Source organism: Bradyrhizobium sp. USDA 4504 (genome assembly GCF_054063995.1).
The window spans coordinates 4,283,422-4,340,951 of the sequence record NZ_JBSSGV010000001.1 but is presented as its reverse complement, the minus strand read 5'-3'; the positions used below and the strand labels follow the sequence as shown (position 1 = coordinate 4,340,951).

General features: G+C 62.0%; 48 protein-coding genes and 5 pseudogenes (2 of these 53 only partly in view). 29 read left to right on the top strand and 24 right to left on the bottom strand.

What is annotated here, in order from left to right; genetic code table 11:
* The 3 genes and pseudogenes from ACVMB1_RS20345 to ACVMB1_RS20335 form a co-directional block, all read left to right on the top strand.
* Nucleotides 1–235: the final stretch of an alpha/beta fold hydrolase gene (locus tag ACVMB1_RS20345; RefSeq protein ID WP_076825991.1), read on the top strand. It extends 638 nt beyond the left edge of the window; the window shows 235 of its 873 coding nt (coding positions 639–873); its start codon lies off the left edge, out of view; the stop codon is at nt 233–235.
* A gap of 141 nt (nt 236–376) precedes the next feature.
* Nucleotides 377–553 carry a hypothetical protein gene (locus ACVMB1_RS20340; protein ID WP_194295329.1) on the top strand — a complete coding sequence of 59 codons (177 nt, stop codon included), beginning with the start codon at nt 377–379 and terminating at the stop codon, nt 551–553.
* A 295-nt stretch (nt 554–848) separates the two neighbouring features.
* Nucleotides 849–1,049 (top strand): annotated as a pseudogene (locus ACVMB1_RS20335) (hypothetical protein); the annotation flags it as partial.
* Between the two features lie 197 nt (nt 1,050–1,246).
* Here the strand turns inward: ACVMB1_RS20335 and ACVMB1_RS20330 are convergent.
* Entirely contained in the window at nt 1,247–2,962 is a 1,716-nt protein-coding gene (locus ACVMB1_RS20330; RefSeq protein ID WP_456849149.1) for a SulP family inorganic anion transporter, read from the bottom strand.
* A gap of 165 nt (nt 2,963–3,127) precedes the next feature.
* On the opposite strand from ACVMB1_RS20330, the gene ACVMB1_RS20325 reads away from it, so the two are divergent.
* Both ACVMB1_RS20325 and ACVMB1_RS20320 read left to right on the top strand, forming a co-directional pair.
* Nucleotides 3,128–3,643 carry a DUF3124 domain-containing protein gene (locus ACVMB1_RS20325; protein WP_310885749.1) on the top strand — a complete coding sequence of 172 codons (516 nt, stop codon included), beginning with the start codon at nt 3,128–3,130 and terminating at the stop codon, nt 3,641–3,643.
* A 301-nt stretch (nt 3,644–3,944) separates the two neighbouring features.
* A complete protein-coding gene (locus ACVMB1_RS20320) occupies nt 3,945–4,403 on the top strand; it encodes a hypothetical protein (RefSeq protein WP_076825986.1) in 459 nt (152 codons plus the stop codon).
* A 519-nt stretch (nt 4,404–4,922) separates the two neighbouring features.
* On the opposite strand, the gene ACVMB1_RS20315 is transcribed toward ACVMB1_RS20320, so the two are convergent.
* The 3 genes and pseudogenes from ACVMB1_RS20315 to ACVMB1_RS20305 all read right to left on the bottom strand — a co-directional run bounded on the left by ACVMB1_RS20315 (nt 4,923) and on the right by ACVMB1_RS20305 (nt 8,785).
* A complete protein-coding gene (locus ACVMB1_RS20315) occupies nt 4,923–6,092 on the bottom strand; it encodes an IS91 family transposase (protein WP_456849919.1) in 1,170 nt (389 codons plus the stop codon).
* Nucleotides 6,093–6,120: 28 nt separating this feature from the next.
* Nucleotides 6,121–6,995, bottom strand: a pseudogene (locus tag ACVMB1_RS20310) (tyrosine-type recombinase/integrase).
* Between the two features lie 212 nt (nt 6,996–7,207).
* Nucleotides 7,208–8,785: a winged helix-turn-helix domain-containing protein gene (locus ACVMB1_RS20305; protein ID WP_253623534.1), complete on the bottom strand. Its 1,578-nt coding sequence runs from the start codon at nt 8,783–8,785 to the stop codon at nt 7,208–7,210.
* A 284-nt stretch (nt 8,786–9,069) separates the two neighbouring features.
* On the opposite strand from ACVMB1_RS20305, the gene ACVMB1_RS20300 reads away from it, so the two are divergent.
* From ACVMB1_RS20300 to ACVMB1_RS20290, 3 genes are read left to right on the top strand one after another with little or no spacing between them, the layout of a single operon-like run.
* Nucleotides 9,070–10,683 (top strand): calcium-binding protein, encoded by a 1,614-nt coding sequence (locus ACVMB1_RS20300; protein ID WP_456849146.1) that lies wholly within the window; start codon nt 9,070–9,072, stop codon nt 10,681–10,683.
* 29 nt (nt 10,684–10,712) lie between these two features.
* Nucleotides 10,713–12,854 (top strand): type I secretion system permease/ATPase, encoded by a 2,142-nt coding sequence (locus tag ACVMB1_RS20295; protein ID WP_456849144.1) that lies wholly within the window; start codon nt 10,713–10,715, stop codon nt 12,852–12,854.
* On the top strand, nt 12,841–14,289 hold the full coding sequence (locus ACVMB1_RS20290; RefSeq protein WP_076828154.1) for an HlyD family type I secretion periplasmic adaptor subunit: 1,449 nt from the start codon (nt 12,841–12,843) through the stop codon (nt 14,287–14,289). Before ACVMB1_RS20295 ends, ACVMB1_RS20290 begins: the two co-directional genes overlap by 14 nt.
* 608 nt (nt 14,290–14,897) lie before the next feature.
* On the opposite strand, the gene ACVMB1_RS20285 is transcribed toward ACVMB1_RS20290, so the two are convergent.
* Nucleotides 14,898–15,728 (bottom strand): methyltransferase domain-containing protein, encoded by an 831-nt coding sequence (locus tag ACVMB1_RS20285; RefSeq protein ID WP_456849142.1) that lies wholly within the window; start codon nt 15,726–15,728, stop codon nt 14,898–14,900.
* A 353-nt stretch (nt 15,729–16,081) separates the two neighbouring features.
* Between ACVMB1_RS20285 and ACVMB1_RS20280 the strand changes: the two genes are divergently transcribed.
* Both ACVMB1_RS20280 and ACVMB1_RS20275 read left to right on the top strand, forming a co-directional pair.
* Nucleotides 16,082–17,017 (top strand): PAS domain S-box protein, encoded by a 936-nt coding sequence (locus ACVMB1_RS20280; RefSeq protein WP_233475395.1) that lies wholly within the window; start codon nt 16,082–16,084, stop codon nt 17,015–17,017.
* A gap of 129 nt (nt 17,018–17,146) precedes the next feature.
* Nucleotides 17,147–18,490 (top strand): annotated as a pseudogene (locus ACVMB1_RS20275) (transposase).
* 94 nt (nt 18,491–18,584) lie between these two features.
* On the opposite strand, the gene ACVMB1_RS20270 reads toward ACVMB1_RS20275, so the two are convergent.
* Nucleotides 18,585–19,682, bottom strand: a complete 1,098-nt coding sequence (locus ACVMB1_RS20270) for a trypsin-like peptidase domain-containing protein (RefSeq protein ID WP_253639340.1) — start codon at nt 19,680–19,682, stop codon at nt 18,585–18,587.
* A 236-nt stretch (nt 19,683–19,918) separates the two neighbouring features.
* On the opposite strand from ACVMB1_RS20270, the gene groES reads away from it, so the two are divergent.
* The 7 genes from groES (at nt 19,919) to rpoH (ending at nt 25,126) form a co-directional block, all read left to right on the top strand.
* On the top strand, nt 19,919–20,233 hold the full coding sequence (gene groES / locus ACVMB1_RS20265) for a co-chaperone GroES (protein ID WP_076828150.1): 315 nt from the start codon (nt 19,919–19,921) through the stop codon (nt 20,231–20,233).
* 43 nt (nt 20,234–20,276) lie between these two features.
* Complete coding sequence (gene groL, locus ACVMB1_RS20260; RefSeq protein WP_057018175.1) at nt 20,277–21,899, top strand: chaperonin GroEL; 1,623 nt, start codon at nt 20,277–20,279, stop codon at nt 21,897–21,899.
* A 201-nt stretch (nt 21,900–22,100) separates the two neighbouring features.
* Nucleotides 22,101–22,427 (top strand): hypothetical protein, encoded by a 327-nt coding sequence (locus tag ACVMB1_RS20255; RefSeq protein WP_456849140.1) that lies wholly within the window; start codon nt 22,101–22,103, stop codon nt 22,425–22,427.
* A 322-nt stretch (nt 22,428–22,749) separates the two neighbouring features.
* The gene (hspD, locus tag ACVMB1_RS20250; RefSeq protein ID WP_018272795.1) at nt 22,750–23,205 is read left to right on the top strand and encodes a small heat shock protein HspD; all 456 of its coding nucleotides are present in this window, start codon (nt 22,750–22,752) and stop codon (nt 23,203–23,205) included.
* Nucleotides 23,206–23,275: 70 nt separating this feature from the next.
* The gene (locus ACVMB1_RS20245; protein WP_456849138.1) at nt 23,276–23,596 is read left to right on the top strand and encodes a hypothetical protein; all 321 of its coding nucleotides are present in this window, start codon (nt 23,276–23,278) and stop codon (nt 23,594–23,596) included.
* 15 nt (nt 23,597–23,611) lie between these two features.
* The gene (locus tag ACVMB1_RS20240; RefSeq protein WP_200844541.1) at nt 23,612–24,121 is read left to right on the top strand and encodes a hypothetical protein; all 510 of its coding nucleotides are present in this window, start codon (nt 23,612–23,614) and stop codon (nt 24,119–24,121) included.
* Nucleotides 24,122–24,199: 78 nt separating this feature from the next.
* A complete protein-coding gene (gene rpoH, locus ACVMB1_RS20235; RefSeq protein ID WP_076828143.1) occupies nt 24,200–25,126 on the top strand; it encodes an RNA polymerase sigma factor RpoH in 927 nt (308 codons plus the stop codon).
* 932 nt (nt 25,127–26,058) lie between these two features.
* Here rpoH and ACVMB1_RS20230 read toward each other — a convergent pair.
* From ACVMB1_RS20230 to ACVMB1_RS20220, 3 genes and pseudogenes are all read right to left on the bottom strand, one after another.
* The gene (locus ACVMB1_RS20230; RefSeq protein WP_141341754.1) at nt 26,059–26,346 is read right to left on the bottom strand and encodes a hypothetical protein; all 288 of its coding nucleotides are present in this window, start codon (nt 26,344–26,346) and stop codon (nt 26,059–26,061) included.
* Between the two features lie 163 nt (nt 26,347–26,509).
* Nucleotides 26,510–26,641, bottom strand: coding sequence for a hypothetical protein (locus ACVMB1_RS20225; protein ID WP_256528152.1), 132 nt, complete (start codon nt 26,639–26,641; stop codon nt 26,510–26,512).
* Between the two features lie 43 nt (nt 26,642–26,684).
* Nucleotides 26,685–26,942, bottom strand: a pseudogene (locus tag ACVMB1_RS20220) (IS110 family transposase); the annotation flags it as partial.
* Between the two features lie 696 nt (nt 26,943–27,638).
* Here ACVMB1_RS20220 and ACVMB1_RS20215 point away from each other — a divergent pair.
* The 3 genes from ACVMB1_RS20215 (at nt 27,639) to ACVMB1_RS20205 (ending at nt 33,950) form a co-directional block, all read left to right on the top strand.
* Complete coding sequence (locus ACVMB1_RS20215) at nt 27,639–30,626, top strand: DUF5801 repeats-in-toxin domain-containing protein (protein ID WP_456849136.1); 2,988 nt, start codon at nt 27,639–27,641, stop codon at nt 30,624–30,626.
* Between the two features lie 88 nt (nt 30,627–30,714).
* Complete coding sequence (locus ACVMB1_RS20210) at nt 30,715–32,631, top strand: type I secretion system permease/ATPase (RefSeq protein ID WP_310885760.1); 1,917 nt, start codon at nt 30,715–30,717, stop codon at nt 32,629–32,631.
* Between the two features lie 8 nt (nt 32,632–32,639).
* Nucleotides 32,640–33,950 carry an HlyD family type I secretion periplasmic adaptor subunit gene (locus ACVMB1_RS20205; protein WP_253609939.1) on the top strand — a complete coding sequence of 437 codons (1,311 nt, stop codon included), beginning with the start codon at nt 32,640–32,642 and terminating at the stop codon, nt 33,948–33,950.
* A gap of 4 nt (nt 33,951–33,954) precedes the next feature.
* Here ACVMB1_RS20205 and ACVMB1_RS20200 read toward each other — a convergent pair whose 3' ends face one another.
* From ACVMB1_RS20200 to ACVMB1_RS20185, 4 genes are all read right to left on the bottom strand, one after another.
* Nucleotides 33,955–34,104 (bottom strand): hypothetical protein, encoded by a 150-nt coding sequence (locus ACVMB1_RS20200; RefSeq protein ID WP_456849134.1) that lies wholly within the window; start codon nt 34,102–34,104, stop codon nt 33,955–33,957.
* 467 nt (nt 34,105–34,571) lie between these two features.
* A complete protein-coding gene (locus ACVMB1_RS20195; RefSeq protein WP_310885792.1) occupies nt 34,572–34,916 on the bottom strand; it encodes a hypothetical protein in 345 nt (114 codons plus the stop codon).
* Nucleotides 34,916–36,007 (bottom strand): IS5 family transposase, encoded by a 1,092-nt coding sequence (locus ACVMB1_RS20190; protein WP_456849131.1) that lies wholly within the window; start codon nt 36,005–36,007, stop codon nt 34,916–34,918. The genes ACVMB1_RS20195 and ACVMB1_RS20190 overlap by 1 nt, the downstream gene beginning before the upstream one ends.
* Complete coding sequence (locus tag ACVMB1_RS20185) at nt 35,937–36,155, bottom strand: hypothetical protein (RefSeq protein WP_456849917.1); 219 nt, start codon at nt 36,153–36,155, stop codon at nt 35,937–35,939. Before ACVMB1_RS20185 ends, ACVMB1_RS20190 begins: the two co-directional genes overlap by 71 nt.
* Between ACVMB1_RS20185 and ACVMB1_RS20180 the strand changes: the two genes are divergently transcribed.
* Nucleotides 36,117–36,254 (top strand): hypothetical protein, encoded by a 138-nt coding sequence (locus tag ACVMB1_RS20180; protein ID WP_456849959.1) that lies wholly within the window; start codon nt 36,117–36,119, stop codon nt 36,252–36,254. The two genes, ACVMB1_RS20185 and ACVMB1_RS20180, sit on opposite strands and share 39 nt — an antisense overlap.
* 1,692 nt (nt 36,255–37,946) lie before the next feature.
* Here the strand turns inward: ACVMB1_RS20180 and ACVMB1_RS20175 are convergent.
* The 3 genes from ACVMB1_RS20175 to ACVMB1_RS20165 form a co-directional block, all read right to left on the bottom strand.
* Nucleotides 37,947–38,096, bottom strand: coding sequence for a hypothetical protein (locus tag ACVMB1_RS20175; RefSeq protein WP_456849129.1), 150 nt, complete (start codon nt 38,094–38,096; stop codon nt 37,947–37,949).
* Between the two features lie 104 nt (nt 38,097–38,200).
* Complete coding sequence (locus ACVMB1_RS20170; protein ID WP_456849127.1) at nt 38,201–38,371, bottom strand: hypothetical protein; 171 nt, start codon at nt 38,369–38,371, stop codon at nt 38,201–38,203.
* Between the two features lie 7 nt (nt 38,372–38,378).
* Nucleotides 38,379–38,516: a hypothetical protein gene (locus tag ACVMB1_RS20165; protein WP_310885762.1), complete on the bottom strand. Its 138-nt coding sequence runs from the start codon at nt 38,514–38,516 to the stop codon at nt 38,379–38,381.
* Between the two features lie 506 nt (nt 38,517–39,022).
* Here ACVMB1_RS20165 and ACVMB1_RS20160 point away from each other — a divergent pair.
* Nucleotides 39,023–39,293, top strand: a pseudogene (locus ACVMB1_RS20160) (ATP-binding protein); the annotation flags it as partial.
* A gap of 199 nt (nt 39,294–39,492) precedes the next feature.
* Here ACVMB1_RS20160 and ACVMB1_RS20155 read toward each other — a convergent pair.
* From ACVMB1_RS20155 to ACVMB1_RS20145, 3 genes are all read right to left on the bottom strand, one after another.
* Nucleotides 39,493–39,690 carry a hypothetical protein gene (locus ACVMB1_RS20155; protein WP_456849125.1) on the bottom strand — a complete coding sequence of 66 codons (198 nt, stop codon included), beginning with the start codon at nt 39,688–39,690 and terminating at the stop codon, nt 39,493–39,495.
* A gap of 592 nt (nt 39,691–40,282) precedes the next feature.
* Nucleotides 40,283–40,993, bottom strand: coding sequence for a molybdate ABC transporter substrate-binding protein (locus ACVMB1_RS20150; RefSeq protein WP_456849915.1), 711 nt, complete (start codon nt 40,991–40,993; stop codon nt 40,283–40,285).
* Between the two features lie 38 nt (nt 40,994–41,031).
* Nucleotides 41,032–41,952: a tripartite tricarboxylate transporter substrate binding protein gene (locus ACVMB1_RS20145; RefSeq protein ID WP_456849913.1), complete on the bottom strand. Its 921-nt coding sequence runs from the start codon at nt 41,950–41,952 to the stop codon at nt 41,032–41,034.
* Between the two features lie 202 nt (nt 41,953–42,154).
* Here ACVMB1_RS20145 and ACVMB1_RS20140 point away from each other — a divergent pair, with 202 nt between their 5' ends.
* The 3 genes from ACVMB1_RS20140 (at nt 42,155) to ACVMB1_RS20130 (ending at nt 46,310) form a co-directional block, all read left to right on the top strand.
* A complete protein-coding gene (locus ACVMB1_RS20140) occupies nt 42,155–43,225 on the top strand; it encodes an extracellular solute-binding protein (protein ID WP_456849123.1) in 1,071 nt (356 codons plus the stop codon).
* Nucleotides 43,226–43,350: 125 nt separating this feature from the next.
* On the top strand, nt 43,351–45,450 hold the full coding sequence (locus ACVMB1_RS20135; protein ID WP_456849121.1) for a molybdopterin oxidoreductase family protein: 2,100 nt from the start codon (nt 43,351–43,353) through the stop codon (nt 45,448–45,450).
* A gap of 80 nt (nt 45,451–45,530) precedes the next feature.
* Entirely contained in the window at nt 45,531–46,310 is a 780-nt protein-coding gene (locus ACVMB1_RS20130; RefSeq protein WP_456849119.1) for an enoyl-CoA hydratase/isomerase family protein, read from the top strand.
* A gap of 59 nt (nt 46,311–46,369) precedes the next feature.
* Here the strand turns inward: ACVMB1_RS20130 and ACVMB1_RS20125 are convergent, their stop codons facing one another.
* On the bottom strand, nt 46,370–47,644 hold the full coding sequence (locus ACVMB1_RS20125; protein ID WP_456849117.1) for a hypothetical protein: 1,275 nt from the start codon (nt 47,642–47,644) through the stop codon (nt 46,370–46,372).
* Between ACVMB1_RS20125 and ACVMB1_RS20120 the strand changes: the two genes are divergently transcribed.
* Nucleotides 47,627–48,817, top strand: a complete 1,191-nt coding sequence (locus ACVMB1_RS20120; RefSeq protein ID WP_456849115.1) for a YadA-like family protein — start codon at nt 47,627–47,629, stop codon at nt 48,815–48,817. The two genes, ACVMB1_RS20125 and ACVMB1_RS20120, sit on opposite strands and share 18 nt — an antisense overlap.
* Before the next feature lie 59 nt (nt 48,818–48,876).
* A complete protein-coding gene (locus ACVMB1_RS20115) occupies nt 48,877–49,620 on the top strand; it encodes an invasion associated locus B family protein (protein WP_456849113.1) in 744 nt (247 codons plus the stop codon).
* Between the two features lie 69 nt (nt 49,621–49,689).
* On the opposite strand, the gene ACVMB1_RS20110 is transcribed toward ACVMB1_RS20115, so the two are convergent.
* From ACVMB1_RS20110 to ACVMB1_RS20095, 4 genes are all read right to left on the bottom strand, one after another.
* Nucleotides 49,690–50,583: a 3'-5' exonuclease gene (locus ACVMB1_RS20110; RefSeq protein ID WP_092088151.1), complete on the bottom strand. Its 894-nt coding sequence runs from the start codon at nt 50,581–50,583 to the stop codon at nt 49,690–49,692.
* Nucleotides 50,584–50,816: 233 nt separating this feature from the next.
* Nucleotides 50,817–51,245: a GlcG/HbpS family heme-binding protein gene (locus ACVMB1_RS20105; RefSeq protein WP_076833912.1), complete on the bottom strand. Its 429-nt coding sequence runs from the start codon at nt 51,243–51,245 to the stop codon at nt 50,817–50,819.
* Nucleotides 51,238–54,216, bottom strand: a complete 2,979-nt coding sequence (locus tag ACVMB1_RS20100) for an FAD-binding and (Fe-S)-binding domain-containing protein (RefSeq protein WP_456849111.1) — start codon at nt 54,214–54,216, stop codon at nt 51,238–51,240. The genes ACVMB1_RS20105 and ACVMB1_RS20100 overlap by 8 nt, the downstream gene beginning before the upstream one ends.
* A gap of 133 nt (nt 54,217–54,349) precedes the next feature.
* The gene (locus tag ACVMB1_RS20095; protein ID WP_456834882.1) at nt 54,350–55,102 is read right to left on the bottom strand and encodes a GntR family transcriptional regulator; all 753 of its coding nucleotides are present in this window, start codon (nt 55,100–55,102) and stop codon (nt 54,350–54,352) included.
* 132 nt (nt 55,103–55,234) lie between these two features.
* On the opposite strand from ACVMB1_RS20095, the gene ACVMB1_RS20090 reads away from it, so the two are divergent.
* Nucleotides 55,235–56,437 carry a pyridoxal-phosphate-dependent aminotransferase family protein gene (locus tag ACVMB1_RS20090; RefSeq protein ID WP_456849109.1) on the top strand — a complete coding sequence of 401 codons (1,203 nt, stop codon included), beginning with the start codon at nt 55,235–55,237 and terminating at the stop codon, nt 56,435–56,437.
* 46 nt (nt 56,438–56,483) lie between these two features.
* Nucleotides 56,484–57,530 carry the 5' portion of an MFS transporter gene (locus ACVMB1_RS20085; RefSeq protein WP_456849107.1) on the top strand. Its footprint extends 237 nt past the window's final position, so 1,047 of the gene's 1,284 nt are visible here — the first part of the coding sequence; the start codon lies at nt 56,484–56,486; the stop codon falls past the right edge of the window.

Sequence of the window (57,530 nt, the reverse complement as noted above, 5' to 3'; positions counted from 1 at the left end):
AAGCCGCGAGCTCGAGCGGCGGATGCCCGAAATCCGGCATCCACATCTCGTCGTCTGGGGCGAAGGTGACGGCTGGATCGCGCCCGCCGACCTCCGGACCATGGCGGCGGCGATGCCGAACTGCCGGTTGGTCGTCGTCCCGGGCGTCGGCCACTCAATGAACCTGGAAATGCCGCCACTCTATGCCGGCTATTTTGGCGCCTGGTTTGGTGGCCTGAACGACCAGCGATGGTGAAACTCGTGAAGATCCGAAATCCTTGGTTCGGTCGACGGGCGATTAGAAGCGGCATGCCGCAGAAGAAGGCCTGCTCGCTTCGAACCTCAACTGACTGTTGCTAGCTCCAATTTGAATCGAAGGGATCGCTTCGGAGGATCAATGGCTGACACCCCAAAACTCTCGGTCGAAAAGGCGCTAAAGAAATTGCGAAATAGTGATGAGCCGAAGTCGAAGAACGAACGTCATGACGAGAAAATGAGCGCGCTCGACGAAGAAATAAGGCGCATGAGAGCGCAGAGGCTGCGCCTGGATCGGCTCAAACGCACCCGCGACTAGGGGAACTCGTTGTTGTGGTAGCCCGAACGAACCCCCGTGACGTCGCCGGCTCCTGAGCTTTTGGCCGGAAACGAGTCAGCGATGCTCAACGCGGTTGACAGACCCGCTGCGCTCGGGCGAGTGAACTGACGATCCGGCAAGGTTCGAACCTGCAACCCGCAGTAGAAATCCGCTGCTCGGCCATTTGGCCTACGGCGCGTTGAGCGGGCGGGTGCGGTGGTGGGTCGGTTTGAAAACCCACCCCGAAAGATTTCCCTTGGTTAATTCAAGGCCGCGTCCATCCCACCCGTAGAACTACGGGTTCGGCATCAACGGCCGCACCTTCACCAATCGCGAAGCAACTATGATGCTGTATTCGATGTATCCAACATCGGTGCGGCGGTGGATCGCCGCGCGCGGCGGGTTAACGCCGCAGATGATCTTCCTGCGCGGCAAGCAACTGCAGGCGATGTACCAACCGTGTTACCTCGATGCGTTAGGATCGGTTGGGCGCTGAACCTTCTCGGTCGGCTCCAATACGGTCCCGCCCACGCCGACGAGATGATCGAGTAGTCGGGCAGTTTGCCGCGGCGCATGAGGCCGGAAGTGACCCGAATGCGAAGTCCGGGCGCCCCCTGAATTGTCAGCTCGTCGGGGTAGACCGGAAGCGGGTGGCCGAGCTTCCGAACGGCGCTTTTGACCCAGATCGGAAGTTCACAGATCGTCCTGCTTAAGCGGCGCGACGCGTTGCTCCGCCTGCCGATAGCCCTTCAGGGCCTGGCGTAGCGTGGGGAAGATCCATGTTTCATGTTCCGGCCGGTAGAGACCGGCTTCCCGAAACCAGTCAAGAAACTCGGCCTTGCGCCCGGCTAGTATCAGGGACGCTCCGCGCGCTTCCAGCCTTTCCCGCAAATCGCGAAGCGCATACAGACCGTTTATGTCGATCTGGCTGACTGGAATTGCATCAATCACAAACCATCGAAGTTCCGGGCCTGCGGCCTCGGCTGCCGCGAGCGCTCTCGTCTTGAAGTAATCGGAATTGAAGAAGGTAAGCGGGCCATCGAAGCGGTAGAGCACGAGACCCGGAAACGTCCTGGCGTCCGGATGTCGGTCGATCGAATGCAGGCCGGGAAGCCCGTCGACTGTTCCCAGGACTTCGTCTCTGGGCCGTGCGGTCAACTTGACGAAGCGGACCAGGGCCAACCCCACCGCGATGAGGATTCCGTTGATGGCCCCCAGCGCGACCACTCCCAGCGTAGTGATCACGGCCAAGCCGACCTCGGTACGATCGATGCTCCAGATTTCGCGTAGCGTTCGTGTGTCGAATAGCGAAATTGAAGCGAAAACAAGCAGTGCGCCCAAGGCCGCAATCGGCACATATCGTAAGGGGCCGGTCAAAAACAGCAACACTGCAGTGATCGTCACCGCAGCCACTAGGCCAGTCACCTGGGTGCGGCCGCCGGCTGCAGCGGCTACCGCCGTGCGCGAGTCAGCGCCGGTTACGGCGAACCCTTGAGATAAGGCAGAGGCGAGATTCGCAGCACCAAAAGCTGCCAATTCACGATCTGCGTCGACGTTGTACCCACCCTTCGATGCAAAGCTGCGCGCTGTCAACATGCCGCTCGAAAACAGCACGAGAGCTAACCCCGCCGCGCTGCCAAGTAGGGATGGTATGTCGTCTTGAGGAAATCTGGGCAATCGCAACGGCGGCGCACCGCGGGCGACCGGCCCTAGAATTGCAACTCCATATCGGTCCAGCCCGAACAGGGCGACCGCCGCGCCGGCAGCGATCAATATGAGTGGAGCAGTCGGAAGTCGCGGCGCCCAGCGCGCCAGCCCAAGCAATATTGCCAGGCTTGCCGCTCCCACGATCAGCGTCGGAACCTGCGTCTGAGGCAGCTTGGTGAAGATTTCGAACAGCTGCGGAATGATCCGTTTGGACTCGATGGAAAAGCCGAGAAGCTTGCCGACTTGCCCGAGGCAAATCGAAATTGCGACTCCATTCAAGAGTCCGACAAGGATTGGCTTGGAGAGAAATTCCGCCAGCGCTCCGAGCCGAAAAAAACTCGCTGCAATGCAGAATATGCCGGCCAGAAACGTAACTGCGACCGCCAGCGACCAGTATAATTCGGAATTTCCGCCCGCCAGCGGAGCTACAGCGGCAGCGACCATAGCGCACCCCGCTGCATCGGGATTCACGATCATTTGCCGTGAAGTGCCGAAGATGGCGTACGCGACTAGCGGCAGAATGCTCGAATAAAGCCCCACGACTGGATTGAAGCCCGCCAGCTGCGCGTAGGCGATCGCGACCGGCAAGGCCACTGCGGCAACGGAGACTCCTGCCAACAGATCATGCCGAAAGTCTTCGGCAAATCTGTAGGACAAGAGTTTGATCAAGCCGGGCGCAATACGCGTTAGACGATCCATCATGCCGGGTCACGGGTAGAGGTGCGCCGGGGCGCAAGCCACACAAGTCAAGCTGCGCAGGTGAATGTCCCGCAACGTTGATTTGGGTCAATGTCGCCCATCCCAAGGTGCCCACGTTCCAATCACTCGGACCCGACCGGGATCTGTACCACGGCGATGGATTAACAGATGAGAAAGCCAGCAATCTTCCTAGCGCTGTTGCTCCTAGCGGTGTCTGGGGCGCGAGCACAACCTGATCTCCCAGCTCCTCTATCGAAATTTGCGGGCTCACTTGTTGATTTGCCGCGCGAGCCTTCAACACTTCGAGGAAGAATTTACGTCCCAGCGCATTCAAGCCTATTGGTCCGGGACGGATCCACCAGGCTCGACCTGTCCGTGACGCTTTCGGTTCAAAATACGTCGGAAACGGGAACGCTTGTCATCGAGCGGATCGACTATTTCAATGTTGATGGTCAGGTGATCGACAGATATCTGCCACGGGCGATCGCGCTAAAGCCCTACGGCGCAATCCAAATTGTAATCCCACAACAAGACATTCGCGGTGGCTTGGGCGCAAATTTCGTAATCGATTGGTCGTCGCCGGAAGCAATTGATGAGCCTTATTTGGAAGCGATCATGATCGGAGGCCCGGGCACTCAGGGCCACAGTTTCGTTTCAGTCGGTCGAAAGGTGAGCCGTCCCTAAGAGGGACTTGGATCGGTGCCCGGCATGTCGCCTATCGGTCCTAATGCGAAGTGGGGGCGGACTGCGAGATGCCCGCTTATCGGGGTAAAGCGGAATTCAGCTTGCACGGCGCTGTCTACGACGCGGAGTGCGCCGGACAAGCAGCGCGAATGGAACCGGACCGCGCCATTGCTGATCCCGAGGCGGGGCGCTTCTTGGATCAGTTCTGCCTAGATAAAGCCACGAACTAGAAGGACGGTTTTGCTGTTTCGCGCATCACGCAAAACGATCAAGTCGGCTTGCTCGAACCAGGGTAGGGATAATGAAGTTCGTAAGGTGTCTGCTTGCGGCAGCGCTCCTGCTTGCGGGTGTCGGGGCAAGTCACGCGGCAGTCCGCATTGCTGATGATCGGGGTGGTCAAATCGGAGGCTACATCACCAAATTTCAACGCCTGCGCTCATCCGGACAATCCGTGATCATTGATGGTCTCTGTGCCTCGGCCTGCACCATCGTCCTCGGCGCAGTCCCTCACGACAAAATCTGCGTGACCTCGCGTGCGGCGCTTGGTTTCCATGCCGCCTATGATTTCGGCATCAACGGCCGCACCTTCACCAATCGCGAAGCAACTATGATGCTGTATTCGATGTATCCAACATCGGTGCGGCGGTGGATCGCCGCGCGCGGCGGGTTAACGCCGCAGATGATCTTCCTGCGCGGCAAGCAACTGCAGGCGATGTACCAACCGTGTTACCTCGATGCGTTAGGATCGGTTGGGCGCTGAACCTTCTCGGTCGGCTCCAATACGGTCCCGCCCACGTCGACGAGATGATCGAGTAGTCGGGCAGTTTGCTGTGGCGCATGAGGCCGGAAGTGACCCGAATGCGAAGTCCGGGCGCCCCCTGAATTGTCAGCTTGTCGGGGTAGACCGGAAGCGGGTGCCGAGCTTCCGAACGGCGCTTTTGTGAAGGGTTTCGGATGCCGGCCGCATGACTGACGGCGCGGCACATTCGGCGGCCGGCGTCCGAAAGCCTGCAAGGGAGGAAACCGCGCTTAAGGGAAGGTAGGCGGTGCCGCAGGCGCTATGAGGATTTGACTGCCGCGGGCGAATTGGCTGATTTGAATCGAGCCGATGCAACGAGGTGTTCGAGGGTGAATCGGCTGGCGAATGCGCGGCGGGTGGTGTCGAGCTCGACAAATTGTCGAGCGCGTTGTGGCGGGCGGTGGATATCTGAGCGCGCTCTGCCGTGGCTGGCCGAGAGGCAGCGAGCACTACGAATAGATTTGCAGGACAGCGACGTGGTCATGAGGTGTCGATCCTGATGCGGTTCGTTGGAGCTGTCGGCCGATGCCGTGGCGTACAACCGCGCTCGAAGACCTCGATGATGATCATGCGACCGCCGCAGCATGGGCAAGCCGGCTTGTTGGCATCGACGGCAGCCGCGGTGGGATTGGCTTCAGGCTTTGCACCGGTGAGCAGCTCGCGGACGCGTGCGATGTTGTCGGCGCAAGCGCCTTTGGCGAACAGGCCGTAATGGCGGATGCGGTGAAGGCCCTTGGGCAGCACGTGGATGAGGAAGCGGCGGATGAACTCGTCTGTGGCGAGCGTCATCTGCCTGTATCGATCGCGGCCCTCGATGCGGTAGTCCTTCCATTTGAAGGTGACGCGCTGCTGGTCGCAAGCGATCAAGCGGCTGTTGGCGATGGCAACCCGGTGGGTGTAGCGCGACAAATAGGCCAGCACCGCCTCCGGTCCACCGAACGGACGCTTTGCATAGACGACCCACTTGGTTTTGCGCAGCGGCGCCAGGAAGGCTGCGAAGCATGGGGTATCAGCGAGCTGGCTGTTGTCGCCAAAGAAGCTCAGGCGGCCGGCTTGATGGGCGGCGACGAGCTTCTGAAGGAACAATCGCCGGAACAGGCGGGAGAGCACGCGCACGGGGAGGAAGAATCCGGGCCGGCAGGACACCCAGCGCTGACCATCGGGCGAGATGCCGCCGCCCGGCACGATCATGTGCACGTGGGGGTGATGGGTCAGCGCCGAGCCCCAGGTGTGCAGCACGGAGGTGATGCCGATCCTGGCCCCCAGATGCTTCGGATCGGCGGCGATCGTCAGCATGGTCTCGGCCGAGACCTTGAACAGCAGGTCGTAGAGGACGGCCTTGTTCTGGCAGGCGATGTCGGCGATCGCTCCTGGGAGTGTGAACACCAGGTGGTAGTACGGCACGGGCAACAGCTCGGCCTCGCGATCGGCGAGCCACTCCTTTGCGGCGGCGCCTTGGCACTTCGGGCAATGCCGGTTGCGGCAGGAGTTGTAGGCGATCGTCGTGTAGGCGCAGTCCGCGCAGCGCGCGACATGGCCGCCGAGCGCCACCGTGCGGCAGCGCTCGATCGCCGACATCACCTTCAACTGGTCGAGGCTGACATGGCCGGCATGGGCTTTGCGCCATGCTACGCCATGGCTGCGGAAAATATCCGCAACGGGCGCGACACAAGCGCCGTTAGCCGGGCGGTCGGACCTCCTTGAGCTTCAGCGTGATATGCTCCAGCGGGCTCATGACCTCGCTGATCGTCTTGGTGGCGACGCGGGTATAGAGCGCGGTGGTGTCGAGCTTGGCGTGGCCGAGCAGCACCTGGATGACGCGGACGTCGATGTTCTGCTCAAGCAGGTGGGTGGCGAAGCTGTGCCGCAAGGTGTGCAGCGAGACGCGCTTGTTGATCTCCGCCATCTGGGCGGCGGCGTGGCAGGCACGGTTGAGCTGGCGTGTGGTCATTGGCTGGGCCGGGTCACGGCCAGGGAACAGCCAGCCTTGCGGCCGAGCCATCATCCACCAGGCCCGTAGCAGCGCGAGCAGGCTGGGCGACAGCATGACATTGCGGTCCTTGCCGCCCTTGCCCTGCTCGACGCGGATGATCATCCGCTTGCTGTCGATATCGGAGACCTTGAGCGAGACGACCTCGTTGGCACGCAGCCCGGCACCGTAGGCCGCGCTCAGCGCCGCCTTGTATTTGAGCCCCGGTGCGGCATCGAGCAGCCGTGCCACTTCCTCCACGCTCAGTACCACCGGCAGCTTGCGCGGCTCGTGAATGACATGGGTATGCTCGACGATCTCGTGGCGCTTGAGTGTGACCCGAAAGAAGAACCGCAGCGTCGAGACGGTCTGGTTGATGGTCGGCGCGCCAACGCCGCTTGCCGTCAGATGTAGCTGATAGCGGCGCACGTCCTCGAAGGTCGCCGTATCCGGTGATCGCCCGAGAAATGCGGCGAAGTTCTTGACCCTTTGCACGTAGTCATGTGGGTCTTCGGGGCCAACTTGCGGATCGTCATGTCTTCGATCATGCGCCGGCGCAACGGGCTCATTGCCTCGTCGGTCATGGGGATGCTCCTGTCTTGAGTGAGGTTGTCGAACCCCTCGATCTCAAGACAGGACGCCCCGTTGCGCTATCGTCTTGGCCGTGCCGCCAGCCGCGGCGTCCTACCGCGCGAGCGGTTTAGTCCTCTGACCCATCTGCGATATTGCGGCTGGCGGGGAGGGGTTTTGTCGGTCATCCTGATTTGTGGTACTTTGAGCCCATGAAGAGCACAAGCTAACTCAAGCCGGCCCGGCGGAAGGCTTCTAGATAGTGCTCGCGGTCGGCCTCGTATTTGAACGGCAAGTTCTTCCCGATCCAGGCTAGGGAGAAATCGGGCTGTCTGCGGAGCAGTTCCTGCAATGCAGCCGTGGCGATTTCGCCTCGTCCGGCCATCGCAGCCGCCGCAGTCAGCATGCGGTAGCCGGAGACATGATCGGTGCGAAGCCGAATGCTGGCTCCGGCCAGGCGCATCGCCTCCTCGTAATTTCGTCCGACCAACTGGGCATGGGCGGCGATGCCGTTGTAGATCGCCGCAAATGGATCGCGCGGGCTGAGGCGCAACGCCTTCGTGGTGGCGACGCCGGCTTCCTCCCAGTGGCCGCTGAACGTCAGCGCCAGGCCGTACACGCTAAGTGCCAGCGCAAAGCTTGGATTGAGCTTCAGCGCCAGCTCAAACTCGCCAAGCGCTTCGTCGAAACGTCGCAGCAGCACATGAACGCAACCCAGCGCATGATGCGCCCAGGGATCCTCGCTGTCGGCGCGGACTGCCGCCAGCGCCGCGCGTTCGGCAATCGGCACCGATGTCGCCATCTCGCTCCAGCCATTGTAGGCGCAAAAGGTGTGGCTGGCGGACAGAACGGCAAGCGCTTGTCCGTAGTACGGATCGATCGCAATCGCCTTCTCCAGCAGCTCCTGCGCTTTGACATAGTCGGCTGGCGTGATCCGCCAGAAATGCGACATCGCCCGCATCACCAGACCCCAGGCGTCCATGCTGTCCGGGGTCTTGCGTTTGGAGTGAAAATGCTCCGCCGCATAGAGCTGCGGCTCGATCGACGCAACGATCGCCTCGGTGATCTCGTCCTGCACGGCAAACACATCGGCGAGGCTGCGATCGTAACGCTCCGCCCACAGGTGGCTGCCGGTGGCGACGTCGTTGAGCTGCGCGGTGATGCGCACGCGATCGCCTTCCTTGCGCACGCTGCCTTCGATGACATAACCGACGCCGAGGGTCGCCCCGACCTCTTTGATGTTGACGGACTTGCCCTTGTAGGCAAACGACGAGTTGCGCGCGATCACGAAGAACCAGCGCAGCTTCGAGAGCGCGGTAATGAGGTCCTCGCTGATGCCGTCGGAGAAATAATCCTGGTCCGGATCGTCGCTCATGTTGGCAAAAGGCAGCACGGCGATGGCGGGACGGTCAGGCAGAGGTAATGCCGCAATTCGCTCGCTGGATTCGTTCAAGTCCGGCTCCGCGCAAAGCTCTCCGAGCTCGTCGTCCATCGGCGGCGTGCGCACTTCGCCGACGAAGCGCAGACCCTTGCGCGAAATGGTGCGGATCAGCTTCTGCTGCTGGCCGCTGTCGCCGACCGCCTTGCGCACGGCATAGACGCGGCTGGTCAGCGTCGCATCCGAGGTGACGCGGCCGCCCCACACCGAAGCAACCAGATCGTCCTTGGTGACGACGCGATCGCGATTCTCGATCAGGTAGAGCAGAAGGTCGTAGACCTGGGGCTCGACTGCAATCAGTTCAGACCTGAGCCGCAGCTCGCGGGCGCTGGTATCAAGCACGTAATCGGCGAAATGAAACTGCATGCTCGTATCCTGGACCGGACTGCCGCAACGGCCTGTCGCGATTTGGACCGCATCGACCGTGGTTGCAACCGTCTTTGGTGCGCCGCGGCGCGTGTTTGCCGCGTCCGGCTGGGGGCTCAGGCGATCACGGCCCGATCACGGCCCGATCACAATAGCACAATCAGGAAATCAGCAGGGCTTCTTCAGGCAAATCACGGCGTTCTCAAGACCGGCTTCAAGCCTGTCATCCTCTTCGCGGCTAAGTATCGGTCAAGGGGCAAGAAACCTCTGGAAGGATGACGACCATGGCTATCAAAGCTGGCTTTTCTCCGACCACCGACCTGCTGTCGGTGTTCGACGACAATCTCAACAACTCGATCACCGTGAGTCGCTCCGCGGCCGGAACGATCCTCGTGAATGGCGGCGCGGTCCCGGTCACGGGGGGCACCTCGACGGTCGCTAACACCTCCTTGATCCAGGTGTTCGGCACCGGCGGCAACGACACAATCGCGCTGGACGAGGCCAACGGTGCACTCCCGGCAGCTCAGCTGTTCGGCGGCGCCGGCAACGACGTCATCACCGGCGGCTCCGGCAACGATCGGCTGTTCGGCGGCGCGGGCGACGACACCCTGATCGGCAAGGGCGGCAACGACCTGCTGTTCGGCGGCGGAGGCAGCGACACGCTGGTTGGCGGCGCGGGCGACGACCAGATGTTCGGCGGCCCCGGCAACGATCTCATGGTTTGGAATCCGGGCGATGGCACCGACCTGATGGAAGGTGGCGACGGCATCGACACCGCCCAGGTCAACGGCGGCAACGGCGCCGAAAACTTCATCCTCACCGCCAACGGCTCCCGCGTACGATTCGATCGCATCAGCCCGGCGCCGTTCTCGCTCGATATCGGCACCACCGAGAACATCGTGCTCAACATGAATGGCGGCGACGACGTCTTCACCGCCGGAAACGGCCTTTCCAGCTTAATCAAGCTAACCGTAGACGGCGGTGCGGGCAACGACTCCATCACCGGTGGCGACGGCAACGACACGCTGCTCGGCGGTGACGGCAACGACACCATCATCGGCGGCCGCGGCAACGATCAGCTGTTCGGCGGCGCGGGCGACGACACCTTCGTCTGGAATCCGGGTGACGGCAGCGACAAAGTCGACGGCGGTGACGGCAACGACACCCTGGTGTTCAACGGCGCCAATGTGACCGAGAACATGACCGTCTCGGCCAAGGGCAGCGGCGCCACCCTAACCCGCGACGTCGGCACGGTCTCGATGAACCTCGCCGGCATCGAGACCATCGATGTCAATGCGCTAGCTGGTGCGGACACCATCACCGTCAACGACCTGACCGGCACCAGCGTCAGTCAGGTCAACATCGATCTCGGCGGTAATGACGCGCAGCCGGACACGGTTGTGCTCAATGCGACCAACGGTGACGACGCGATCAATGTCACGGAAAGCAACGGCGTCATCACGGTGACGGGACTTGCGACGGACGTGACCATCTCCAATGTCGGCGCCGGCGACCGTCTCGTCATCAACGGCCTCGGCGGCGACGATGTGATCTCGGCTTCCGGACTGCGCAACGGCATCCTGCTCACTGCCAATGGCGGCGGCGGCGACGATGTCCTGATCGGCGGGAACGGCAGCGAGATCCTCAGTGGCGGCGCGGACGATGACATTCTGCTCGGCGGCAGCCCGCAGAATGTCCTCGATGGCGGTGCGGGACACAACGTCGTGATCCCGGGCGCGGCGCCAGGCCTCGCGCATACGGCGGCGGCAAGCGCGAGCCTGCTCGGCCAGTTCATGGCGTCGAGCTTCGTCTCGGCGGGAGCGGATCACGGCGCGATGCCCGTCGCCGAGCCGCCGTTGAGCCAGCAGCCGCAGCTCGCTCAGCCGCACGCCGCCTGAGGCCGACGGCGTCGTCCTGGAGAACAACCATGAGCATCGAAACCAATGGTGCGAGACCGACCGACCCGGGTCTCGAAATCCTCGTAACGCTGCTGCATCTCCAGGGCGTTGCGGCCGATGCCGGACAGATCGGGCATCGGCTGGGAACGGACAGGATCGGCGCAGCGGATATGCTCCGCTGCGCCAGGGATCTCGGCCTCAAGGCCCGTGCCTACCGAACCGATTGGTCACGGCTCGGCAGCACGCCCTTGCCCGCCATCGCGTCCCTGCGCGATGGCGGATTCCTTCTCCTTGCCAAGGCAGATGCGGACCGGGTGCTGGTGCAGTCGCCGCTTGCGCCTCGGCCAGCATTGATGTCACGGGACGAACTCCTCGCCATCTGGGATGGGCAGCTGATCCTGATGACCCGACGTGCCGGATTGTCCGACATGGCGCGGCGATTCGACATCAGCTGGTTCGTCGCCGCGATCCAGAAATACCGGCATCTGCTGGGTGAAGTGCTGGTTGCCTCATTCTTCCTGCAACTGCTCGGCCTGGCTTCGCCGCTGTTCTTCCAGGTGGTCATCGACAAGGTGCTGGTGCATCGATCGCTGAGCACGCTCGATGTCCTCGTGCTCGGGCTGGTGACGATCTCGGCTTTCGAGACCGTGCTGGGAATTCTGAGGACCTATTTGTTCGCGCACACCACCAACCGCATCGACGTCGAACTCGGTGCACGGCTGTTTCGGCAATTGCTGGCTTTGCCGATGGCCTATTTTCAGGCGCGTCGCGTCGGCGATTCGGTGGCCAGAGTACGCGAGCTGGAAAACATCCGGAGCTTCCTCACCAGTTCGGCGCTGACGCTGCTCATCGACCTGTTCTTCACCTTCGTCTTCGTCGGCGTGATGTTCTTCTACTCGCCGCTGCTCAGCTGGATCGTGCTGGGCTCGTTCCCATTCTATATCGCGATCTCCGCCGGAGCGACGCCGCTGTTCCGGCAGCGGCTGGACGAGAAATTCCGCCGCGGCGCCGAGAACCAGGCCTTCCTGGTCGAGAGCGTCACCGGGATCGAGACGGTCAAGGCCATGGCGGTCGAGCCGCAGATGCAGCGGCGCTGGGAAGAGCAGCTGGCGGGCTATGTGGCTGCGAGTTTCCGGGTCCTGAGCCTCGGCAACAGTGTAAGCCAGACGGTGCAGCTCGTCAGCAAACTCGTCACCGCAAGTATCCTCTACTGGGGCGCAAGGCTCGTGATCGACGGCAGCCTTTCCGTGGGCGAGCTGGTCGCCTTCAATATCCTCGCCGGCAGGGTGAGTACGCCGGTGCTGCGTCTTGCGCAGCTCTGGCAGGATTTCCACCAGGCGCGCCTGTCGATCGCACGGCTCGGTGATATTCTTAACACCGCCGCCGAGCCGACCTATTCGGCGGCGCGGGCGCGGCTGCCGGCGATTCGGGGGGACATCAAGTTCGACCACGTCTCGTTCCGCTATCGCGTGGACGGGCAGGAAGTCCTGCGCGACGTCTCGTTCGAGGTGCCGGCAGGCCAGATCGTCGGCGTTGTCGGACCTTCCGGGTCCGGCAAGAGCACGTTCGCCAAGCTGGTCCAGCGGCTTTACGTTCCGGAACGCGGACGCGTGCTGGTCGACGGAATGGATCTCGCGATGGCCGAGCCCACCTGGCTGCGCCGCCAGATCGGCGTCGTGCTGCAGGAAAACATGCTGTTCAACCGCTCGGTGCGCGACAACATAGCGCTTGCCGATCCGGCGATGCCGATGGAGCGCGTGATCGCGGCGGCGCGGCTTGCAGGCGCGCATGAATTCATCCTCGAACTCGCAGAAGGCTATGACACCATGGTGGGCGAACGCGGTTCGACTCTATCCGGCGGCCAGCGCCAGCGGATCGCCATTGCGCGGGCCCTCGTCACCGACCCGCGCATCCTGATCTTCGACGAAGCGACCAGCGCGCTGGACTATGAGAGCGAACGAATCATTCAACAGAACATGAAGGATATCGCCAACGGGCGGACCGTGCTGGTGATCGCGCACCGGCTGTCGACCGTGCGGACGGCGGACCGCATCGTGACACTCGATCGCGGCCGCCTGGTCGAGGATGGCAGCCACGACACATTGATCAAGACCGGCGGCCGCTATGCGTCGCTGCATCGGCTGCAGGGAGGATTCCATGAGGTCGGCTGAACTCGCGGCGCCTAAACCGTCAACGCAACACGTGATCGCGTTCCGCAGTCCGCGAGGGAGGCGCCGCGAAGAGCTGGCGTTTCTTCCCGCCGCGCTTGAAATCGTGGAGACGCCGCCATCGCCGCTCGGTCGCACGATCGGCAGTACGATCGTCGTCTTGTTCTGCCTGGCTCTGGCTTGGGCCTGGTGGGGCACGATCGATATCGTCGCGTCGGCCACGGGAAAAGTCCTTCCCAGCAGTCGCGTCAAGATCATCCAGCCGTTCGAGACCGCCGTCGTGCGCTCCATTCGGGTACAGGACGGCCAGGTGGTCAGGGCCGGCGATGTCCTGATCGAGCTCGATCCGACCGCGAACGAGGCGGAGCGAGATCATCTGCGCAACGACCTCCTTGCCGAGCGGCTCAATATCGCACGTTTGCGCGCGGCGCTTTCGGAGAATCCAGCGGCCGATTTCATGCCGTCGGCCGGCGTAGATCCGGAGCTGATCAACACGCAGCGTCAGCTGCTGCTCAATCAGGTGACGGAGCATCGCGCCAAGATCGCCGCGCTCGCGCGACAGCAAGCTCAGAAGGAAGCCGAACTGGCCACGACAGGGGCGACGATCCACAAGCTGGAGACCATCATTCCGGTCATTCAATCACGCGTCGATATCCGCAAGATGCTTGTGGAGAAGGAACTGGGCTCGAAGCTGACCTATTTCGAGGTGTTCCAGCTCCTGGTCGAGCAGCAGGAGGAACTCGTGGTTCAGACCAGTCGCTTGCACGAGACTGAAGCGGCCATCGCAGCGATTCGCGAGACGCGCAGCCAAGTGGCAGCGGAGTATCGGCACACGATCTCCGACGACCTCGCCAAGGCCGAACAGAAAGCGAGCGGGCTCACCCAGGACCTGATCAAGGCCGAGCAAAGAACGAAGCTGCAGCAGTTGACGGCGCCGGTGGACGGCGTGGTGCAGCAGCTGGCGGTTCACACCGTTGGCGGCGTAGTGACGCCGGCGCAGCAGCTGCTTGTGGTGGTGCCGAGCGAGAGCCGGCTCGAGATCGAGGCCATGGTGTCGAACGGCGATATCGGCTTCATCCATGCGGGACAACAAGCCGAAATCAAGGTCGATACTTTCAATTTCACCCGCTACGGCCTGTTGCATGGCGAGGTGCTGTCGGTGTCACAGGACGCCGTGATCCGCGACCGCCCGCAGGATCGCGCCGGCGATCGGGCGCTGGGTACGGCACGCGAGAGCAGCGAGCCGAAAGGCCAGGAACTGAACTACAGCGCGCGAATCTCGCTCGATTCTACCCAAATGCAGATCGACGACAGAATGGTCAATCTGTCGCCCGGCATGGCCGTCACGGTGGAGATCAAGACGGGATCGCGGACCATCCTGAGCTATCTGTTGTCGCCGCTCCGCCGCTATCGGCAGGAAACTTTGCGGGAGCGCTAGTAGGCAGGGCAATGTTCGCACTGATTTCGGCAAGGCCGTTCAAACGCTGGAATAGCTCGATCTGGTGTTGTCGGCGGCGCTGTTTGGCTAGACCAACCGGCTGATGCACGCGCTCGGCGAACCGCGGGCGTGACGACGGCCTGCTGGAGCATGATGAGGTCGGGTTGAATCGGTCTCTCGACCGCCGCGCTGCACTCCTTGCGAGCGGGAGCCCACCGACTTCGCTATGACCATTCAACCTGATCGCATCGCGCTCTACGCACGCACTCATAAATCCGGGATGTCCGCCCTTGAGGCAGAGCAGACTCGCAGCCCTGACCGAATGGGCTCGTCTTGTGGCCCTGGCCGTGTGAAAACGTCGATGCTTTTCTAAGATTCCCTGGTCATTGTGTGGGGGGAAGCTGATGAGGCGCTTCGTGAAGCAGGCGGATCGTGAACAGTGGACGCTAGCCGACCTTTCTTAGAATGCCCCCAATGTCCGCAGCCGGGAGGGAAGCCGACCAAAGTCGAGCGGGGCGTCGTGGTCGGCTTTTGACCATCCCGGACGTCGGCCCCAACCCGCAAGCGCCAGCGAAACCCTTCATTTGAACATCGGCTATGTCCGACCACTATGCTCCCTTCACCGCACTGGCGAGGTGTGCCTTTATCGGAAACTTTAACCCATCATCGGCGACATGAGACGTCAGCGCGTCTTCTACCTCGCTGACCAAGGCCCTACGGGTTTCATCCGAGACTTTGGCCACATGGCCTGAGAGCGGCGATCCGCGCACATAGTCCTGCACGAACCGCGAAACTGACGGAAAACGAACGGTTCCTGCAGCCGACTCAATCGTTATGTCGCTGAAACCTTCCGCAGCCACAAGCGCGCGTAGCTGTTTGGCATCGGCGAGCGCAAAAGGAGCGCGCATTATGCTCGCCGCCTCAGTGCTGACGTGCCGCGAAAGCGCACCGGCTAAGGCGCTGAACCCAGGACTGTATTGGATGTCCTGCCACACCATAAAGCCGAGGCGGCCGCCAGGTACCAGCACGCGATACATCTCGCGCAGTGCGGCGGGGCGATCTGGAAAGAACTGGAGTCCCAATTGGCAGTACACGACATCGAATGTCCCCGCAGGCAGAGGCATGTTCGTCGCGCTGGCCTCTTGCCACGTGATCGGTGCGCTTGTGGTCGGGCGGGCAGCCGCGATTGAGGCGGCGACCGCCAGCATACCGGGATTCAGGTCGAGACCGGTCACGCTCCCGGCGGGGCCTACTCGCTGCGCGGCGAGCCGCGCCACAACGCCGGTACCGCATGCGACGTCCAATACGCGCTCACCTGCTCGCGGGTCTGCGAGTGCAACTACGAGCGGTGCCCAAGGTGCGAAGACAGCCGGAACAAGGGCGTCCTCGTATGTCTCAGCGGCATTTCCAGCTACTTGCCATTGTCCTTGGTCAACCATGGCCTATCCTTGATAGCCACGTCCCCCGCTCGCTTCCGTGTGAAGCTAGCACATCGAGGGGGGCAGCAGTCGCGGCCCTTTAGCGCACGTGAACATCGCAAAGTGCTCGATCTGAGGCGTGTACTCATAAACGTTGGCTTGCGGTCATAAAGCGGAAGTCGCCCGGTCTGACCGCCAAGGGCGGCTTTTGACCCAGCGGAAACGTCGCAGCTCTTTGCATTTGGTGTTATGATTGGGCACCAACGGCGGTGCAGCATCTGGGTTTCGGGGAGCGGCCATTGGGGCCTAAAAACGAGTCGGGATTTCAACTCAAGCCGTTGGCCAGCGAGCGGGCTCTGGAGCGCGCTGAGCGATTGGCCAATCTTCTGGCCTCCATCGTCGAGTCCAGCGACGATGGAATTGTGAGCAAGAATCTAGATGGCATTATTACGAGTTGGAACAAGGCGGCCGAGCGCATTTTCGGTTACTCGGCCACGGAGGCTATTGGTCAGCCCATTACACTCGTGATTCCGCAAGACCGGCTCAGCGAAGAACGGGAGATTTTAACCCGCATTCGACGAGGTGAGCGCATCGACCATTTCGAGACTGTCCGGCGACGTCGGGATGGTAGCTCAATCATCGTTTCGCTAACTGTTTCTCCTGTCAAAGACGCCCACGGCAACATCGTCGGCGCATCAAAAATTGCTAGAGATATTACCCAGCAGAAGCGAACTCAGGAGCAGATTAGCATTCTGGCTCGCGAGGCGGAGCATCGAAGCAAGAACATCCTTTCTAACGTACAGGCAATTATCAACCTTTCTCAGTCCGACACCTCCGAGGGCCTCAAGGAAGTGATCAGCGGGCGCATCCAAGCGATGGCAAATGTTCACTCGCTGTTTGTTGAAACGCGGTGGATAGGAGCCGAAGTCTCGGCGATCGCCAAGCAGGAGTTTGCCCCTTACCTCGAAGAGAGTCACCAGAAGCGGATTGTGATGGAGGGGCTGCAGACGGTGTTAGAACCCATCGCTGCGCAGGCGATTGCTGTTGTCCTGCATGAGTTAGCAACCAATGCTATCAAGTATGGAGCGCTATCCAACACAAGAGGCCGGATAGAATTGGCCTGGTCGCGCGCCGAGGATGGACAGCTGGTGCTCCGCTGGACCGAACTGGGCGGACCGAGGGTAAAGGCGCCCCAACGTAAGGGTTTTGGTAGTCGGCTCATCGAAGGGACGATCAATCCACTTGGCGGGAAGGTGCTGTTTGACTGGCGCGCGGAAGGGCTGGTTTGCGAAATCGCCGTTCCGACGTGAGATGCCAATCGAGCTTCGCTGCTCTCGCCGCTACAACTTTTGCTTATGGCCGATTCTGTTGAAAATGGCGGCTGTTGCGACGCAGAGGTATCAGTGATTCAGTCTGTCTAATTGGCAGGACTGAAGATCATGATGGGACATCGGCAACTCGACCAGGCTGCGTTGTTCTATGAGTTCTCGCTCGAAAGGCATATCCTCGCCGACCACTTGCTCCGGTCGATCGACAGGTTTGTCAACCTTGAACGGGTCAGGCAGGAGCTGGCGCCTTTCTACAGCAGCATCGGCCGACCTTCGATCGATCCCGAGCTGATGATCCGGATACTCTTGATCGGTTACTGCTTCGGGATCCGATCGGAGCGGCGGCTGTGCGATGAGGTCCACCTCAATCTGGCCTATCGGTGGTTCTGCCGGCTCGGTCTGGATGGGGCGGTGCCGGATCACTCGACATTCTCCAAGAACAGGCATGGCCGCTTCCGGGAGAGCGACCTCTTCCGTCACGTGTTCGAGAGCGTCTTGTGCCGCTGCATCGAGGAGCGACTGGTCGGCGGTGAAGGATTTGCAGTTGATGCGAGCCTGATCAAGGCCGATGCCAATCGGCAGAAGGGGATCGAAGGCGATAAGGGACTTCTGCCGCATGCTGCCGGTCGAGCAATCGATGAGCGTCTGGCTATGCAGCTTTCGGAGCCGCGACCGAGGTCACCCCGAAGTTCATATCGCTCTCCGATCCGGCGGCGCGCTGGACGGGGCGCACGGCGGCCAAGCGTTTTTCTCCTATTCGACGAACTACCTGGTCGACATCGAGAACGCGATCATCGTCGATGTTGAGGCAACGACGGCAATCCGGCAGGCGGAGATATTGACCGCTAAGCGCATGATTGAGCGCTCGCTGGAGCGCTTTGATCTCTATCCGAGCCGGCTCCTCGGCGACAGCGGCTATGGCTCGGCCGAGATGCTCGCCTGGCTAGTCTATGAGCACGGCATCAAGCCGCACGTTACAGTCTTCGACAAGTCGGCCCCGCACAGACGGGATCTTCTCGCGCGAAGACTTCACCTATGACCATGCTGGGGACATCTATCGTTGCCCTGGTGGCAAAGTTCTTACCACGACGGGAACGTTGGTGAATGATGGTGCCACCATGCTTTACCTCGCCAGCAAGCGCGATTGTGATCGATGCGCATTGAAGGCTCGGTGTTGCCCCAAACAGGCTTCACGGAGAGTGCCGCGCTCAATCTATGAGGGCGCTCGCGACATGGCGCGCCAGATCGCGAGATCGTGGGAGGGAGGCACCTCGCGCCGGCTCCGCAAGAAAATCGAGACGTTGTTCGCGCACCTCAAGCGCATTCTCAAGCTCGACCGTTTGCGTTTGCGAGGTCCAAACGGCGCGCGCGACGAGTTCATCCTCGCAGCCACCGCCCACAAACCTTCGAAAGATGGCCAAGCTGATCCCGATGCCCACCCGGAGGCTCGCATAGGGTCGGTAGAGCAGTTCGGCCACGTCGCGGCGGAGCTACTAAAACGAAATACTGCCAGCCTTTTTCAACGGAATCGACCATATGCAGACATTCGTCACCCCGGCCCGCGGCCTCTCGGCTTGGGCTCGGCCAACGGTGCGACCTCGACCGTGACGCTCTCTGTGGCGCGCTCTCGCTCAATAGTCAGCCGCACTTGCTGACCGACCGCGCTCAGCCCGATGAGGTTGCGCATTTGCGTGGCGCTGCGGATCGGGATTTCGTTGGCCTTCAGAATGATGTCGCCTCGGCGAAGGCCCGCGCGCTCTGCGGGCGAGCCGGGGCTGACCTCCTTGACACGGGCACCCTGCGTCACACCCGCAGCGGGCGCCTCGAGATCCTCCAGCGCAACGCCGATGCGGCCACGCTCGACCCGCCCTGTCTGCGCGAGCTGCTCCATCACCTTGCGGGCCATGCTGATGGGTACCGCAAAGCCAATTCCCACATTGCCGCCTCCCGGAGAGATGATCGCCGTGTTGATGCCAACGAGTTCGCCGCGCAGATTGATCAAGCCGCCACCGGAGTTGCCGGGGTTGATCGCAGCATCAGTCTGGATGAAGTCTTCATAGCCGTGCTTACCAAGGCCGGTGCGCCCGAGCGCGCTGACAAGGCCTGACGTGACGGTCTGGCCCAGGCCGAAGGGATTGCCCACCGCAATGACGAAGTCGCCGACCTGAAGCGCGTCGCTGTCGCCCAGCGCGATGGCTTTCAATCCGACGGGCCCCTTGACCTGTAGTAGCGCGATATCGGTCGGCGCATCGCGGCCGACCACGCGACCGGCAAACTTTCGGCCATCCTTGGTTCTGATTTGCACCGCGGTCGCGTTGGCAACAACGTGGTTTGCCGTCAATACATAGCCGCGCTGGGCGTCGACAATCACGCCCGATCCGGTGGCGTTGATTTCCTTCTCCAGCTGCTTCGGAACGTCGAAGAACTCCCGGAAAAACGGATCCTGGTACAGCGGATTGTCCTCGCGCACGCGTCCCTGCACCGAGATGTTGACGACGCTCGGCGTCACCTCCTTGACCAACGGCGCAAGGGTTGGCACGCGGCCGGTGTTAACGTCTGGAATTTGGGCGAGAACTGGCGGTCCGGAAAGAGTTAATGCCAGCGTCGAGCCGAGCCCGAGTCGCGCAAGCCCACGCAAGTATCGCATCATTTCTCTCCGGTAGCACACGCGTTTATCGCCCCGTCCTCCGGGGCGGTGGCGGCGATTAACTGGTTGGCTCAAGTCGACTGTTCAAGAGCCCTCAGTGCATCGTTCGGATGAGCCGCCAAAATTTTCTTAGAAGCTCTTGAACGGATTTTGTCCGTTACCTAAGTCGCTTCCGCCCGGGGGCCGGTTTCCGGACCCGGATTTTTGACATCGCTGACCTAATCAGGAGGATGTGCATGCATTTCCGTCCATTGCACGACCGCGTGCTCGTGCGCCGCATTGATGCCGAAGAAAAGACCGCTGGCGGCATCATCATTCCCGACACCGCAAAGGAGAAACCGCAGGAAGGCGAAATCGTCGCCGCGGGCCCTGGCGGTCGGAATGAGCAAGGACAATTGGTGCCGCTCGACGTTGGTCCCGGCGACCGCGTGCTTTTCGGCAAGTGGTCTGGCACCGAAGTGAAAATCGACGGCCAGGACTACCTCATCATGAAGGAAAGCGATCTTCTGGGCGTGGTCGACAAAGCCGGCTCGCTCAAGAAGGCCGCTTGAGCAAGCTGGAAGCTGACAGTCATTCGAGAAAGGAGCAGATAATATGGCTGCCAAAGACGTGAAATTCTCAACTGAGGCCCGCGAGCGGATGCTGCGCGGCGTCGATACGCTCGCCAATGCGGTCAAGGTGACGCTTGGTCCCAAGGGACGCAACGTCGTCATCGAAAAATCCTTCGGCGCCCCGCGCATCACCAAGGATGGCGTCACTGTTGCCAAGGAAATCGAGCTCGAAGACAAGTTCGAGAACATGGGCGCACAGATGGTGCGCGAAGTCGCCTCGAAGACAAACGACCTCGCCGGTGACGGTACCACGACGGCGACCGTGCTAGCCCAAGCCATCGTCAAGGAAGGCGCAAAATCGGTCGCCGCCGGCATGAACCCGATGGACCTCAAGCGCGGTATCGATCTAGCGGTTGAAGTCATCGTCAAGGACCTGCAGGTGCATGCCAAGAAGGTCACCTCCAACGAGGAAATCGCGCAGATCGGCACCATTTCCGCCAACGGCGACACCGAGATCGGCCGTTTCCTTGCCGATGCCATGCAGAAGGTCGGCAATGAGGGCGTGATCACCGTGGAGGAAGCAAAGAGCCTCGATACCGAGCTCGAAGTAGTCGAAGGCATGCAGTTCGATCGCGGTTATGTCTCGCCTTACTTCGTGACCAACGCAGAGAAGATGCGGGTCGAGCTCGAGGATCCCTACATCTTGATCCACGAGAAAAAGCTCTCCGGGCTCCAGACCATGCTGCCGCTGCTGGAGGCGGTGGTGCAGTCGGGCAAGCCACTGCTCATCGTCGCCGAGGACGTCGAGGGCGAAGCACTCGCGACTCTTGTCGTCAATCGGCTCCGCGGTGGCTTGAAAGTGGCAGCCGTCAAGGCGCCCGGGTTCGGCGACCGCCGCAAGGCCATGCTCGAGGACATTGCGATCCTCAGCGGCGGAACGGCGATATCGGAGGATCTCGGAATCAAGCTCGAGAACGTAACCCTCAACATGCTCGGGCGCGCCACGAAGGTCGTCATCGACAAGGAGAACACGACCATCGTCAACGGCGCAGGCGCCAAGAAGGACATCGAGGCCCGCGTCACCCAGATCAAGGCGCAGATCGAGGAGACTACCTCCGACTACGATCGCGAGAAACTCCAGGAGCGTTTGGCGAAACTCGCTGGCGGCGTCGCCGTGATCCGCGTCGGCGGTGCCACCGAGGTCGAAGTCAAGGAGAAAAAGGATCGCGTCGACGATGCAATGCACGCAACGCGCGCCGCGGTCGAGGAGGGTATCCTGCCCGGAGGCGGCGTGGCGCTCCTGCGCGCGTTGAAGGCGCTCGATGGTCTCAAAGCTTCTAATGCAGATCAGAAGGCCGGCATCGATATCGTGCGTCGCGCCATCCAGGTTCCTGCCCGGCAGATCGTCCAGAACGCCGGTGAAGACGGCTCGCTCGTCGTCGGCAAGCTGCTCGAGAACGCCGACTACAATTGGGGCTTCAACGCAGCCACGGGAGAGTACCAGGACATGGTCAAAGCGGGCGTGATCGATCCTGCCAAGGTCGTCCGCACCGCGCTGCAGGACGCGGCTTCAGTCGCCGCCTTGCTCATCACGACGGAGGCCCTGGTGGCCGACAAGCCGAAGAAGGCGGAGACGGCGCCTGCCGCGCCGTCCATGGACTTCTGATCAACCCTGAGCCCGGTCGGCGACGGCCGGGCTCATCCGATCCACCACGAGAAAGCAACGGTAGCACCAAGGAGCTTCAGATGAGCAGGCGCATGCAATCTCCACCACCCAAAGGCGGGGCGGCTGTAACGCATTGGCTCGTGTTCGCCCTCAGCCTTCTCACCATCGCTTGGATCGGCTTGCCGAAATTAGGAGGATGAGATGACAGGAAATGATACCCTTTCCGCTCGTGCTGAGACTTCAGCCCGCCGGGCCCGAATGATGATTGCGGGCGCGTTCGCTTATGCGGCAATGCTGCTCCCGGCGGGTGCCTGGGGCCTGGACGGTCCCCCAAGGCAGATCCCCGAGCGCGCGAACCACCTTCTGCCGCTTCCGCCCATCCCCTATCTGGATTCGATGCAGTGGATGAGCTGCAAACGGAGCCCGCCGCTGTTCAAGATGGACACGCTGCTGTTGCCAGACAGCAATGAACCCAACGTCCTTCGTCTTCCGTCCGACCTGGAAGGGACTGCACCCCAAGTGAGCTAATGCTCCACGCGCGGCCCGTCCATGGGTCACGCAGCTTCCCTGGCGCTCGAGGACGGCGAACCTGCGCCTCAACCGCGCTGTCCGAATTGCGGGCCCGGGTGCATAACTCGCTTGTTAACGAAACGGACGTCAGGTCAGGTTACTGGGGACCAAAAGCCCTAAAAAATTTTTGGCCCCCTCTTGAAACCAAAAACGACTTTGCTAATTTTTTTGTCGCCACCGAACGGTGGTGTCCGGGCGCCTCAGGGGTCCGGCCGTTGAGACGGGCACCGGTCGTGTCCGGTGCCGCTCGTAACCATCTTGCTCTTTGGAGGATTTGGCTATGCGCACTTATGATTTCTCGCCCCTGTGGCGTTCGACCATTGGCTTCGATCGCCTTTTTGACCTCGCCGAAATGGCCCAGCGGGCCGGCGAGGACAACTATCCGCCCTACAATATCGAACGGCTGTCTGAGGACCGCTACCAGATTTCGTTGGCGGTTGCAGGTTTTGCGCCCAACGAGATCGCGATCACGGCCGAACAGAACGTGATCACCATTGAGGGCAGCAAGTCGGAGAAGGCTGAGCGCGATTTTCTCTATCGCGGCATCTCCACCCGCAGCTTCAAGCGGCAGTTCAACCTGGCGGATTACGTTCAGGTCAAGAGCGCCGCATTCGACAACGGCTTACTCAAGATCGAGCTGGTCCGGGAAATTCCGGAAGCCATGAAGCCGCGCCGTATCGCAATCAACGGCGTATCGGCCGACAATGTCCAGAAATTGGAAGCCAAGGCAGCCTAAGCAGGCTCCGACCGGCGCCGCGCGAGGCTTCGCGCGGCTGCCGCTCGTCGTCAATGCAAAGGAGGATACCATGCGGCCGACGACCGCTGACGACAACGTGTTTGACTTCAACGCGCTCCTGCATCCCGGCACCGCTTTCGAACATCCCAGGGATGTCGTGTGCCACGCCGGCCTGACGACGGCCGAGAAGCGGGCAATTCTGGCATCCTGGGCGTCCGACGCATCGGCGATAACATCATGCCCGTCGGTCCGCTCGCCCGCCGGACTGAAGAAGCCCGTATCGATCGACGAAATCCTCGAGGCCCTGTGCGAACTCGACGGCGGACCCCGGAATCCTCCGGGTGGAAAGCCTTGTCGGTTGCGCTCAACCGAGCGTGCCTTGGCCGCCTGAGCCGGAAGGGGACGAATGATGATCGAGGGAAATCTTGAACGCCTGCGTGCCCATTGCGCCAATATTCGGCGCTACCGCAGGCTCCTCGAGACGCGGCTGTCGGACCTGGAGCGAGCGTATATCGCACGCCGGATGAGCGAAGAGCAGCGTTCCGTGGAGGCTCTTTTGCACGAGACGTTTCCCGATCGCCTCTCGCTGCAGACGGATCGCCGACGAACAACGAACCTGGAGATGGCCGGGCTGCTGCATCCAGCCGAGGCGTTCGCTCATCCAATGGACGTTGTCGAAGATTTCGACCTCACATCGTACGAGAAACGGGCCATTCTATCGCTTTGGGCCGCGGATGCTTGCGCCGTGAAAGACGATCCAGAATTGAACCAGACAATCGATGGAGCCGTGAGCTTCGACGACATCGTGGATGCCCTGTGCCTTCTGGAGTCCGATTCGGATCGAAGGACCGATGGTTCCAACCGAAAAGGCCGACGTTTTGGCAGCCATGAGGCGGACGATAGTCCCGCCCTGTAGACCGATGCTTTTGTTGCTCTGCCGCGACTCTGACGAGCGCGGCAGAGGCGGGAATTTGTTGAGCGCTGCGAGGGGGAAATGTCTCAAACTGTCTCTCAGAAATTGCCGTCGCTCGGCACCGGGCTGACGAAGTATTTAACGGAAATTAGACAATTTCCGATTCTCACTCAGGAGGAAGAGACCACCCTTGGTCGGCGATGGCGAAACCACGGCGATCGTGAAGCGGCTTATCGCCTGGTGACAAGCCACCTGCGGCTGGTTGCGAAAATCGCCATGCGATATCGAGGTTATGGCCTACCCATTGCCGATATCATTTCCGAGGGCAATGTCGGCCTGATGCAGGCCGTGCGGCGATTCGATCCGGAGCGGGGCATCCGCCTTTCCACCTATGCCATGTGGTGGATCAAGGCAACGATCCAGGATTTTGTTCTTCGCTCCTGGTCGCTGGTGAAGATCACGGCGGACGCTGCCCAGAAGAAGTTATTCTTCAAACTGAGGCAATCGAAGAGTGCGATCGCCGCCTTGGAGGACGGGGATCTGAGGCCAGAACAGGTCAAGACGATCGCCACTCACCTCAAGGTACCCGAACGTGAAGTCGTGAATATGGACCGTCGCCTGCGTGGCGACCTGTCCCTGAATTTACGACACAACGATGCCGGCGACGTCGGCGATGCCCTCGAACGACTGGTAGATCCGTCGCCTACTCATGACGTGACGTTGGCCGAGCACCAGGAACTGGCTCAACGGCGCCAAGCATTGACAGCAGCCATTGAGAAGCTAAGCCCCCGTGAAAGGCATATCTTCACAGCACGCTATTTGAGTGAAGATCCCCCGAAGCTCGAAGCGCTCGCCTTGGAGTACGAAATATCGCGCGAGCGTGTCCGCCAAATCGAGCAACGGTCATTTGAAAAGGTACAGTCCGCGATGCTGGCAGGAGGAGCCTGTCTGAAAAGTCCAGACAACATTCGAAGGAACGGTAAGCACACTTTCGGCTCAGGCGCTTGACTGTACGATGCTAACGCCATTCATTCTTTGTCTGATGGCGCGAACAGCATGGCCGCGGCAGGAGCCAACTGCGCGGCACGACATATCTCCGCATTTGAAACTGCTCGCCTGCGTTCAACGTCATCAACTACAAAGGCATCAGAAGACGCGTGTGCTGACGCCAGCTCGTTCGCCGAAGACACGGAGATTCGCGACGCCGCCTGAAGCGCTCCCACGCATTTCAAAAATAGGGATTCGGGGCGCACCGTGGTGGGGCTCCCTCTTCTAGGTGCTTGGTAAGCGCCCGACGCAGAAATTTCTGCATCGAACCCAGAATTTTTCTTAGACCCCTCTTGAAGCCCAACTCGTTTTTTCTAACCAAGGTCCCAGCCGTGGCCCGTGGTCCCGCCTGATAGACGCCGATAGTGTGAGAAACAGCGGTACTGACAAAGGTCTTGCCGGACGCAGCAACAATGCTCAGTCGTCGCTCGGAAAATTCAACTCATCCCTCAAGCAGAGAGAGCATGAGCAGTGCTCTGAAGCCGTAGATTGCTAAATCGTTTGGATCATACCAAGCCGTTTCCGCAAACCGGCGCAAACTACGCGGTCCCTGATATTCGGAGTTGGCGGAGAAGCATCAGGGACTTGCGCTCCGCGCTGGCGTATTCCCTAAGTCGTGAATAGCGGAAATGGTCCAGCCCGACACCACTGTTGGTCGGCTGCGCTCCGCGGCAACATTAGCTTTGAGATGGGATATGATCGGTGGGCGAAGTCGTGCGCCCCCAATGCGCTGTAATATTCCTGCTGAAAATTAGAAAAAAGCGGCCCGGCCTTGGGGTAGCTCTGGGGTGGGCCGGGCCGTCAGGACATGCCGAAGTGTGAGTTTCCGGCCGCGCCATGAGCGGCTCCGATTCGGGCAGCAAGAGGGCGCGCAATTCGATGTCGAGGGGCGATCATTTTGCCAACTCTGCCAGATTTAGTATTTCGGCGACGATTTTACGCCGCTCCGATGTGTCGTTTGATCGATTGAACTTATCTTCCAGCACTTGGAAGGTTGTTCTGATCAGCGTGTCATCGAGCACGACCGGCAATTTATCCACGGCATCAAATCCGGCAGCAGCTGCCTCCTCAAACCCAGCCACGAATGCCTTCTTAAAGGCCTCGCGATCGTGCAGAAGATGCACGATCTTCGGCTCAATGGACGCGCTGAAGGCATGTCCGAAAACAAGAAACATACTCATGCCGCCACCGCCGTTTCAGCCTCGAGCGACGCAAAGAACACGCGGGGAATTCCAGTGAATGGTACGACAACTGATCCTGGCATTACGAAGGTGCGATCTCGACCTTGGGGATAGGGGTCAACCAGGCCGAGATCGCGCTGCCTCGCCGCTGCTGACATCGCGATCATTGTTCGCCTTCATGGCCGCGTTCTGGCCGGATGGTGGCGCGATCTTGGTTGTCCGCGATGTTCACCGTGTCGGCATTGTCGTCGGGAGCCTCGCGGCGATCCGCCATCGCCTCGACGGCTTCGATCACATGCCGTCTTACTACCCGGTCCCGGATCGAGCGAAAGGCTCTGCCGCTTGACGTAGGGCTTCACATAGGCCTGAGCCATCAACCGCACCGCATGCCCCATCGTCCGCAGCTCGCGTGACCAATGATGCAATGATGCGCAAGCCTCGATCCCCACCAGGCGTGGCGGCAGCTTCTGGAAAAATGCCAGGACGTGCCGGCGCTTCAACTGTCGGCGTATGACCACCTGGCCGGCTGCATCAACGCCGTGCACTTGGAAGACCGACTTCGCGATATCCAGACCGATCGTCGAAATTGACTGCATAGGCTGCTAGTCCGAATCGTGGGAACCTCAAACGGCGCCCACTCCTTGGCACTCTCGTGCCTGTGGAGGAGTCGTCCAGCGTTAGGAGCTGACCTTCCGGCCCAGCTTCCAGAGCACTTCTTGCATGATCATCGCGCCGGCTTGTCCGCACGCTCTTGGCAGCATCCCCGCCGTGTCCACACGTAAAGGGCGATATTGTCAGTCCTATCAAAATAGGTGTGCGGGATGCGCGTTACCCCATAGGTGGTACTGCTTCTTCACCCTTTACCTTGAATTTTCTCACTCCTTTACTGGCAAAGTTCCATTGGGAGGCATGGCCTCGAAATTTGTTGGACGGTGTTTGCTTCTCCACTTGCGTTCGCAGCAATTTGCAGCAGATCGAGGGAGAATAGCGTGCAAAAACATCTGATCATTCGATTGCAGGTACTTCTCTCCGCGTCTGATCATTCAGGCAGCGTTGGAGGGGCGTGCGCGAAGTAACGACAGGCTTCCGCTGCGTCCCATCTTAATGGACTTCCAGAAACTGACGTCCCCTCCCGGCGAGCGCCACAGATCGCCGAAGAGCTGACGCTTGGATTGCGCATTGTTTTGCAGCGAAACCGTTGGGCGATTGCGAGCCCGGGGCGGCGACCGCCTGTTCCGAAGAAGGTACGAACGAGCGCCGCCTTTCGAAGGGAGGAAATCATGGCACCAGTATTGACCATCAATGGCAATCTCATCATCGACGAAGCCGCGAGCTTGCAGACCAGCGGCACTGACAATGACACGGGTGTTCAGGCGGGGCCCGACAACGAAGTTGCCTGGTCTTTCCTGCTTGCGAACATGAGCGCGGCTCTCAAGACCAGTCTGGGCATTGTGGCTGGCTCCACCGGCGAAGAGTCGGGTGATACGAGCGTGGTGTTTCCGCAAGCTGCGGCGCGGACGATCGGCAGTGCCGGCACCGATTTCATCCAGCTCGGCACGACCACCGTCACCGACCTGCAATTCTCGAACTCCACGGGGGGGACGATCACCAACGGCACGCCGACCCAGATTTTCGCCACCGGCGACGGCGCGCAGATCTTCCTCTACACCGATTCCAACAGCCACATCCTGCTCGGGCGCGAGGGCACAACGTCGGACGGTGGCCAGACCTGGCAAGCCAGTTCCACAGGCACCGTCGCCTTCGCTATCGTGCTGGACGAGACCATCACCTCCGGCAACGTGACAGGCGGCAACGTCTGGACCATCCAGTACGAGGCGCTGAAGCACACCAACACCAGCGGGATCGACGACGCCGATACGCTTAACCTTTCCGGCCTCGTCGATGTGAAGGCCTTCTTTACCACGACGACAACCGTCAACTTCGGCGATTTCAGCCACGTGCCGTCCGGATCTGACGACTGGTCGGCCATCGAGCAGACCGCGACCGCCGCGGCGGACACCAGCGATCCCGACATGCTCATCACCGGCTTGGCGCCGGGCTCGAAAGTGACCGTCAGCACACAGGGCCTCGGCAACAATTCGCAGGCGCTGAACCCCGGAGAGGCGGTGCGCGTCGATGTCGTCAATCACGTGAACTACCCCGACTTCCCCCTGACAAATCCAGACGTGCATGATCTGACGAAGCTCGGCTACAGCACGCATGTGGCCTCGGTGACGGAGGCGAGCTTTTCGTTGACCCAGGTGAACCCCGGGAACGCGAACACCACCGTCAAAGTGCACATATATGCCTTCAACGAAACGAGTGATCTTCAGGCTGGCAATCTTGTCTCGACCACCAGCATCGGCAGCAGCGGCTTGGCCGGCAACGACCAGACGCTGGTCCCGATCCTCGGCAACACGATCAAGGTGTATTCCGACCTCGCGAAGACACAGTTGGTCACGACAGGCATCACCGTTACGGCCGCGGGCGACGGATCGTACTTCATCGATGGCCTGAAAAAGAACTACACCGTCGACTTCCAGGTCGCGCAATCCAGCCACATGGATCGCTTCGTGGTCGGCAATGCCCAGCCGACCAGCGGCAGCGGATCCAATGTCAGCTTCGACGCCGGCAATTTCGCGTTCAGCGTCTCGAACTCGACGAGCGACACTGCGCATACCGGCGTCGGCGGCAACCTGTTGTTCGAGGACGACGGTCCGACCCTGCTGGCGAACGGCACCGCCACGGCGTTGCAACTCGACGAGAGTTATCTCGCGGCCGGCTCCGCCCCCAATGCAGCGAACACCACCACGTCCGGCAGCTTCAGCGGCCTGTTCACACCCAATTACGGCGCCGACGGGGCTGGAGCCGTCGGCGGCTACACGCTCGGCGTCAAGTCCGCCAACGTCGATTCCGGGCTGGTCGATTCCGTGTCGGGACAGGCTGTTCTGCTCAGTATTGCGAGTGCCAACGACCCCAGCCACAACATCGTCACCGGGGACGTTATCGGCAAGACGAGCTCAGGTGGTGATCTCGTTTTCGGTGTTCACGTCGATTCGGCAGGAACCGTCACGTTCTCGGAGTTTCGGGCCGTCAAGGAAGCGACCGCCGACACCACCAGCACTGATGGGGCGGTCGGCGACAGTTCCGAAGCCAGCGCCAGCATGGCCGCGGACCTGATCACGCTCTCGGCCACTGCCACCGACAAGGACGGTGACACGAGCGCCGCCGCGGCGGCCAACATCGGAAACAAGTTCCAGCTGCTCGACGATGGTCCAAGCCTCAGCGGGGTGCAGAGCCTCTCCGGGCAGGACGCCCAGCATCCGGCCGTCGGCTTCACTGCCGGCTCCTCGGGATCGGACTCGTTCACGTCACCCGACGGCGCCGACGGGGCCAAGGTCACGATCGATGCCGCCGCTGCCATCACCGGGCTCACGCAGTCATACAACACCGATCATACAGTCCTGACCTACAAGGATTCCGGCGGCAACGGTGTCTACCAGCTGAGCGTATCCGACACAGGTTACACCTTCACGGTGCTGCAGACGCTCGCCAACCCGCCGGAGACGCTCAACTTCAGCGCCATCAAGTCGGGGAGCCCGGTCGAGACGCTCAATGTCAGCACCAGCGGCGGCCACAACATCGTCTTCAACGGACTGCTGTTCCCCGCCGCCGATACAGGTGCCCTCGGACTGCAAACCCAGGCCCAGTTGCTGACCGCGGATCTCGGCACCTCGAACCCGGCCGACGACCTCAACCCCGACAATATCGGCTTCGGGGTGAAGAACGGGCAGGCGTCGCAGATCAACATGAACGAGGGCTTCTTCTTCAATGAAGGCAGCGGCCTCAACCTCAAGAACCTGGCCTTCGACGTGGCGGGAATCGGCAACGTCACCAGCATCAAGGCGGAGTATTGGCTGTTCAACTCCGCCGGCGATTTGATCGACTACGAGAACCCAACCATCAGCGGTCTCAAGCAAGGCAACGTCCACGTCACCGTTGCGGACTTGGGCAATACTATCGTGCCCGGCAGCAATCACGATGCCGCCGGAGAAACATTCTCGACCGGCTACATCCGGTTCTTCTTCACCCCGGTCGACACCAATGCGGGTGTCCGCATCATCAACTTCACCACCCAGGTGGCCGCCCCGGTGAACGATCAGGACATCCAGTTCCGGATCGTCAACACCGACGCGGATGGCGATACGGCCAAGGCCACCTTCAACGTGCTGGTGGACAACCCGGACTCGACGACCGTGAGCCACTGGCCGTTGGCCTAGTTCCGTCGCGCGGAGACGCATCCGACATGGATGCGCCTCCGCGCCAAAGTCTCTTGAGGTCGAGAGCCCCTAGGAATCGATACGCGTGTTGGACATTCTCTCGGAGTGCTGGTCTCAAGTCGCCGCCAACGCGCAAGCCTGGTTCGGCCCGGCTCTCGACGGGCCGCGCGATTTCATGCTCCGCGCGGCGCTGCCTATCGTGGCGGCAATCATCCTTCTCCGGCTGGCGCGAAGGCGGCGGGGGCGCGCGCGGCCTGCTCCCGCCGGCGATCACGACGGGTCACCGACCGCACACGATCTTCCGTCGCTGCTCCGGGCCTGCCGCGGCGTGCTGATCGGCATCGGCTTGATCACGGCCATGCTGAACGTGCTATATCTCACCAGTTCATTCTTCATGCTGGAAGTCTATGACCGCGTGGTGCCGAGCCACAGCGTGCCGACGCTCGTCGGCCTCGTCGTCCTGGCCTGCGGCCTCTACCTCTTCCATGCATTCCTTGACATCTTGCGCGGGCGCATCCTGATCCGCATCGGCGACTGGCTCGATCGCGCATTCTCGGAGCGAGCTTATGACATTGTTGCCCGCTGGCCGCTGCGGGCGCGCATCAGCGGCGACGGGCTGCAGCCGATGCGCGACCTCGATCAGGTCCGCAGCTATCTCTCGGGGCTCGGGCCGACCGCGTTGTTCGACCTGCCGTGGATCCCGTTCTATCTCACAATCTGTTACCTGTTCCACCCGCTGCTGGGGCTCACCGCGTTGATCGGCGCGCTGCTGCTCGTTTTGCTGACGCTAGTCACCGATCGGCTGACGCGTGCGCACGCCAGGGACATCACCGGGCGGGTAGCACAGCGCAATGCCCTGGCCGAGGCCAGCCGCCGCAATGCCGAGGTGTTGCACGCCATGGGCATGCGTGGGCGCCTCGCCGCGCGTTGGGCGGCGGCCAACGACGGTTACATGGCCAGCCAGAGGCGCGCCGCCGACATCGCCGGCGGCTTCGGCTCCGCCTCCAAGGTGCTGCGCATGGCCTTGCAATCGGCGGTGCTCGGCGTCGGTGGCTATCTGGTCATCCGACAGGAGGCGAGTGGCGGGATCATCATTGCCGGCGCCATCCTCACGTCGCGCGCGCTCGCTCCGGTCGAGCTCGCCATCGCGCACTGGAAAAGCCTGGTCGCCGCCCGGCAGAGCTGGAAACGTCTGCAGCAATACTGGGCGCAGCTCCCGGACGAGTCGGAGAAGACTCCGCTGCCGCCGCCGTGCAAGGGCCTCGCGGTCGAGACCATCTCCGTGGCGCCGCCGGGCGATCGGCGCGCGGTGGTGCTCGAGGTTTCCTTCACGCTAAAGCCCGGACAAGGGCTAGGGATTGTCGGCCCGAGTGCGTCGGGTAAATCATCGCTGGTGCGCGCCATCGTCGGTGTGTGGACACCGGCAAGCGGCAAGGTGCGGCTCGACGGTGCCGCCCTCGAACAATGGAATTCGGAAGCACTCGGCAGGCACATCGGCTATCTGCCACAGGATGTCGAGCTGTTCGCCGGCACGGTGGCCCAGAACATCGCCCGATTTGATCCCGAACCCGACGTGCCGGCGACCATCGCCGCCGCGACAGCGGCCGGTGTGCATGAAACAATCCTGCAACTGCCTGATGGCTACGACACGCAGATCGGCGAGGCTGGAGCGGCGCTCTCGGCCGGGCAGCGCCAGCGCATCGCGCTCGCCCGTGCGCTATACCGCGATCCGTTCCTGGTGGTTCTCGATGAGCCCAACTCCAACCTGGACATGGAGGGCGACCAGGCCCTGACGCAAGCCATCATGGGCGTGCGCGCACGCGGCGGCATTGTCATCGTCGTCGCGCACCGAACCAGCGCGCTTTCCGGCGTCGACCAGTTGATGGTGATGTCGCAGGGACGTGTGCAGGCGCTCGGGCCGAAGGATGCGCTGCTGGCCAAGATGATGCAGCCGCGGCCGGCTCCGGTACCGCTCAAGGTCGTGAGCGAGGGAGCGAGCCCATGAACGAGCCCATGAACCGCGAGCCGGTCAACGTCGTGCCGCTCTCGATCCGCCGGCACCTCGGCGCGGGACTGGTGGGTGTCATCCTTCTCGCCGGCGCCGTCGGCGGCTGGGCTGCCACGACGGAACTCGCGGGCGCCGTCATCGGCGCAGGTACGCTGGTGGTCGACAGCTACAGCAAGAAGGTGCAGCACCCGACTGGCGGCGTGGTGGGCGAACTCAATGTCCGAGAGGGCTCGAGGGTGAAGGCTGGAGACGTGCTGCTGCGCCTCGACGAGACGGTGACGCGGGCCAACCTTCTGGTCATTCTCAAGAGCCTCGACGAGCTAGCGGCGCGCCAGGCCCGGCTCGAGGCGGAGCGCGACGACCAAAAGCGCGTCGACTTTCCGGCGGACCTTATCGCGCGTATCTCCGACACGGACGTGGCGCGCGTGCTCGTCGGCGAGCACAAGCTGTTCGAGCTGCGCGGCACCGCCCGAGCAGGCAAGAAGGCCCAGCTCAACGAGCGCATCGGCCAATTGCGAGAGCAGATCGGCGGTTTGGAAGAGCAGATCGCCGCGAAAGACGGCGAGACGAGGTTTGTCGACCAGGAGCTCGTCGGCGTGCGCGATCTGTGGCGCAAGAACCTGGTCCAGATCACGCGCGTGACCACACTTGAGCGCGATGCGGTGCGCCTGCACGGCGAACGCGGCGCTCTGGTCGCCTCCATCGCCGAAGCGAGGGGCCGGATCACCGAGACCGCGCTGCAAATCATTCAGGTCGATCAGGATCTCCGCACCGAGGTGGGAAAGGAGCTTGCCGAGATTCGCGCGAAGACCTCGGAGCTGGTCGAGAAGCGGGTGGCCGCCGAGGATCAGCTCAAGCGCATCGATATCCGGGCGCCGCAGGACGGCACCGTGCAGCAGCTCGCGCTGCACACGATAGGCGGCGTCGTCACCGCCGGCGAGCCGATCATGCTGATCGTCCCCGCCCACGACCTGCTGGTCGTCGAAGTGCGCATCGCCCCGCATGAGATCGATCGCGTATCGGTCGGCCAGCCGGTGCTGCTGCGCTTCACCGCCTTCAACCAGCGGACCACGCCGCAGCTCAACGGTGAAGTGAACCACGTGTCCGCTGATGTCACGAACGACCAAAAGACTGGAACCAGCTTCTATGTCACGCGCATTGCGGTGACGGAGGCGGAGATGGCCCGCCTCGGCGACGTGAAGCTGATCGCGGGCATGCCAGTCGAAGCCTTTATTCAGACCGGGCAGCGCACAGTGATGTCTTACCTCTTCAAGCCGTTCTCCGATCAGCTGATGCGCGCCTGGCGCGAGCGCTAGCGGCTCACGAACCCTGCTTCACCTCGACCGGCTTCTGCGCGAACTGCGGAAATGTCTCGGCCACGACCGGTCCACCCAGCCGCCAAGAATAGCAGTCGCCGACGAAGAATGGCTGCTCTCGCTGCTCAAACAGTTTGCGTACGACCTGCGCCATGTCGTCAGCCGGCAGACCCTGCCGGGTTATGAACTCGTGATCAGTCACGATTCGAGCGACGCTGAGTGACCGAACTTCAAACCCGTCCCTCTTGACGGGCTCACCGCGCGACTTCGCTGGCGCGGCCTCATTGCGCGTTCGGAGGACAGCCGATCGTCAGCTTGATGTGGTCCGAACTGCCAAATCTTGCGTTTTTAGGGGCGTGTTATCCGAAATGAAATCAATGTCTTGTGCGGGCGGGGCTGCCCATGCGCACTCATGGGAGAGAAGGGTGCGCATCCCCGAGTCGTGAAATGGGTACGGCAAGTTTTGGTAGAGACTTTCGATTTTTGCGCAGATCGGTTGTTCGCATTGGAGTGAGGGTCTTAGCCCATCATAACCTTGTCGGCCCGGCTACGTCCGGTTCTTCGATCAACCCCGAGTTCGAAAGTAACACGATCACCTGGCCTAGCAGGCCGTTGAAGAACTCAGCCGCGTTCGCAAACGAAGGCTGAATCGTCGCCATTGTGGATGTAGAAGTGGCCAACGAGCCTGCCCGCAGTGCCGATCATGGCCCATCCGCGACCACAGGACGGATCATTCTCGTCGTGCCCCTCCCATGAGAACTCGGCGCAGGCCGATCCGTCGCGGGTGCCGTAGCGAGCATCCAGGAAGCCCTTGAGAGCCCCAAACGCTATTTCGCCATCGGACTTGCCACGGAAGGTGAGATGCGCCTCTCCGACAAGATCGAGGAAGTCGCTGTCCCAGTTGTCCATTTCGACGATGCGCCAGCGGCCGGCAAAGGCCTTGGCAAAGCCGGGCACCTTGGACATCAACCGGTCTCCGCGATCAACTTGGGCAGCCGCACCAGATTGTAGGCGGCCGCAGCGAAGGTAAAGGCCCATCCGACCCGATCACGGCCACGGAATCTGGTCTTCTCTTGCCCGGCGACCGTCTTGATCCAGCCGAATGCCTCCTCAATCCGCTTGCGGATGCGCTGGCTGACAGCATAACCGCCGTGCCGGGTCGTACGCCCGTCGATCGCAGAGCTACGGCCGCCGGTATTCTGCGCAACATGCGGCGTCACGTTCATCGAGCGCAGCTCGTTGACGAAGTCTTCTGCATCGTAGGCTTTGTCGGCACCAAGCGTGATCGCTGTCGGTCGATCGGCACGAGGCTCGATCATGTGCAGCGCGGCCACCCGTTCGGCGTGCCCACCGGCCTGCGTCAGGCAGGCGTCGACCAGCAAGCCGTGGCGGTTCTCCATCAGCCCGTGCCCGATGAAGCACAGCTTCGTCTCCTTGCCTTTCCACTTGCGGTAGAGCCTGGCCTCCGGATCGGTGGTCGAAGCATGGGTGTCGTTGGAGCGCTTCTGGCCATGGAAGTTCGCTTCAGCATTGCGCCCGCCGCCTTGGGCCGGCGGCTCGCCGGAGCTATCCTTCGGTTTGACGCTCTTCATCGAGGCCCAGGCCTCGATCAGCGTGCCGTCGACCGAGAAGTGATCGCTCGACAGAAGCTTCTTCACCCTGGGCTGCGCCAGCACCGCCGCAAGGAACTTCGCCGCGATGTCGCCTTCCAGAAGCCGGTCGCGGTTCTTCGAGAATACCGAATGGTCCCAGGCTGCATCGTCGACGCCGATTCCGACGAACCAGCGGAACAGCAAATCATATTCCAACCGCTCCATCAGAAGTCGCTCCGAGCGGATCGAATAAAACGCCTGCAACAGCATCGCCCGCAGCAGCTTCTCCGGCGGGATCGACGGCCGTCCAATCGGCGAATAAAGGGCGGCGAACTCGTGCTCCAGCGCCGCCAGCGCCTCGTTCACGATCGTCCGGATCCCTCGCAGCGGATGATCACGCCGCACCCTTGCTTCCAGGTCGACGTAGCTGAACAGCTCGCCCGTTCGATTGTCGCCGCCGCGCACGCACCATCTCCGAATCTCGTCGGAGCCAATGAATCATGATCCTCGGTCGGCGGCGACCGCCTTTTTTCAACAGCCTGCTAGGTGTTACTCCAGGCAGAAGGGACGTGACATGGAAGAAGATATCTTCCCCACCGGTATCCGGCTTTATGAATCCGAAGCCTTTGTCTTCCTTAAACAGCTTGACCATGCCCTTGGGCATTTCACTATTTCTCCGCTCAAAGACCGCATAATCGCACCTCCCTGTTAACGAGTTGCTTAGGCTGCGAACAGCAAGTGGTTAACGCGTCCGTAGGAATCCGGGGAAGGCGGCAAGCTCGGTATCCTCGCTGAGGCCCGTTTCTCCTGCCGATGTTTTTGTTCCACGCGCGGAAAGTAAAGAGGTTGCTGAGGGGCGGCGGATATCGAGAGAGCACTCGAAAGATTGTAGCAGGCGATCCGTGCCAGCCCGCACGATCTGCTGATGTGGCCTTGGTTGATCTGGCGTGGGCTCTTGCAGTTCCTTCCACGGGCCTGCGCTGCAGGCAATGCGCCAAGCTGCTCGCCTGCATCCGGGTTATGTAGTTACCTTCCAATGCATTGCCGCGCCGCTTATCCTGGGCGTTTGACGAGGCGCGCCCAGTCGCTGGAGCAGCTTGAGCGTTGGCCGGAAAAGCGACCGTGGATGCGGCCTGACGGTTATGTGCTTCTCGTCGAAGGTATCCGCCTCGCAGCCATCGAGTGACACCGCGATCCTAACGAACCGGACAGCGGAAATCCTCTTTTGAAGATTTAGCAAGTCAACCGCCTTCGGCGTCAGAGCTGCGACGCTCGCCAGTTGTTCGGATTGCGAAATATGGTCCTGCGTCAAAGAAATAGCTACATCGGAATTCCCAGAGCATCTAGCGCTCGGGCCCAGGCCACGAAGGCATATCCGATGGCTTGAGCGCGGCGCGCTCCAGTCTGCGAAGTGTCAAACACGCGGGAGCCCCGCGCCAATGCAGCTAAGGCCAGCAATCAGCAGCACGCCTCCAGGATGATCGAACGACGCCGGCTTGCATACAAGGCAAGCATAGATCCCACGATCGTGGTCACGATACCGAATTCCAGGATCATCGATTCAAATCGCTGAACTTTGAAATTGGCTTTTGACGAAGAGAGAATGAAATATCTCAGAGACTGCCACGCCGGGCGCGCTCATCGTTTTTCGGTTTAACGTTAAGGTCGCGATCCGTGGACGGATGCGCCGCCGAGCCCGCGAACGCCGGCTTGCTCAATAGGGGAGGGAGGTCCGAGCGAGAAACCTCTACCGACGCGGACGAGGCTTCATTCCGACGCAAAAGCAGGGTCCGCTCTTTTGAAGCCAAAGCGGCGACGCGAAATGACGGACGTCAGGGCGTGCCTCGATCAATCGGGGCCGTCGCACGCTGAGAAGCCGCTAGACGTCGCGATGAGTGGACGCCAGCGAACCGCTCTAGCGCGGTTGGTCAGGGATTTCTTGCCACGTCTTCGAGTGCTCTGAAATCCACTTCGCGGCGTCGTGCTCAGTCGTAAAACCCTTGATGACTTCCGTTTCGCCATCGGGCCACAGAATGTCGATCCTCCAGCCGGGGCCGGGATTTTTGCAAGCCATGAAAGCTGGTCGCTGCTCGATCATTTGTTGACTATGCGCCGACGGTGGCTAGCTACAAGCCAGTGATCCTGCCACACCTCCATCTTTTTCGCTCGCGCGACCCTTAGATCTCACGCCGATCCTTTCGTGGTCGTGAGTTAAGAAGATCCGGCAGCGGTGACAGTTGGGGGCGTGGCTCGGAACTTGGCTCTGTGGTTGCTTCGTCCTGGACATTGGTCCGGCGCCGGCGGCTAATCACAAGGCCAATCAGGCCGACCGCTATCAGCGCGGCCCCTGCGATTATCAGCCAATGCGGCAATTGCAATGAGAGCAGCAAGGCCTTTGCCATTTTCACTCCAGGACAGCGTACTCAAATGCCACGCCCTCGGGGGCGTTTTCCTCGAACCATTTCTCGGCGGCCTCGATCGAAGCGAAGACCTTGATGTGGTCCTCGTCGCCGATTGTCTTGGCCGTGTCCGTGTAGATCCAGACAGTTTTCATCGCATCAACTCAAATAATCCTTGACCTCGGTCAACCCGCAGCTTGGTGCCCCACGGCATCTGCCCCAGCAGCATATGCCTCGTGCCGACCGCGACCCGATCGCGTTAGATGTTGTCCTGTTCTGCGTGATAACCCTTCATGTCCGCGGCGAACCGGTGGGCGACCTCGGGCGGGATTTCCAGCAGCTTTCGGTTGATCGGCATGGCATTGGCATGAAATACGACAACACTGCCAAGTTTAAAATACGCGCAGCCGGCGTGGGTGCCATGGTTCATCTTCCAATTACTGCGGCGGAGGCATGCAGAAGCTCCCGCTCTTCCAGCCGCCATGTTTTGATGGATAGGCGATGGCTGAAATCTTATTGGCCCGCATCGCCGGTGCGAGTGCAATGATGGGTTTGACCGACGTCTTGTGCGCCAAGCTGCCATCCTTGCGCTAACGCTTGCGGGATCGCGGGGCGCAGCGAGCAGTGAAATCACGCGTATGAAGGACGATTCGATCAAAATCACGCTCGGCAAAATGCGACAAACAGGCGCAACTCGCACATTGTTCTCTGCAAAGATTATCGGCGCTCCCACAATGTCCGGCTAGGCGCAGCGATAGCACGACGGGATGTGCCTATCCGATCTTGATTTAATTGCACGGCCTTGAAAGGCAGGGCTCGATCATTCGATCGCTCGACGTGCCGCCCGAAATGGATCCTAATTAGCTGCACCGGCAGACTGCGTTGGTGTACGTCGCTCGGCAATTACGCCGTAGTCAGTGCCCAAAAAACAACCACAGCAGGATGATCACAGGAATTGGCACGCCCAAAAGCCAAAGCAAAACGCCTCGTCCCATCTCGCTTCCCTCCCTTATTTATTCACGCCAATGGCAACTCCGGAGACGCGGCCATGTTCCTAGCCCACCGATCGCGTCGTCCTTGCCGCCGCTACGAAACCGGCGCCATGCTGATCACGTCGAACCGCAGCGTTGCCGAATGGGGCACCGTGTTCGCCGATCCCGTGGTCGCCACCGCCAACCTCGATCGGCTCCTGCACCACAGCCACGTGCTGACGATCCGCGGCGACAGCTATCGTCTCCGCGCCAAGCGCAAGAGCGGCCTCATCAAGCCGCCGCCCGACGGTGACGGCTCCGGTCGGCTCCGCCTCCCTCCGGCCCATTAACGTCGGAAACAACCTTCAACCAAGATCATAATCCAGACGGTGGGGGCAGTTCTTCATGACGCAAAGGGGGGCAGTTCCGGATGGCGTTTGACACTCTCGTTGCTGATGACGAATGAACAGTCGCCGCTGCTTGCGATCCATATCTCCAGTTCAGTATCGACTCGGCGAAAGTGCAGGGCCATATCACCCGCCACAAACTTTGGTCGTCCGTGATCGTCCACATGGGACGCTCAACCTCCTTTGGTGCAGTTGGTCGCTTCGGCCTCCCGCGCCAGCCGTTCGGCTTTTAGGCGCTCTCGATTATCGTGGATCGCTTTTTGCGCTTTGGCGTAATCCGTCATGGCTTCCGTCGGCCTGACAGTTTTGAATGCTTTGTTTGCTTCGCGCTCCGCAGCCGTCGGCGCCCGTTGGTTTTGGTCTTTAATCATGGTTAGTCGAATCCAATCGGCTGCATCCGTACTTGAGGCCGATGACCGGACAGTGGTCGTTGCGGCTTCGCGCTCTTGTTGTGGGGGCTGCGGCGACCGTTGCACATGGGTCCGCTGCGGCGGCCGCAGATAGGATCCATCTGGGATTCGTTGGCCATCGCTCTGCAACCAATGACTACTGTATCAACGCGAGCAGCGTGCAGGGTGACCCGCAGACTGCTTTCATGTGGCGCTTCAGCAAGAGCGGAGCGCTCACGGGCAGGCACGGGGCAGGATCAGTTCGTGTTCGCGCCGAACGCGTCCGTGCCTGTGCAGCACACGATCACGAACTTCGCGCTGGGGATCGACAAGATTGACGTTCGTCAATTCAGCAATCTCTTCCCTTGGATCGCTTCCGACCGAGAACCAGGTTGGCAACGACACGACAATTACCTCTGGATGTCGACGACGCAATTCTTCTCAAGAATGTGATTGCAGCGAATTTGCAGGTCCTCTTATGCATCCATAAGCGATGCATCGTGCTGATGCATTCTGTCGACCTAGCGATAACGGTTGAACATATTTCATCGCACTTTAGGTGGTCTGGTCTCATCTACGACGTCAGGCCAGAAACAAAGCCAGTCTGGCTGCGTAGCGCAGATGTTTCCGGCGACGTCAGCAATGCGATCAGGCGTTGCGCCTGCGATGCCGACGATGCCTGTGTCGGAATGGCCGCCGTATACATCGTCGCGAGCCCGCACTCCGGCGGCAGGCTGCCCGACAGCACGATGCCCTTGGTGCTGATGATCTCGGTCGATTGCGTACAACCGATCGGCCGCCGATCTCCGGATTCGGCCAGATGTCGCATGGCCGTCGCACCGTTTGGAAAGATCTTGAGGCGGTCCGCGACGACATCAGCGATGTCGAGCTGCGCGAGCACCTTGGCGACATGAATTCCGGCCGTCGACACCTTCGTATCGGGCACGAAGATCGCGTCCGCCGCGAGCAATGCCGCGCGCAGGCTGGCCGCGTCGTCGGCGGTGACCGACGGATCGCCGGCCCGGACGGCGAGGGCGGTTTCAACCCGGCCGATGTCCGTGATCGAGCTGCGCAAAACCAGCCCTTCGTCAGCCAGCTTCGCGATCAGAGCGGCGGTCAGGATGACGATGTCGGTCGGTACGCCGGCGCGCAATCTGTCGGCCATGGCGCCGACCGCGCCAAAATCGCCGGCAATGCTGAGCCCGGTCTCAGCTTCAAATGCTGGCGCGAGGCTGCGCACCAGGCCCTGCGCCGCCCCGCCGCTCAGGATGCTCAACGTCTTCATGCGCACTGTTCCTTCGCTCGCGGTCTGCCGTTGCGCGCTTACTGGGCCTTGTCCAGCCTTTTGACGACGTCTGTCCACTTCACGATATCGGCGCGCAGGAATGCGTCGAACGCCTCCGGCGTCATGGTCATCGGCACCGCGCCCTGCGCGGCCCAGAGCTTCTCGACCTCTGGCCGCTTGATTGCGGCGTTCACTGCCGCGTTGAGCTTGTCGATGATCGGCGTCGGCGTGTCCGCCGGGGCCATCAGGCCGAGCCAGATCGTTGCCTCATAGCCGGACACGCCCGCCTCGGTCACCGTCGGAACGTTGGGCAGCACCGTCGAACGAATCTTGCCGGTCGTTGCGAGTGCGCGCACCCGGTTTTCGGCGACATTCGGCGCCATCGCCGGAACGGCATCGATCATCATCTGGACCTGGCCGCCGATGACGCCGCCGCGGGCTTCGCCGCTGTTGCGGTAGGGCACGTGCACGACGTCGATGCCGGCCATGGCTTTGAACAGCTCGCCCGCCATGTGATACGGCGTGCCCTGACCTGACGAGGCATAGTTCAGCCGTCCGGGCTGCGCCTTTGCGAGGGCGATGAACTCCTGCAAGGTCTTTGCCTGCACGGCGGGGTGGACCACGATCACGAGATCCGAGGTATTCAACGACGCGATCGGCGTCAGGTCGCGCATCAGCGCATATTTGCGCTGCGGCACCAGCGATTCGTTCGCGGTCTGGGTGTTCGACATCATCAGGAGGGTGTAGCCGTCGGCCGGCGCCTTGGCGACCTCGAGGGTGCCGATCACGCCGCCGGCGCCGGTGCGGTTCTCCACCACGAAGGGCTGGCCGAGGCTTTCCTGCAAGATGCCGCCGATCTGTCGCGCGACGACGTCGGCCGGACCGCCGGGACCGAAGGGAACGATGATCCTGACCGGCCGCGCGGGATAGTCTTCGGCGTCAGCATATGAGCCTGACATGGACACGGTCAGCAACGCCGCGACAAACACCAAGGCGTATCGCAGGCTTGCCATTGACTGAATCCCCCAACTTTAGTCTTGTTTCTTGATCAGAAGTCTAGCTGCAACCTGAAGCCTCTGTCGACGACAGACTCCGTTTTCGCGCATTGGAATAAGAGCGGGAGGACGGTGTACAACTTCGCCATCGCGTGCGGGGAATCATATGAGGAAACATCCTGGGCTATCGCGCCGCGACATGCTGAAGGGCTCGGGCGCCGTGCTCACCGGGGCCGCCCTTTCAACGCGCGTGACGGCCGCCGCGCCACCGGCGGAACCGGTGACGCCGACGCTAATCGAGGCAGCGAAGAAAGAGGGACAGGTCGTCTATTACACCTCCACCGATCTGCCGGTCGCGGAGAAGCTGGCGAGGGCGTTCGAAGCGAAATATCCCGATATCACGGTGCGCGTCGAACGCACCGGCGCGGAGCGCGTGTTCCAGCGGGTCGGCCAGGAATATTCCAGCAACATTCATGCCGTCGACGTCGTCAACTCGTCCGACGCCGCGCATTTCATCGTGTGGAAGCGCGACGGTATTCTCGCGCCCTATGTTCCGGAGGAGGTCGCAAAATACTACCCCGAGGAGCATCGCGACGCGGACGGGCAATTCGCAAGCTTCCGGGTCTGGCTTTCGATCATTGCCTACAACACCAATCTCGTGAAGGCCGAGGAGGCGCCGAAGAGCTTTGCCGATCTGCTCGATCCGAAATGGAAGGGCAAAATCGTGAAGGCGCATCCCGGCTATAGCGGCACCATCATGACCGCGACCTATCAGATGCAGCGCGATCTCGGCTGGAGCTTTTTCGAGCAACTCGCCAAGCAGAACATCATGCAGGTGCAATCCTCGACGGATCCACCCAAGAAGCTCGATCTCGGCGAGCGTGCTGTGATGGCCGACGGCAACGAATACAACATCTTTCAGATGAAGGAGGCCGGCCGCCCGGTCGAGCCGGTCTATGCCACCGAGGGGTCGCCGATCATTGTCGGCCCGAACGGGATCTTCAAGGACGCTCCGCATCCGAATGCCGCCAGGCTGTTCCAGTCCTTCGCGCTCGGGCGTGAGGGCCAGCAGCTCAATGTCGAGATCGGCGGCCTCAGATCCGTCCATGCACAGGCCAAGGAGAAGGCTGGACGCAGGCCGCTAAAGGACATCAAGACGATGAAGGACGATCCGGTGGCGGTGGAGCGGGAAGGGGAATCGATCAAATCGCACTACACCCGCATCTTCCGCGTCTGATGGGACGGCTCAGGCCAATAGCTGCCCGTCCCGGCGCCTGCCGCATGGCACGTGAGCAGATTTCGCGCTGGCTGGGTCAATAATGCCCCTCGGCGCGGGGGATATTTGATGTTACCAATTTGGCCATGAACCAGCATGCCAAGGTCGATATCCGCCATTCCACCTGTCCGCACGACTGCCCGTCGGCATGTGCGCTCGACGTCGAGGTGATCGAGGGACGCTCGATCGGCCGCGTCAGGGGCTCCAAACAGCAGACCTACACCGCCGGCGTGGTCTGCGCCAAGGTCGCGCGTTATGCCGAGCGGATTCATCATGCCGAGCGGCTGATGGTCCCGCTGCGCCGGACCGGGCCGAAGGGCTCCGGCCAGTTCGCGCGGATCTCCTGGGATGAGGCGCTGGACGAGATCGCGGCGCGGTTCGATGCGGCCGAGCGGGAATTCGGCGCCGAGTCGATCTGGCCCTATTACTACGCCGGCACTATGGGGCTCGTGATGCGCGACGGCCTCAACCGGCTGTCGCATGTGAAGAAGTATTCGCGCTTCTACGGCACGATCTGCGCAACCATCGCGCGTATCGGCTTTGCGGCCGGGACCGGCAAGATCGCCGGTGTCGATCCCCGCGAGATGGGCGTCTCGGACCTCGTCGTGATCTGGGGCACCAATCCGGTGAACACCCAGGTCAATGTAATGACGCATGCATCGCGCGCGCGGAAGGAGCGCGGCGCGAAGATCGCGGCGGTCGACGTCTACAACAACGAGACCATGAAGCAGGCCGACATCAAGATCCTGCTGCGGCCGGGCACCGATGGCGCGTTTGCCTGCGCCGTGATGCACGTGCTGTTCCGCGAGGGATTTGCCGATCGCGAATATCTCGCGCGCTATACCGATTGCCCCGACGAGCTGGAAGCGCATCTGAAGACCCGCACGCCGGAATGGGCCTCAGCGATCTCGGGCGTGCCAGTCGAGGAGATCGAGGCGTTCGCGCGGCTGGTCGGACAGACCAAGCGCTCGTTCTTCCGTCTTGGCTACGGCTTCACCCGCAGCCGCAACGGTGCCGCCCAGATGCACGCTGCCTCGTGCATCCCTGCGGTCACTGGCGCCTGGCAATATGAGGGCGGCGGCGCGTTCTTCAACAATGCCGCAATCTGGCGTTTCGACGAGTCGATCATCGAAGGCCACGACGCGATCGATCCCTCGACGCGGGTGCTCGATCAGTCCAAGATCGGCCGCATCCTGACCGGCGATGCCGAGGCGCTCCGCGGCGGCGGGCCGGTCAAGGCGATGCTGATCCAGAACACCAATCCGATGACGGTCGCGCCCGAGCAGGCGCTGGTGCGCCAGGGCTTTGCCCGCGAGGATCTGTTCGTCGCGGTGCACGAGCAGTTCATGACCGAGACGGCGCAGATGGCCGATATCGTGCTGCCGGCGACGATGTTCATGGAGCACGACGACCTCTATTACGGCGGCGGTCATCAGCACATCTCGGTCGGCCCGAAGCTGATCGATCCGCCCGGCGAGTGCCGTTCCAATCACGAGGTGATGCAGGGGCTCGGCCGCCGGCTCAACGCCGTGCATCCCGGCTTCGACATGACGCCGCGCCAGCTGATCGATGCGACGCTGAAGAAGAGCGGGCACGGCACGATCGAGGCCCTGGAGGCCGACATTTGGCGCGACCTGCAACCTGATTTCCGCACCTCGCATTATCTTGACGGCTTTGCCCATGCCGACAAGAAGTTCCATTTCAAGGTCGATTGGGGCAAGGTGCCCGTCGGCACCGGCGGGCTGATGGGGGCGTGGGACAAGATGCCCTCGCTGCCCGACCACTGGGCCATCATCGAGGAGGCGGACGCACAGCATCCGTTCCGGCTCGCGACGTCACCCTCGCGCAGCTTCCTGAACACCAGCTTCAACGAAACGCCGTCGTCGCAAGCCCGCGAGGGCGCGCCGACCGTGATGATTCATCCCGACGATGCGGCGACGCTCTTGATCGCCGATGGCGACGCGGTGACGCTCGGCAACATGCGCGGCGAGACCACATTGACCGCAAAACTGTTCGACGGCGTTCGCCGCGGCGTGCTGATCGCCGAGTCGATCCATCCGAACAAGTCCCATATCGGCGGGCGCGGCATCAACATGCTGACCGGGGCGGAGGCCGTCGCACCGCTCGGCGGGGCCGCGTTCCACGACAACAAGGTCTGGATCCGGAAGGTATCGGTGGCCGCATAAATCCTGCTTGCAGTCGGCGCCGATCCTGCCGCAAATGTCGGCTGACACCGGCACACGGGCCAAGAAAACAGGCAGGAAACATGACCGACAACAGCGTTCTTCTCGAAAAGCGCGGGCAGGCGTTCTGGATCACCATCAACCGCCCGGACAAGCGCAACGCGCTCAACGCCGGTGTGATCGCGGGCATCGCCAAGGGCTATCGCGACGCGCATGACGACAAGGATGTGCGCGTCATCGTGCTGACGGGGGCGGGCGACAAGGCGTTCTGCGCCGGTGCCGATCTGCAGAACAGCGGCGCGGCGTTCTCGATGGATTTTGCTCGTCCCAATGTCGACTACGCCGATTTGCTGCGGCTGTCGCAGAATTCGACCAAGCCCGCGATCGCGCGGGTCGGCGGCGTCTGCATGGCTGGCGGCATGGGCTTGCTGTGCATGACCGACATGGCGGTGGCCGCCGATGGCGTGATCTTCGGTCTGCCCGAGGTGAAGGTCGGCGTGTTTCCGATGCAGGTGCTGAGCCTGCTGCAATCGATTGCGCCGCCGCGCCTCATCAACGAATGGGCGCTGACCGGCGAGCCGTTCGACGCCAAGGCTGCCCAGGCGGCGGGCCTGCTCAACTACGTCGTGCCGGCGGCCGAGCTCGACGCCAAGGTCGAGTGGTTGATCGGCCGCATCGTCGACAAGTCGCCGACGGCGATCCGCCGCGGCAAATACGCGATGCGGGCGATCGCCTCGATGTCGTTCGACGAGAGCATCGCCTACACCGAAAGCCAGATTGCGCTGCTCGCCATGACCGAGGACGCCAAGGAAGGCCTCAAGGCATTCGGCGAGAAACGCAAGCCGACATGGACCGGGCGTTAGCGGAAACCCAATCGAGGGTTTTCCTTCTCGGAATCGCACGCCGGCTTGAATTTTGAAAATCAAGCGCGTCGATTGCTCGAAACGATTGAAGAATGAGGAGCGAGCACGCCTTCTGACAAGAGGGTCGTTCTGGTTCGCTCCTCGCGGCGCTTCTTGGCGGCCACGATCAATTGCTTCCGCGTGCGTTTGGCGTAGGTGGGTAGTTGTAGTCTCGAGCGATGGCGGCCGGCAGCACGCAGTTCAGCGTCCGTAAGATCGCTGTCTGCGCCTTCGGTGAAGCCGCCGTGGCGAAAGGACGTAAATGAGAGCTCGTTCCGAAGTCCCGCTGCTATGATTATCTTTTTAACGACATGCCGAAGGTAGCGCAGATCCTTGCGCTCGGTGATCCACGGGAGAGGAGTAGGCGATCTGCGATGAGCATGATCACGGCGAAACGCCAGTCCTGAAGCGACTGAGACTTTGAGAGCATCAAGCTCCGCCATCAACTCGGGGAAGAGCTGCACACTGTTCTCGTCGACCAAAGGCCACCAGGCTTCTTCGCCATTCTTTGGGTGCACAATTCTCACGCTGTTGGGGCGTTCTTTCGGTCGATAGTGCTCGATTTCGAAGACTCCGAATATATGTTCCTCGCGCTGCAGCCACTCCCAGGTCAGCAATGCAGCAGTTGCGATCGAGTGGTACCCCAGTCTCTTTGCGGCTTGCCTGAAGGCGACAAGCTCTTCCCAGGTCGCGGTAGGCGTCTCTCGCACGGCCTGACCAGGGGCCCGCGATTTTAAGCCCATCCGCGAGAATGGGTTGATGGCTGGCACTTTCGTTTCCTGGGCGCGCTGACCAACGAACCAGGCGCGCCTGCATGCGGTCATGGCAGCGTTTGCGAAACGCCGACGCTCGCGCTTGACGATGTTTCCATCCGCGTCCTTGTATTGAACGACGAGCAGATTTGCATAAACCGCATCGACAAATGCTTTGGAAAAATCAGCAATCTGTTTCGAGCCCGCGCGGCTACCGTCGTTCAATTCGTGGTTGGCGAATAGCGCCAGGCCTTGGTCGTATAAGCGTCGGGTCTTGAAATCGATTTCACGCCATCGGTGGTTGGCTTTGAAAACGCCGACAAGCCAATCAAAAGTGCCAGGCACGGGAGACGCCGGGACCATGTCGGTCAATCCGCCCGAACGCCAGCTGTCGAAGGCAGGCAGCAGAATATTCTTGGTTCTGTTGAGAGCGGTTGCATAGTCTTCTCCCAGTGCTTCAGCTGTGACAGGGCAGCCTTCATTGCGAGCCCACGTTGGTGGCTCGAAGAAATTTCTGCAGCGGCAATGGCGCAGGTCCAACACGGCGTGGTAACACCGGTAGTGCAGAAATTTCGGCCGCCCGGCGGCTGCACAGACCAGCTCAGGCAGCAGTGGAAGGCGATGGGCGGCGAACTGGACTGCGCCGAACAGAAGCCGGTGCCGGTGCCGGCCCCACCCGCGACTGCACAATCGATCCCGGCCCCGCAGCCGGTGTCGACGCCGCAGCCGGTGATCCAACCTCCAAGCCCGAAGGACATTGTCATGTCCAATAATGATAATCTCGGCAGATCGACAGCTTCGACCTTCGGAGGAGGGGCCATCTTTGACCCCACGACCGGGCAGGTTACTCACTTTTCGACACTCGTGAATGGAATGCCCTCCACCAATGTCGGCGGCGCGCTCGAAGCGATCGAGCAGCAGATTGCCACGATGAGCTCCTCCATGATCAACGACATCGGAAGCGGCGCGGTCGGGCTGGTCCGGCAGAGGGACCCAACAGCGGCCGTGACCATAGCTGCCAAGACGGGTGTCGATCTGACCGGCAGCGACGGCCGTCGGACCTTGACGGGCATCACAAATGGCATCGTCTCAGCGCAATCGTCTGATGCGCTCACGGGGCAGCAGCTGTACCGGTCGGCCGATTCGGTCGCGACCTGGCTTGGCGGGGGCTCGCACGTCAATTCCGACGGAACCGTGTCGCAGCCCTCGTATACGATCCTCGGGAGCACCTATCATGACGTCGCCTCTGCCTTGAATGCTGCGTCTGTGAACAGCATTCGATATGACGTCGCAGCAGACGGTCATCGCCTGAATTCGGTAACTCTGCAGGGCGGCTCTCCCGGCGCTGTAGCGCTGCACAATGTGGCCGCGGGTACTGCGGCGAACGATGCGACCAACCTGAAGCAACTGAATGATGGTCTCGCCGCGCTGGGCATTGAAGACCGGATGTATACAGATCGAAAGGTGGCGGCGGTGGACCGGCGCGCGCGAGCGGCTGGTTCGGCAGCGATGGCGGCGGCGGGACTCGCCTTCTCGGATGAGGCCAAAGGCGACCGCTCCGTAGCAATCGCGGTCGGCACGTTCCGGCACTCGGTCTCGTTGGCGGGAGGCCTTGCCTACCGCGCGAGCGATGCGGTGCGCCTCAAGGCAAGTGTGTCCTACACGCCGGACACGGGCGACGTTGGAGCCTCCGGTTCAATCGGCGTCAGATTCTGACTTCCTCCGCGCAGCGCCATTGTCGCTTGAATCCGCCGCCATCAATCCGGAAACAAGCCATGCCCAGATCACGCTTGCCTCGTGTTGCTGCTTGGCTCTTGCCATTGGCCTTGGCCGGCTTGTCGGCGGCGATCGCGTCCGACCCTGCACCCCGGCCTTCGAGCCTGACTGGAGCGGCCCCTGCCAGCATTGTATCCGAGCCGACAAAGGCAACTTCGCTTGGATTCGAGTGGGCGAGCGTCTTCGCGCCAGGAAAATCGGCCGCGGCGGGCGACTACACCCGCACGATCAGGCCTTTCCTCGATTGGATCCAGGTTTGCGATGAGGTCCGCAACGCGCGGCGCATCTGCTATCTGGAAACGATCTCGCACGGTGATGCCGCGCGATTGAACTGGCGTATCGCGCTCACCAAGGATGGACGATCGATGGCGCTGATCATGCTGCCACGCGACAGCAGTGTGGAGGTCGGTGTCACGGTCTCCTTTGGCGGCTTCACGCGCGTCGTCAAGCCGCTGATCTGCGACCAGGCGCTATGTGCCGCAACGTTTCCTGCGGACGCTGCTTTGATCTCGTTGCTGGGGCGTGAGGACCGCGCCACGATCGTGTTCGAGCGAGTTGGCAAACCCATCACGATAATGGCGAGCTTGCGGGGCCTTATGTTGGCACTGACGGATCTTTCGCAGTCGGTGGCTCCTGCCACCCCGGCACGCCCTCCAGCAGCGAAGCCCGTTGCGCGCCGGACATCGACCGAAGCCGTTGCTGCCACCCAAGGCGACGGCGGCCCCTGGAAGGGCATCCGATAGCGCTTCGCCTGATAACTCCCACATGGTCAACGTTCGGGCTGGAGCGTTTTCTTTGAGCTCGAAAGCGCCCTATGCCCTCGCCGAAAAGCGGTCGAATGCGGTGAGTGTCTGGATCCGCACCTCAACTTCCCTTTGATAGATCGTGCTCTGCAGATATTCGATCTCGGCTGTCTGATTGGGCTCATCGACGTCAATGTACCAGGACCGCGGCCGGCCATCGGCGCCGTCGCTCCAGCGATAGCCGCGGCGCTTGAGCTCGTCCTTGAGCTCGAACGGCGACTGCTCAGCCCAGATCCGGATCGTCTTGCGGCGGGCTCGCTCGAGCAGCACGGAGAGCACGGTGCGATCGAGCTGGGGCAGGGTCATGGCGAGGATTTCGAGCAGCGCCAGGCAATCGTCGACCGCACGGTGCGCCTCGTGAAACAGCCCGGCTTTCATCAGGAGATAGGACAGGCGCGATCCCTCGAAGCCAAGGCCGCGCCATTCGACCTCGCTCACCGAGCAGGCCCAGGCCTTGTGCGTGAACAGGGGTGCATAGCGCTCCATGAACTTGCGGTCGAAGCCGGCATTGTGGGCGATGACCACGACCGCATCGGAGACGAAGGCGTTGATGCGCTCCTCATCGAGGCCGTGGTCCTTGACCATCTCGTCGGTGATACCGGTCAGCGCCGTGATCTCGATGGGAATTGCGATCGACGGCTGATTGAAGCAACTGAAAGTATCGATGACCCGGCCGATCCTTCCGTCGGAAAGATAGGTGAACTTGACCATCCCGAGCTCGATGATCTCGTCTTTGGCCGTATCTAGTCCGGTGGTTTCGACATCGAGCAGGATTGCGATCTTGGTCGATTGCCCGTCGCTTGGAGCAAATTCGGAGCGGGGAACCAGCCGCCGCAGCACCCGGTAATCGGGTGACTGCTCCAGCATGCCGGCGATCTCGGCAAGAGTCGGTTGAACGGTCATATTGGGCCGTGTGAGAAGATTGAGCTTGTTTGATAGCTCGCAAGTCTATCCGATCGGATCGAGCCCGGCATCGCAGCCCCTGTGGATAGGTCATCGGTGCGCGGAGAGTTCCCGGCACCAGGAGGACTTCTCCCGTGGAACCGGATTGACGATCCGGTCGGTCATCGTCCTGTAATTGAAGCTGTACTTGTTTGAACCAAGCGGCGAGAGCGGCGAAGACCAAACAGTTGTTGTCATCCGATGTTGGCCTTCAGGCCGGCAGCTTCGATGCCAGCAACGGCGCAGATCTCGTCATTGTCCGAGGTGTCGCCGCTGACGCCGACGGCGCCGAGCAGGGAAGAACCGTCCATGATCAGCACGCCGCCGGGGACCGGCACCAGCCGGCCCTGCGCCAACGTGTTCACGGAATCGATGAAATAGGCCTGCTCCTGGGCGCGCTGAAACAGCGCCCGCGATCCCATCCCGAGCGCCAGCGCGCCATAGGCCTTGCCATGGGCGATCTCGGCTCGCATCAGGCTGGTGCCGTCCTGTGCCGCCGTCACCTTCACCGCGCCGCGCGCGTCGAGGATGGTGACGACCAGCGGCTTGAACTTCTTCTCGACCCCCTTGGCCAGCGCGGCATCCAGAATCTTGCGGGCAGTTTCGAGAGTGAGCTCAGCCATGGGCCTTTTCCTTTGTCGGCAATGATTGATCGGATTGCGATTTCGCACGTTTCAGGCTCATCGCCAATACGCTGGCGACATGCAGCGGCGTGCGCCCGCTGCCGTCCTTGATCTGGTGCCGACATGAGGTGCCGTCGGCCACGATCAGGGTGTCCGGATCGGCGCTGCGAACCGTTGGCAGTAGCGACAGCTCGGCCATCTCGATCGAGGCCTGATAGGTGTCTGCGCCGTAGCCGAACGCGCCGGCCATGCCGCAGCAGCTCGACTCGATGGTCTTGACGTCGAGGCCCGGTACCAGGCGCAGCACCTTCTCCACCGGCTTGAACGCGCCGAAGGATTTTTGGTGGCAATGACCGTGCACCACGGCCTTGCCTGCGACCGCGCCGAGCGGCAAAGCGAGCCGCCCGGCCTCGGCCTCGCGCACCAGAAATTCCTCGAACAGCAGCGCGTGCGCGCTGACGGTCTTGGCGGCCTCATCCGAACGCAGCGACAGCAGCTCGTCGCGCAGGGTCAGCAGGCAGCTTGGCTCGAGACCAATGATCGGCACGCCGCGGGCCGCGAACGGGACATAGGTCGCAACCAGCCGGTCAAGCTCGGCGCGAGCCTGCTCAACCAGTCCGGCCGACAGGAACGTTCGCCCGCAGCACGGCGGCCGCCCGCCGTCCGATGGCCTCGGCAGATGCACGCGATAGCCGCCGGCGACAAGCACTTCGATCGCGGCGTCGAGATTTTCCCGCTCATAGCCGCGGTTGAACGTATCGGCGAACAGCACCACTTCGCGGCCGTCGGCTGGACCCAGCACCTCGGCGTCCGGCCGGAAGGTGTCGCGGCGAAACGCCGGCAGCGCGCGCTTGGCGCTGATCCCGGCGAGCCTCTCGAACAGGCTGCGCAACAGTGGGCTGCGGTTGCGCCAGTTCGCGATCGGCGCAAAGCGCGAGGCGAGATCGACGTAGCGCGGCAGATAGCCGACCAGCCGGTCGCGCAGCGTTAGACCATGGGTCGCCGCGCGCGCCGCCAGCACCTCGATCTTCATCTTGGCCATGTCGACGCCGGTCGGGCATTCATGGCGGCACGCCTTGCAGGAAACGCAGAGTTTTAGCGTCTCCATCATCTCGTCGGAGGCGAGCGCGTCCGCACCCAGCTGGCCTGAGATCGCGAGCCGCAACGTATTGGCGCGGCCGCGGGTGACGTCCTTCTCATTGCGCGTGGCACGATACGACGGGCACATCACGCCGCCTTCGAGCTTCCGGCAGGCGCCGTTGTTGTTGCACATCTCGACGGCACCCTGGAAGCCGCCGCCGGCGCCGGGATAGGCCGACCAGTCCAGCACCGTCTTCAATTCGCCGACGCGATAATCCGGCGAAAAACGAAACAGCGAACGGTCGTCCATGGCAGGCGGATCGACGATCTTGCCCGGGTTGAGCGTGTTGGTCGGATCGAAGCGCTGCTTGACCTCGCGGAAATCGGCCACGATGCGCTGCCCGAACATCGCTTCGTGGAATTCCGAGCGCACCAGGCCGTCGCCGTGCTCGCCGGAATGCGAGCCCTTGTATTCGCGCACCATCGCGAAGGCTTCCTCGGCAATGGCGCGCATCGCCTTGACGTCCTCCTCGAGCTTGAGATTGAGCACCGGGCGCACATGCAGGCAGCCTTCGGAGGCATGCGCATACATCGTGCCGCGGGTGCCGTGCCTGGCGAACACGGCATTGAGCCGCTCGGTGTAATCGGCGAGATGCGGCAGCGGCACCGCGCAGTCCTCGACGAACGAGACCGGCTTGCCCTCCTGCTTCATCGACATCATGACGTTGAGGCCGGCGGCGCGGAAATCGGCGATGCCGGTCTGCAGCGCGGGCTCGACGATCTCGACCACGCCGCCCCATTTGCGCTGCGGCTTGTCCCAGCCGAAGCCGAGGTCGGCCATCAGCTCGCCGAGCTGCCTGAGGCGGGCGAGATTGTCGGCTTGGTCCTCTTCGGCGAACTCGACCACCAGGATGGCGTCCGGATCGCCGCGCACGGCCGCCGAGATGATCGGCTGGAACATCGCGATCTCGCGGCCGAGAGCGATCATGGTGCGGTCGACCAGCTCCACGGCAATGGGCAGCAGCTTGACCAGATGCTGGGCGGCGTCCATCGCCTCGTAGAAGCTGCCGAAATGGCAGACGCCGAGTGCCTTGTTGCGGATCACCGGCCACAGCTTCAGCTCGACCTGCGTGGTGAAGGCGAGGGTGCCTTCCGAGCCAACCAACAGATGCGCCAGATTGTTCGGCGCGTTGCGTGGCACCAGCGCGTCGAGGTTATAGCCACCGACGCGGCGCTGCACCTTGGGGAATTTGTCGGCGATTTCGAGCGCCTCGCGCTCGCCGAGATCGAGCATGTCGCGAAATAGCTTCAATCCGCTGTCGGAGCCGTTGATCCGCGTCAGGTCGCGCGGCACCTCGCCGAAATGCAGCAGCGTGCCGTCGGCGAGCGCGGCATCCATCGACAGCGTGTTGTCGCGCATCGTGCCGTAGCGCAGCGAGCGACCGCCGCAGGAATTGTTGCCGGCCATGCCGCCGATCGTGGCGCGCGACGCGGTCGAGACGTCGACCGGAAACCACAGCCCGTGCTTCCTGAGTTGCCGGTTGAGATCGTCGAGCACGATGCCGGGCTCGACCACGCAGGTCCGATTCTCGACGTCGAGCGAGAGGACCCGGTTCAGGTGCTTGGACAGGTCGACCACGATGCCGTCATTGACGGTCTGGCCGCATTGCGAGGTGCCGCCGCCGCGCGGGGTGACGATCCGCCCGGCGTCGCGGACGATCGCGAGCGTCCGCAGCGCCTCGTCGACGGTTCGCGGCACCACCACGCCGGCCGGCACGATCTGGTAGAACGAGGCGTCGGTCGCGTAGCGGCCGCGGTTGAAGGCGTCGAAAAACACGTCGCCGGTCAGTTCGGACCGCAGGCGCTGTTCGAGCGAGGAGGCGTTCTTCATCCCAGATCCGATGTGATCCATGACGCAACAAAGGGTTTGCTCATGGATTATGCATTCTCTCGACGTGAGAATTACATTATGAATTCATAATGGCAAGGATAGCTACCCTCCAGCCGTCCTTGTGCCGACCCCTTTAGTCGTTCTGGAGTGTCGTCTCCAGGCCGCTGTCCGGCCCCTCCGCGAGGTGATCGATGGCGGCTGCGCGCTTGTTGCGCAGGTGCTGGAACAGGATGTCGCTGAGCTCGCTTGCCGCGCGCCGGCGCAGCGCATCGAGGATCGCCTCGTGTTCGCGCATCGCCTCGGCCCAGCGCTGCCGCTTGCGGGCGAAATTGGCGGAATAGCGCACGCGGCGGATCCGGCCGGCGAAGTTGGCGTAGGTGGCCTTCAGCGTCTCGTTGCGCGCGGCCGCAACGATGCTCTCGTGGATTTGCTGGTTGGTCTGGAAATAGCCGTGCATGTTGCGGTGCAGATAATGGCCGTACATCTCGTAATGCAGGCGCTCGATCGCGGCGATTTCCTCGTCGGTGATGATCTCGCATGCCAGCCGTCCGGCGAGGCTCTCGAGCCCGGCCATGACGTCGAACAGTTCCTCGAGGTCGCGCCGGCTGAGCCGGCGCACCCGCGCGCCGCGGTTGGGCAAGAGCTCGATCAGGCCCTCGGCGGCCAGCACCTTGAGCGCCTCGCGCAGCGGCGTCCTTGAGATCCCCAGCATCTCGCAGAGCTGCCGCTCGGGAACGCGGGCGCCCTCGGGAATGTTGCCCTCCACCACATAGTCGCGGAGCCGCAGCAGGATTTCGCCGTGAAGCGAGGCCTCCTGGCGGTCGCTGCCATTGCCGGCGGCGGGCGGGGTGATTGGAACCCCGGCTTCGGGAATCGCGGATTTCATATTCTGAACAATAATTTGCCGGCGCGGTCGCGTCGATGCTCTCGATCGAATACCAAAATTGGATTGAAAAGACAAAAAATGAATGCAAAATAGCTCGCTGAGGAGCCGAAATCCGGCGATTGGGAGGTTCTCATGCATCAAGGGCGTCATTTTCTGCAGATTCCAGGGCCGAGCCCAGTCCCGGATCGCATTCTTCGCGCGATGGATATGCCGGTCATCGACCACCGCAGCGCCGAATTCGCCGCGCTCGGCCGTGCCGTCCTCGAGGGCAGCCAGAAGGTGTTTCAGACCAGGGGTCCGGTGGTGATCTTCCCGTCGTCCGGGACCGGCGCCTGGGAGGCCGCGATCGTCAACACCCTGTCGCCGGGCGACACGGTCCTGATGGTCGAGACCGGCCACTTCGCCACACTGTGGCGGCAGATGGCCGGCCGGTTCGGCATCGAGGTGGATTTCATACCCGGCGACTGGCGCCGCGGCGCGGACCCCGCCCAGATCGAAGCAAGGCTTGCCGCCGACACCGCGCACAGCATCAAGGCGGTGATGGTCGTCCACAACGAGACCTCGACCGGTGCGACCAGCCGGATCGCGGACATCCGTACTGCCATCGACCGCACCGCGCATCCGGCGCTCCTGATGGTCGACACCATTTCCTCACTCGGCTCGGTCGATTACCGGCACGACGAGTGGAAGGTCGACGTCAGCGTCAGCTGCTCGCAGAAGGGCTTCATGCTGCCGCCCGGCCTTGGCTTCAACGCCATCTCGGAGAAGGCGCGCGCCGCGTCGCGCACCAATAAGATGCCGCGCTCTTATTTCGACTGGGAGGAAATGCTGAAGCCGAACGCCAAGGGCTTCTTCCCCTATACGCCGGCGACGAATCTGCTCTACGGGCTGCGCGAGGCGATCGCGATGTTGCTGGAGGAGGGGCTCGACAACGTGTTCGCCCGCCATCTGCGGCTGGCCGCCGCCACGCGCGCCGCCGTCAATCAGTGGGGGCTCGAGGTGCTGTGCCAGGAGCCCTCGGAATTCTCGCCGGTGCTGACCGCGGTGATGATGCCGCCCGGACATGATGCCGATCAGTTCCGCAAGGTCGTGCTCGACAATTTCAACATGTCGCTCGGTGCCGGCCTGTCGAAGGTCGCAGGCAAGGTGTTCCGCATCGGTCATCTCGGCGAGTGCAACGAGCTGACGCTGCTTGGCGCGCTGACCGGAGTCGAGATGGGATTGTCGGTCGCCGGTGTGCCGCACCGCTCGGGCGGCGTCGAGGCGGCGATGAAGCTTCTCGAACAGCGCGACCAGCGCAATACACCGCCGCATCTGAAAGTCGTCGGCACCTAGCAGCCAGCGCCTCAACAAACTCAAAAAAAAACGCGGGGGAGGGGATATGACGCTTCGGTTCAAGGCCACCCATGTCGTGTTGGCCATGCTCTGCGTGATGTATTTCATCACCTATGTGGACCGGGTGAACATCGGCACCGCGGCCGGCGAGATCCAGAAGGAGCTCGGCCTGTCCAACACCGAACTCGGCCTGGTGTTCTCGGCCTTTGCCTATCCATACCTGCTGTTCCAGGTGATCGGCGGCTGGGTCGGCGATCGCTTCGGGCCGCGACAGACCTTGTTCTGGTGCGGCATGATCTGGGCCGCGGCGACCATCATGACCGGCTTTGTCCATGGCCTTGCCGCGCTGTTCGTCGCGCGTTTCGCGCTGGGGTTCGGCGAAGGCGCGACGTTTCCGACCGCGACGCGCGCGATGCAGTACTGGACGCCGGCGAACCGCCGCGGTTTCGCGCAAGGCCTGACGCATTCATTCGCGCGGCTCGGCAATGCCATCACTCCGCCGGTGGTCGCGCTGCTGATCCTCTGGCTGACCTGGCGCGGCGCGTTCGTCGTGCTTGGCTTTGTCAGTCTGATCTGGGGCGTTGCGTGGGTCTGGTACTTCCGCAACGAGCCGCGGGACCATGGCTCGATCACCGCGGCCGAGCTTGCGACCTTGCCGCCGCGGCCGAAAGGCGAGCGGCCGAAGGTGCCGTGGGGACCGCTGCTGCAGCGGATGTGGCCGGTGACGCTGACCTATTTCTGCTACGGCTGGTGCCTGTGGCTCTATCTCAACTGGCTGCCGCTGTTCTTCAAAAACAACTACAGCCTTGATCTGAAGAACTCGGCGCTGTTCGCATCCGGTGTGTTCTTTGCCGGCGTCGTCGGGGACAGCATCGGCGGCGTCATCTCCGATCGCATTCTCGAGGGCACCGGCAATGTACGGCTGGCGCGACTCAGCGTGACGGTCGTGGGCTTCGCCGGCGCGCTGCTGTCGCTGATGCCGATCCTGTTCGTCCACGACATCACGGTGGTGGCGCTCTGCCTGTCGGCCGGCTTCTTCTGCGCCGAACTCGTGATCGGGCCGATGTGGTCGATCCCGATGGACATCGCGGCG

Bases quoted from the DNA above. Each gene is read 5' to 3' on its own strand.
- ACVMB1_RS20340 (WP_194295329.1), top strand. From the start codon at position 377: ATGGCTGACACCCCAAAACTCTCGGTCGAAAAGGCGCTAAAGAAATTG.
- ACVMB1_RS20330 (WP_456849149.1), bottom strand. From the start codon at position 2,962: ATGATGGATCGTCTAACGCGTATTGCGCCCGGCTTGATCAAACTCTTG.
- ACVMB1_RS20325 (WP_310885749.1), top strand. From the start codon at position 3,128: ATGAGAAAGCCAGCAATCTTCCTAGCGCTGTTGCTCCTAGCGGTGTCT.
- ACVMB1_RS20320 (WP_076825986.1), top strand. From the start codon at position 3,945: ATGAAGTTCGTAAGGTGTCTGCTTGCGGCAGCGCTCCTGCTTGCGGGT.
- ACVMB1_RS20305 (WP_253623534.1), bottom strand. From the start codon at position 8,785: ATGCAGTTTCATTTCGCCGATTACGTGCTTGATACCAGCGCCCGCGAG.
- ACVMB1_RS20300 (WP_456849146.1), top strand. From the start codon at position 9,070: ATGGCTATCAAAGCTGGCTTTTCTCCGACCACCGACCTGCTGTCGGTG.
- ACVMB1_RS20295 (WP_456849144.1), top strand. From the start codon at position 10,713: ATGAGCATCGAAACCAATGGTGCGAGACCGACCGACCCGGGTCTCGAA.
- ACVMB1_RS20290 (WP_076828154.1), top strand. From the start codon at position 12,841: ATGAGGTCGGCTGAACTCGCGGCGCCTAAACCGTCAACGCAACACGTG.
- ACVMB1_RS20285 (WP_456849142.1), bottom strand. From the start codon at position 15,728: ATGGTTGACCAAGGACAATGGCAAGTAGCTGGAAATGCCGCTGAGACA.
- ACVMB1_RS20270 (WP_253639340.1), bottom strand. From the start codon at position 19,682: ATGCGATACTTGCGTGGGCTTGCGCGACTCGGGCTCGGCTCGACGCTG.
- groES (WP_076828150.1), top strand. From the start codon at position 19,919: ATGCATTTCCGTCCATTGCACGACCGCGTGCTCGTGCGCCGCATTGAT.
- groL (WP_057018175.1), top strand. From the start codon at position 20,277: ATGGCTGCCAAAGACGTGAAATTCTCAACTGAGGCCCGCGAGCGGATG.
- ACVMB1_RS20255 (WP_456849140.1), top strand. From the start codon at position 22,101: ATGACAGGAAATGATACCCTTTCCGCTCGTGCTGAGACTTCAGCCCGC.
- hspD (WP_018272795.1), top strand. From the start codon at position 22,750: ATGCGCACTTATGATTTCTCGCCCCTGTGGCGTTCGACCATTGGCTTC.
- ACVMB1_RS20245 (WP_456849138.1), top strand. From the start codon at position 23,276: ATGCGGCCGACGACCGCTGACGACAACGTGTTTGACTTCAACGCGCTC.
- ACVMB1_RS20240 (WP_200844541.1), top strand. From the start codon at position 23,612: ATGATGATCGAGGGAAATCTTGAACGCCTGCGTGCCCATTGCGCCAAT.
- rpoH (WP_076828143.1), top strand. From the start codon at position 24,200: ATGTCTCAAACTGTCTCTCAGAAATTGCCGTCGCTCGGCACCGGGCTG.
- ACVMB1_RS20230 (WP_141341754.1), bottom strand. From the start codon at position 26,346: ATGAGTATGTTTCTTGTTTTCGGACATGCCTTCAGCGCGTCCATTGAG.
- ACVMB1_RS20205 (WP_253609939.1), top strand. From the start codon at position 32,640: ATGAACCGCGAGCCGGTCAACGTCGTGCCGCTCTCGATCCGCCGGCAC.
- ACVMB1_RS20200 (WP_456849134.1), bottom strand. From the start codon at position 34,104: ATGGCGCAGGTCGTACGCAAACTGTTTGAGCAGCGAGAGCAGCCATTC.
- ACVMB1_RS20195 (WP_310885792.1), bottom strand. From the start codon at position 34,916: ATGTCCAAGGTGCCCGGCTTTGCCAAGGCCTTTGCCGGCCGCTGGCGC.
- ACVMB1_RS20180 (WP_456849959.1), top strand. From the start codon at position 36,117: ATGGAAGAAGATATCTTCCCCACCGGTATCCGGCTTTATGAATCCGAA.
- ACVMB1_RS20175 (WP_456849129.1), bottom strand. From the start codon at position 38,096: ATGAAAACTGTCTGGATCTACACGGACACGGCCAAGACAATCGGCGAC.
- ACVMB1_RS20170 (WP_456849127.1), bottom strand. From the start codon at position 38,371: ATGAACCATGGCACCCACGCCGGCTGCGCGTATTTTAAACTTGGCAGT.
- ACVMB1_RS20155 (WP_456849125.1), bottom strand. From the start codon at position 39,690: ATGATTAAAGACCAAAACCAACGGGCGCCGACGGCTGCGGAGCGCGAA.
- ACVMB1_RS20150 (WP_456849915.1), bottom strand. From the start codon at position 40,993: ATGAAGACGTTGAGCATCCTGAGCGGCGGGGCGGCGCAGGGCCTGGTG.
- ACVMB1_RS20145 (WP_456849913.1), bottom strand. From the start codon at position 41,952: ATGTCAGGCTCATATGCTGACGCCGAAGACTATCCCGCGCGGCCGGTC.
- ACVMB1_RS20140 (WP_456849123.1), top strand. From the start codon at position 42,155: ATGAGGAAACATCCTGGGCTATCGCGCCGCGACATGCTGAAGGGCTCG.
- ACVMB1_RS20135 (WP_456849121.1), top strand. From the start codon at position 43,351: ATGAACCAGCATGCCAAGGTCGATATCCGCCATTCCACCTGTCCGCAC.
- ACVMB1_RS20130 (WP_456849119.1), top strand. From the start codon at position 45,531: ATGACCGACAACAGCGTTCTTCTCGAAAAGCGCGGGCAGGCGTTCTGG.
- ACVMB1_RS20120 (WP_456849115.1), top strand. From the start codon at position 47,627: ATGGCGCAGGTCCAACACGGCGTGGTAACACCGGTAGTGCAGAAATTT.
- ACVMB1_RS20115 (WP_456849113.1), top strand. From the start codon at position 48,877: ATGCCCAGATCACGCTTGCCTCGTGTTGCTGCTTGGCTCTTGCCATTG.
- ACVMB1_RS20110 (WP_092088151.1), bottom strand. From the start codon at position 50,583: ATGACCGTTCAACCGACTCTTGCCGAGATCGCCGGCATGCTGGAGCAG.
- ACVMB1_RS20105 (WP_076833912.1), bottom strand. From the start codon at position 51,245: ATGGCTGAGCTCACTCTCGAAACTGCCCGCAAGATTCTGGATGCCGCG.
- ACVMB1_RS20100 (WP_456849111.1), bottom strand. From the start codon at position 54,216: ATGAAGAACGCCTCCTCGCTCGAACAGCGCCTGCGGTCCGAACTGACC.
- ACVMB1_RS20095 (WP_456834882.1), bottom strand. From the start codon at position 55,102: ATGAAATCCGCGATTCCCGAAGCCGGGGTTCCAATCACCCCGCCCGCC.
- ACVMB1_RS20090 (WP_456849109.1), top strand. From the start codon at position 55,235: ATGCATCAAGGGCGTCATTTTCTGCAGATTCCAGGGCCGAGCCCAGTC.